General features: G+C 58.4%; 43 protein-coding genes. 21 read left to right on the top strand and 22 right to left on the bottom strand.

The window, feature by feature from the left end; all coding sequences use genetic code 11:
- Positions 1–181: 181 nt before the first annotated feature.
- Both ACFPM8_RS06210 and ACFPM8_RS06205 read right to left on the bottom strand, forming a co-directional pair.
- Positions 182–1,828, bottom strand: coding sequence for a DUF342 domain-containing protein (locus ACFPM8_RS06210; protein WP_378996110.1), 1,647 nt, complete (start codon positions 1,826–1,828; stop codon positions 182–184).
- Positions 1,829–2,069: 241 nt separating this feature from the next.
- Positions 2,070–2,990, bottom strand: a complete 921-nt coding sequence (locus ACFPM8_RS06205) for a LysR family transcriptional regulator (RefSeq protein ID WP_378996109.1) — start codon at positions 2,988–2,990, stop codon at positions 2,070–2,072.
- A 241-nt stretch (positions 2,991–3,231) separates the two neighbouring features.
- On the opposite strand from ACFPM8_RS06205, the gene metE reads away from it, so the two are divergent.
- The gene (gene metE / locus ACFPM8_RS06200) at positions 3,232–5,520 is read left to right on the top strand and encodes a 5-methyltetrahydropteroyltriglutamate--homocysteine S-methyltransferase (RefSeq protein ID WP_378996107.1); all 2,289 of its coding nucleotides are present in this window, start codon (positions 3,232–3,234) and stop codon (positions 5,518–5,520) included.
- Positions 5,521–5,648: 128 nt separating this feature from the next.
- Here the strand turns inward: metE and ACFPM8_RS06195 are convergent, their stop codons facing one another.
- Complete coding sequence (locus tag ACFPM8_RS06195) at positions 5,649–6,551, bottom strand: LysR family transcriptional regulator (protein WP_378996105.1); 903 nt, start codon at positions 6,549–6,551, stop codon at positions 5,649–5,651.
- A gap of 401 nt (positions 6,552–6,952) precedes the next feature.
- Positions 6,953–7,186 (bottom strand): CCDC90 family protein, encoded by a 234-nt coding sequence (locus ACFPM8_RS06190; RefSeq protein ID WP_378996103.1) that lies wholly within the window; start codon positions 7,184–7,186, stop codon positions 6,953–6,955.
- A gap of 250 nt (positions 7,187–7,436) precedes the next feature.
- Between ACFPM8_RS06190 and ACFPM8_RS06185 the strand changes: the two genes are divergently transcribed.
- The 3 genes from ACFPM8_RS06185 (at position 7,437) to ACFPM8_RS06175 (ending at position 13,134) form a co-directional block, all read left to right on the top strand.
- Positions 7,437–9,515, top strand: coding sequence for a TonB-dependent receptor domain-containing protein (locus ACFPM8_RS06185; RefSeq protein WP_378996101.1), 2,079 nt, complete (start codon positions 7,437–7,439; stop codon positions 9,513–9,515).
- A gap of 229 nt (positions 9,516–9,744) precedes the next feature.
- Entirely contained in the window at positions 9,745–10,569 is an 825-nt protein-coding gene (locus tag ACFPM8_RS06180; RefSeq protein WP_378996099.1) for an alpha/beta hydrolase, read from the top strand.
- A gap of 153 nt (positions 10,570–10,722) precedes the next feature.
- A complete protein-coding gene (locus ACFPM8_RS06175) occupies positions 10,723–13,134 on the top strand; it encodes a penicillin-binding protein 1A (RefSeq protein WP_378996098.1) in 2,412 nt (803 codons plus the stop codon).
- A gap of 85 nt (positions 13,135–13,219) precedes the next feature.
- Here ACFPM8_RS06175 and ACFPM8_RS06170 read toward each other — a convergent pair whose 3' ends face one another.
- On the bottom strand, positions 13,220–14,233 hold the full coding sequence (locus ACFPM8_RS06170) for a hypothetical protein (protein WP_378996096.1): 1,014 nt from the start codon (positions 14,231–14,233) through the stop codon (positions 13,220–13,222).
- Positions 14,234–14,475: 242 nt separating this feature from the next.
- Here ACFPM8_RS06170 and ACFPM8_RS06165 point away from each other — a divergent pair, with 242 nt between their 5' ends.
- The 5 genes from ACFPM8_RS06165 (at position 14,476) to ACFPM8_RS06145 (ending at position 28,151) form a co-directional block, all read left to right on the top strand.
- On the top strand, positions 14,476–16,266 hold the full coding sequence (locus tag ACFPM8_RS06165) for a ShlB/FhaC/HecB family hemolysin secretion/activation protein (protein ID WP_378996094.1): 1,791 nt from the start codon (positions 14,476–14,478) through the stop codon (positions 16,264–16,266).
- A 199-nt stretch (positions 16,267–16,465) separates the two neighbouring features.
- Entirely contained in the window at positions 16,466–26,905 is a 10,440-nt protein-coding gene (locus tag ACFPM8_RS06160; RefSeq protein WP_378996092.1) for a two-partner secretion domain-containing protein, read from the top strand.
- Between the two features lie 2 nt (positions 26,906–26,907).
- Complete coding sequence (locus tag ACFPM8_RS06155; RefSeq protein ID WP_378996090.1) at positions 26,908–27,258, top strand: hypothetical protein; 351 nt, start codon at positions 26,908–26,910, stop codon at positions 27,256–27,258.
- 24 nt (positions 27,259–27,282) lie between these two features.
- Positions 27,283–27,690, top strand: a complete 408-nt coding sequence (locus ACFPM8_RS06150) for a hypothetical protein (RefSeq protein ID WP_378996088.1) — start codon at positions 27,283–27,285, stop codon at positions 27,688–27,690.
- Positions 27,691–27,830: 140 nt separating this feature from the next.
- On the top strand, positions 27,831–28,151 hold the full coding sequence (locus ACFPM8_RS06145) for a hypothetical protein (RefSeq protein ID WP_378996087.1): 321 nt from the start codon (positions 27,831–27,833) through the stop codon (positions 28,149–28,151).
- Here the strand turns inward: ACFPM8_RS06145 and ACFPM8_RS06140 are convergent.
- Positions 28,148–28,426: a hypothetical protein gene (locus ACFPM8_RS06140; RefSeq protein ID WP_378996085.1), complete on the bottom strand. Its 279-nt coding sequence runs from the start codon at positions 28,424–28,426 to the stop codon at positions 28,148–28,150. The two genes, ACFPM8_RS06145 and ACFPM8_RS06140, sit on opposite strands and share 4 nt — an antisense overlap.
- Before the next feature lie 392 nt (positions 28,427–28,818).
- On the opposite strand from ACFPM8_RS06140, the gene ACFPM8_RS06135 reads away from it, so the two are divergent.
- The 4 genes from ACFPM8_RS06135 to ACFPM8_RS06120 all read left to right on the top strand — a co-directional run bounded on the left by ACFPM8_RS06135 (position 28,819) and on the right by ACFPM8_RS06120 (position 31,005).
- On the top strand, positions 28,819–29,142 hold the full coding sequence (locus tag ACFPM8_RS06135; RefSeq protein WP_378996082.1) for a hypothetical protein: 324 nt from the start codon (positions 28,819–28,821) through the stop codon (positions 29,140–29,142).
- A 179-nt stretch (positions 29,143–29,321) separates the two neighbouring features.
- Entirely contained in the window at positions 29,322–29,696 is a 375-nt protein-coding gene (locus ACFPM8_RS06130; protein WP_378996080.1) for a hypothetical protein, read from the top strand.
- Positions 29,697–29,836: 140 nt separating this feature from the next.
- Positions 29,837–30,376 carry a hypothetical protein gene (locus tag ACFPM8_RS06125; protein ID WP_378996079.1) on the top strand — a complete coding sequence of 180 codons (540 nt, stop codon included), beginning with the start codon at positions 29,837–29,839 and terminating at the stop codon, positions 30,374–30,376.
- A 158-nt stretch (positions 30,377–30,534) separates the two neighbouring features.
- Positions 30,535–31,005: a YcxB family protein gene (locus ACFPM8_RS06120; RefSeq protein ID WP_378996077.1), complete on the top strand. Its 471-nt coding sequence runs from the start codon at positions 30,535–30,537 to the stop codon at positions 31,003–31,005.
- A gap of 100 nt (positions 31,006–31,105) precedes the next feature.
- Here the strand turns inward: ACFPM8_RS06120 and ACFPM8_RS06115 are convergent, their stop codons facing one another.
- The 3 genes from ACFPM8_RS06115 to ACFPM8_RS06105 form a co-directional block, all read right to left on the bottom strand.
- Entirely contained in the window at positions 31,106–31,501 is a 396-nt protein-coding gene (locus ACFPM8_RS06115) for a GFA family protein (protein ID WP_378996129.1), read from the bottom strand.
- Between the two features lie 440 nt (positions 31,502–31,941).
- Positions 31,942–32,160: a DUF6434 domain-containing protein gene (locus tag ACFPM8_RS06110; RefSeq protein WP_378996075.1), complete on the bottom strand. Its 219-nt coding sequence runs from the start codon at positions 32,158–32,160 to the stop codon at positions 31,942–31,944.
- A gap of 221 nt (positions 32,161–32,381) precedes the next feature.
- Entirely contained in the window at positions 32,382–33,365 is a 984-nt protein-coding gene (locus ACFPM8_RS06105; protein WP_378996073.1) for a lipase family protein, read from the bottom strand.
- Positions 33,366–33,871: 506 nt separating this feature from the next.
- Between ACFPM8_RS06105 and ACFPM8_RS06100 the strand changes: the two genes are divergently transcribed.
- The 6 genes from ACFPM8_RS06100 to ACFPM8_RS06075 are packed head-to-tail and all read left to right on the top strand — an operon-like array spanning position 33,872 to position 39,836.
- On the top strand, positions 33,872–34,387 hold the full coding sequence (locus ACFPM8_RS06100; RefSeq protein ID WP_378996071.1) for a GspH/FimT family pseudopilin: 516 nt from the start codon (positions 33,872–33,874) through the stop codon (positions 34,385–34,387).
- Positions 34,381–34,947, top strand: a complete 567-nt coding sequence (pilV, locus tag ACFPM8_RS06095) for a type IV pilus modification protein PilV (protein WP_378996069.1) — start codon at positions 34,381–34,383, stop codon at positions 34,945–34,947. Before ACFPM8_RS06100 ends, pilV begins: the two co-directional genes overlap by 7 nt.
- A 10-nt stretch (positions 34,948–34,957) precedes the next feature.
- Positions 34,958–35,641, top strand: a complete 684-nt coding sequence (locus ACFPM8_RS06090; RefSeq protein ID WP_378996067.1) for a PilW family protein — start codon at positions 34,958–34,960, stop codon at positions 35,639–35,641.
- The gene (locus ACFPM8_RS06085; protein WP_378996065.1) at positions 35,638–36,150 is read left to right on the top strand and encodes a pilus assembly PilX family protein; all 513 of its coding nucleotides are present in this window, start codon (positions 35,638–35,640) and stop codon (positions 36,148–36,150) included. Before ACFPM8_RS06090 ends, ACFPM8_RS06085 begins: the two co-directional genes overlap by 4 nt.
- Positions 36,151–36,159: 9 nt before the next feature.
- Positions 36,160–39,390: a pilus assembly protein gene (locus ACFPM8_RS06080; protein ID WP_378996063.1), complete on the top strand. Its 3,231-nt coding sequence runs from the start codon at positions 36,160–36,162 to the stop codon at positions 39,388–39,390.
- The gene (locus tag ACFPM8_RS06075; protein WP_378996061.1) at positions 39,387–39,836 is read left to right on the top strand and encodes a type IV pilin protein; all 450 of its coding nucleotides are present in this window, start codon (positions 39,387–39,389) and stop codon (positions 39,834–39,836) included. Before ACFPM8_RS06080 ends, ACFPM8_RS06075 begins: the two co-directional genes overlap by 4 nt.
- Here the strand turns inward: ACFPM8_RS06075 and ACFPM8_RS06070 are convergent.
- From ACFPM8_RS06070 to ACFPM8_RS06060, 3 genes are all read right to left on the bottom strand, one after another.
- Positions 39,794–41,065, bottom strand: coding sequence for a PepSY-associated TM helix domain-containing protein (locus ACFPM8_RS06070; protein ID WP_378996059.1), 1,272 nt, complete (start codon positions 41,063–41,065; stop codon positions 39,794–39,796). The two genes, ACFPM8_RS06075 and ACFPM8_RS06070, sit on opposite strands and share 43 nt — an antisense overlap.
- Before the next feature lie 11 nt (positions 41,066–41,076).
- Entirely contained in the window at positions 41,077–43,278 is a 2,202-nt protein-coding gene (locus ACFPM8_RS06065) for a TonB-dependent siderophore receptor (RefSeq protein WP_378996058.1), read from the bottom strand.
- 221 nt (positions 43,279–43,499) lie between these two features.
- Positions 43,500–43,979, bottom strand: coding sequence for a nuclear transport factor 2 family protein (locus tag ACFPM8_RS06060; RefSeq protein ID WP_378996056.1), 480 nt, complete (start codon positions 43,977–43,979; stop codon positions 43,500–43,502).
- Positions 43,980–44,141: 162 nt separating this feature from the next.
- On the opposite strand from ACFPM8_RS06060, the gene ACFPM8_RS06055 reads away from it, so the two are divergent.
- On the top strand, positions 44,142–45,038 hold the full coding sequence (locus ACFPM8_RS06055; protein ID WP_378996054.1) for a LysR family transcriptional regulator: 897 nt from the start codon (positions 44,142–44,144) through the stop codon (positions 45,036–45,038).
- Here the strand turns inward: ACFPM8_RS06055 and ACFPM8_RS06050 are convergent, their stop codons facing one another.
- From ACFPM8_RS06050 to ACFPM8_RS06020, 7 genes are all read right to left on the bottom strand, one after another.
- The gene (locus tag ACFPM8_RS06050; protein WP_378996127.1) at positions 45,039–46,055 is read right to left on the bottom strand and encodes a M29 family metallopeptidase; all 1,017 of its coding nucleotides are present in this window, start codon (positions 46,053–46,055) and stop codon (positions 45,039–45,041) included.
- A gap of 163 nt (positions 46,056–46,218) precedes the next feature.
- Positions 46,219–46,698, bottom strand: coding sequence for an HAD domain-containing protein (locus ACFPM8_RS06045; RefSeq protein ID WP_378996052.1), 480 nt, complete (start codon positions 46,696–46,698; stop codon positions 46,219–46,221).
- Between the two features lie 560 nt (positions 46,699–47,258).
- A complete protein-coding gene (herA, locus tag ACFPM8_RS06040) occupies positions 47,259–49,028 on the bottom strand; it encodes an anti-phage-associated helicase HerA (protein WP_378996049.1) in 1,770 nt (589 codons plus the stop codon).
- Between the two features lies 1 nt (position 49,029).
- Positions 49,030–50,265, bottom strand: coding sequence for a DUF4297 family anti-phage-associated protein (locus tag ACFPM8_RS06035; RefSeq protein WP_378996047.1), 1,236 nt, complete (start codon positions 50,263–50,265; stop codon positions 49,030–49,032).
- Positions 50,266–50,787: 522 nt separating this feature from the next.
- Entirely contained in the window at positions 50,788–51,261 is a 474-nt protein-coding gene (locus ACFPM8_RS06030; RefSeq protein WP_378996045.1) for a VOC family protein, read from the bottom strand.
- Positions 51,262–51,481: 220 nt separating this feature from the next.
- Positions 51,482–52,594, bottom strand: a complete 1,113-nt coding sequence (locus ACFPM8_RS06025) for a porin (protein WP_378996042.1) — start codon at positions 52,592–52,594, stop codon at positions 51,482–51,484.
- A gap of 296 nt (positions 52,595–52,890) precedes the next feature.
- Entirely contained in the window at positions 52,891–53,769 is an 879-nt protein-coding gene (locus ACFPM8_RS06020; RefSeq protein WP_378996040.1) for a LysR family transcriptional regulator, read from the bottom strand.
- Between the two features lie 100 nt (positions 53,770–53,869).
- Here ACFPM8_RS06020 and ACFPM8_RS06015 point away from each other — a divergent pair, with 100 nt between their 5' ends.
- Positions 53,870–54,358 carry a GlcG/HbpS family heme-binding protein gene (locus ACFPM8_RS06015; protein ID WP_378996039.1) on the top strand — a complete coding sequence of 163 codons (489 nt, stop codon included), beginning with the start codon at positions 53,870–53,872 and terminating at the stop codon, positions 54,356–54,358.
- 41 nt (positions 54,359–54,399) lie between these two features.
- Here the strand turns inward: ACFPM8_RS06015 and ACFPM8_RS06010 are convergent, their stop codons facing one another.
- The 3 genes from ACFPM8_RS06010 to ACFPM8_RS06000 all read right to left on the bottom strand — a co-directional run bounded on the left by ACFPM8_RS06010 (position 54,400) and on the right by ACFPM8_RS06000 (position 57,263).
- Complete coding sequence (locus ACFPM8_RS06010; protein ID WP_378996125.1) at positions 54,400–54,993, bottom strand: YdeI/OmpD-associated family protein; 594 nt, start codon at positions 54,991–54,993, stop codon at positions 54,400–54,402.
- A gap of 131 nt (positions 54,994–55,124) precedes the next feature.
- Positions 55,125–56,513 carry an FAD-binding oxidoreductase gene (locus ACFPM8_RS06005; protein ID WP_378996036.1) on the bottom strand — a complete coding sequence of 463 codons (1,389 nt, stop codon included), beginning with the start codon at positions 56,511–56,513 and terminating at the stop codon, positions 55,125–55,127.
- Between the two features lie 171 nt (positions 56,514–56,684).
- On the bottom strand, positions 56,685–57,263 hold the full coding sequence (locus ACFPM8_RS06000; protein WP_378996033.1) for an NnrU family protein: 579 nt from the start codon (positions 57,261–57,263) through the stop codon (positions 56,685–56,687).
- Between the last annotated feature and the right edge of the window lie 408 nt (positions 57,264–57,671).

Here is a 57,671-nt window from a genome sequence, read left to right as displayed (position 1 = left end):
GTTCCGCAGGCAGATGGCATGCCATCTGAAACCCCTGCTACACCCTTCCGACGGCGTGAATCGCATCAGCCGGTCAAGCCCTTGGCTTTTTAGCGGTCGGCGGCACGTCGGAAGGCGCTACGCTTTTCCGACCTACGGTTTTTCGAGGCGCCCTTATGTTCAGAAGTGACGCAAAGCCGCCTCACCTCCCCACCACAATAGCCTCATCCACCAAGCGCACAGTCGCCGTCCCCACATCGTTCTTCACCTCCCAAACCTGCTTGCCGATACGGATTTCCACGCCTTCATGAATAGTCCGGCCGACTTGCACGCTGGCCTGATCTAGCGGCACGTTTTTTTCTTTCAGCTGGGTCTGTTCCTTCGCCAGGGTAGTGATGTCGTGCTGCAGCTGGCGGCGGGTGGCTTCGACTTTTTCGCCCAAGCCGTCTGCTGCCTTGTGCGGGTTGTTCTGGAAATGCACGAGCAGTTGCTGGACTTTTTCCAGCTCTCCCTTTTTGCGTTGCTGCAGTTGTTGGTTGACCGCCAGTTGCTGCTCCAGGAACGGGTCGAAGCCGACTTGCACCTGGGTTTTGACGCCGGTGGCAGAGCCCAGGATGATCGCCTTGACGGTATTGCCGGCCTGGATTTCTCCGCCGATGATCTGGCCGCTCCTGGAACCCTGCTTGCCGACGACGACGGCATTTCCGGCCAGCAGGGTGGATTGGCGCACGCTGCCGGTGACGGCGATCGAATCGGCCGCTTCGATATGCGCGTGTTCCATGAACAGCGCTTGCACCGAACCCTTGCAGAAAATCTTGGCAGTCGCCGGCGGCAGGGTCACGACGCCGGTCTGGGTGCCGGAATGGCCGATCACGCCGCCGGCTACCGAGACGCTGCCGCCGGCGTTGATTTCCGACGCTTCTATCATGCCGCCGACGATGACGTCGCCCGTTACGTTCAGGCGCATGCCGGCCTTGATGTCGGCGCTGACCCGGACCGTGCCGTCGAACTGGATGTTGCCGGTGCCGAGGTCGACGTTCTCGACCTGGACCACGGGATTGACCATGACGCCGTTTTCGACCAATACCGGCTGGCCTGCGATGCTGGCCAGCAGCAGGTTGGGATCGTCTTCGGCGGGGGTGGCGCCTTGCAGCTTGGGGTTGAACACGATGTCGGCCATCGGCTTGGGAAGGATCTCGCGGCCCCGGATATCCATGCCGTTGCGGCCGGCGACGGGCGGGGTGCGGCGCATCAGGCGGTCGCCGGGGTCGACCAGCAGCATGCGCACCAGGTCGGCGTATTGAATCCGCGCCAGCTCATCGTCCTGCGTGATTTTGGATAGTTCGGCCTCTTTCTCGGCCAGCAGGCTGTCGAGCCGGGCCGGGCTGCCTTCTTCCGGCCAATCGCCGCTGGCGATGATCAGGTCCTGGCAGTGGCCCGCCGCCAGCGCTGCCTCCAGCTGTTCGTGCAGGATGCCGTACACCACTCCGTGTTCGAGCAAGGCGTCCATCACGGCAAAGTCGACCCGTTTGCCGCCCTGGGGCGGGATCAAGGTCAGCCTGGCGGTCATCAGATCGTCCGCCAGGTGCAGCTGAAATTCGCCGTCGCGGCGCTCGCCGATCACCATGCTGAACGGCTCTTCGGCATCGAGTGCGGCGCTGATGAAGTAGGTCAGGGCGGTTTCGTTCAGATGAAATTCGCCAAAGCCGCTGTCGGCCACAGCCTGCTTCAGCGTCGACAAATCCAATGGCGGCAAGTCGGCCATCGGCGAAAACGTTGCCTGCAACTCGCCACTGTCCTCATCCAGGTCAAATGCCAGCGCTGGCATGCCCGAAGTCAGTTGTTCCATGCTTCCCCTTATCTTTTTTATCTGCTGCTTTTAGGTCACCTCTAAAACCTACTGCGCGACCCAATCTCGGGGCTGTGATGCTCGCCGTACCTCCGTACGACTGCGCTTCTCGCCCCGACCTTGGGCCGCTCGCTACGGTTTATAGAGGCGTCCTTGATTTGTGTCTGATCGTTATATCGGCAACAGGATAAAAAATATGAAGGGGTTTTGTCATTGTTTGTCACTATTCATCGATGGCATCTCATAGCAGTTCAACGCTTAACAGGTTCAAATAGCAACTTTCACGCGTGGTGGCGACAAAGTCGAGCAGGTAGGCTTGCTGCGACACTTCCGGCAGGCAGGCGGCATAAAGACGGCCGGTCAGGCCGTTGGCCGTGATTCGTTTGGCCATTACGTAATCGCGGTTCAGATAATTTTGTGCGGCCCAGATCGGCAGGGTGGCGATGCCGCGCCGGCTGGCGACCAGTTGCAGCATTGCCACCGTCAGTTCGGTGGTGCGGCGGGCGGTCTGGATGCCGGCCGGTTTCAGCACCTGGCGCACGATGTCCAGCATATCGTCCGGCACCGGGTAGGTGATCAGCGTGTCGCTGGCAAAATCCTCGGCCACCAGGTAGTCGCGCCCGGCCAGCGGGTGATCGTGCGCCACCAGGGCCACGATCTCGAAGCTGAACAGCGCGTGGTAATCGACTTTTTCATCGGGATCGACTTCGGCCACGATCGCGACGTCGGCCCGGTGCTCATACAGCAAGCCGACCGGGTCGGCCTGGAAGCCGGAGACGATGTCCAGCTCGACCTCGGGCCAGCGCTTGCGGAAGATATCCATGGCCGGCATCAGCCAGTCGAAGCAGGTGTGGCATTCCACCGCGATCCGCAACTGGCCGGCCACGCCTTGCGCCAGTCGCACCAGGTCGCGCTCGGTTTCGGCCACTTGCGGCAGCACCGCGTCGGCCAGTTTCAACAATCGCTCGCCGGTAGGCGTAAAGCGCACCGGCACCGATTTGCGCTCGAACAGGGTGGCGCCGTGGTGTTCTTCCAGTTGCTTGATCTGATGCGACAGCGCCGATTGCGTCACATTCAGCAGTGTCGCTGCGCGCAGCAGGTTGCCGGCTTCGCGCAGCGCGTGCAGGGTCTTTAAATGGCGTAGTTCCAGGATCGATTGCATGACCGTCTTTCCGGCACCTCTAAAACCTACTGCGCCCCCCAATCTCGGAGCTGCGATGCTCACCGTACTTCCGTACGGCTGCGCTTCTCCCTCCGACCTTGGGGCGCTCGCTACGGTTTTAGAGGCGCCTTTTTGTTTGAGTATTAGTAAAATTCAAGTTGATTCTGAGTATTTATCGTTTGAATCATAATTCAAGCTAAGCCAACATGCGTCATCGAACTTGTTATTTATGGAGATAAAGATGGCATTGGCACATGTTTTGGGTTTTCCGCGGATTGGCGCTCAGCGCGAATTGAAATTTGCCCAGGAGTCGTTTTGGCAAGGCAGTTCCGACGAGGCCGCATTGCGCGCCACCGGCGCGGCCTTGCGGGCGCGTCATTGGCGGGCGCAAGCCGATGCCGGCCTGGATTTCGTCACGGTCGGCGACTTTGCCTGGTACGACCAGGTGCTGGGCACGCTGGCGCTGCTGGGGGCGATTCCGCGCCGCTTCGGCTTCGATCCCAAACAGTTGACCTTGGCCGATTACTTCACGCTGGCACGCGGCAGCAAACAGCACTTCGCGATGGAAATGACCAAGTGGTTCGATACCAACTATCACTACCTGGTGCCGGAATGGAGCGCCGATGTCCGCTTCGACGGCGGCGTCGACTGGTTGCTGGACGAGATCGCCGAAGCGCGCGCGCTCGGCCATCGGGTCAAGGTGGCGCTGGTCGGCCCGCTGACCTTGCTGTATCAGGGCAAGATCAAATCCGGCCTGGCGCACAAACTGGATCTGTTGCCGCAAGTGGTGGCCGGCTATCGGCAATTGCTGCAGCGCCTGCAGCTGGCCGGGATTGAATCGGTGCAGATCGACGAGCCTATCCTGGCGCTGGAACTGGATCACGCATGGCGCGACGCTTTTGCGCCGACCTATGCGCAACTGACGCCCAACGCGCCGCCGCTGCTGCTGACCACTTATTTTGGCGAAGTGAGCGAACATGCGGCGCTGCTGCAAGCGCTACCGGTGGCGGGGGTGCATCTGGACCTGGTGCGCGGCGCCGATCAACTCGACGGCTTTGTGAGCGGCTGGCCGCAGGACAAAGTGCTGTCGCTGGGTGTGGTCGATGGCCGCAATCTGTGGCGCACCGATCTGGACCGGGTACTGGGCCAACTGGCGCCGTTGCAGGCCAAGCTGGGCGATCGGCTGTGGCTGGGCTCCAGCTGCTCGTTGCTGCATGTGCCGGTCGATCTGGCGCATGAGGACAAACTGGATGAAGAACTGAAAAGCTGGCTGGCATTTGCCACCCAAAAACTGGCGGAAATCGTCGCCTTGAAGCAGGCATTGAACGGCAATGCCGCCGCGGTGGAAGCGCAATTCGCCGCCTCGCGCGCAGCCCAGGCCAGCCGCCGCACGTCGACCCGGATCCACAATCCGCTGGTGCAAAAACGTCTGGCTGCGGTTACCGCCGGCGATGCCCAGCGCGCCGCCGCTTTCGACACCCGGATCGCCAAACAGCAAGCCAAATGGCAACTGCCGGCATTCCCGACCACCACCATCGGTTCGTTCCCGCAGACCAGCGAAATCCGGCAGGCGCGGGCCGCCTACAAGCGCGGCGAAATCGGCCACCTGGACTATCTCGACAAGATGCGCAACGAGATCCGCCTGGTGGTGCAAAAGCAGGAGGAGCTGGGGCTGGACGTGCTGGTGCACGGCGAGCCGGAACGCAACGACATGGTCGAATATTTCGGCGAACAATTGTGGGGCTACGCCTTCACCGCTAACGGCTGGGTGCAAAGCTACGGTTCGCGCTGCGTCAAACCGCCTATCATTTACGGCGATGTCTATCGTCCGGAAGCGATGACCGTCGGCTGGAGCCAGTTCGCGCAGACCCTGACCGCCAAGCCGATGAAGGGCATGCTGACCGGGCCGGTGACCATGCTGCAATGGTCGTTCGTGCGCGACGACCAGCCGCGCGAAACCACCGCGCTGCAAATCGCGCTGGCCTTGCGCGACGAAGTGTGCGACCTGGAACGCGCCAGCATCGGCATGATCCAGATCGACGAACCGGCGTTCCGCGAAGGCTTGCCGCTGAAGGCGCGCGACTGGCCGCATTACCTGGATTGGGCGGTGCGCGCGTTCAAGATCAGCGCCGCCGGGGTCGGCGATGAAACGCAGATTCACACCCATATGTGCTACTCGGAATTCAACGACATCCTGCCGTGGATCGCGGCGATGGATGCCGATGTGATCACCATCGAAACCTCGCGTTCGGATATGGAGTTGCTGGACGGCTTCGGCCAATTCGCCTACCCCAACGACATCGGCCCCGGCGTCTACGACATCCATTCGCCGCGGGTGCCGCAGGTGGATGAAATGGAGCGCCTGTTGCGCAAGGCGCGCGGCGTGATTCCCGATGAGCGCTTGTGGGTCAATCCGGATTGCGGCCTGAAAACCCGCGGCTGGCCGGAGACTTATGAGGCGCTGGAGAATATGGTGCTGGCAGCGAAGCGTTTGCGGCAGTCGGTGGAGCAGGAGCGTAACGTCGCGTGATGCGTTAAACCGAGTTTGGTAGGGCGGATGAGCGCAGCGTTATCCGCCGTTCTGGATGCGTCAAGCACAAGCGGCACATCAAACGGCGGATAACGCTACGCTCATCCGCCCTATCTTGTTACGGAGCATTAATCGGCAACACAATCCATTCGGAGCAAAAACGCCTCAATGAAATTCCCTATCATGGCCGGCGGTTCGCGCCGATAAATCAAGGCCACGGCAGACCGCGATTTCCGTTCCGGCAGCGCCAGAAAATGCACCCCCGCCGGCGCCACTTCCTGCATGCTCTCCGGCACGATCGCAATCCCCAAATTCGCCTCGACCAAATTCAGCAGCGAAGATTTGCGCGAGGTCGCCCGCGCCACCTTCGGGAAGAAACCGTGGCGCATGCACAGTTCGGCCACCAGGTAGCTCAAGCCGCCTCTATCCTTGTGCGGGATAGACACAAAATGCTGTTCACGCAGCTCCGTTATCTCAATCGCGGTTCTTTGTGCAAACAGGTGTTGCTTCGATACCGCGACCACCAGCTTTTCTTCAAACAGCGTTTGCACCAGGATGTTCGGGAATTTGCGCAGGATAGGCAAGCGTACCAAACCGAAATCTGCGCGTCCTTCGTCGATGTCGAGCGCCTGATGCTCCGAGGCGGCCCTGGAAATGTCCAGCGACACCCCCGGAAATTGCGCCAGCAACTGGTTCAACGCAGACCCGATAGCGGCCGACAAGGTGACCGAACTCGAATGCAATAGCCTGATCGTGCCTTGTTCACCCTTGCTCACATGCTGGGTCTGCACCACCGCATCGGCCAAATCCTCAAGAATACGTTTGCTTCTCTCGTAAAAAAGCTGTCCGGCCTGCGTTAATTCGATATGCCGCGAATCGCGCTGCAGCAGCGATACCTGCATCGAGGTTTCAAGCTCCTTGATTTGCCGGCTGAGCGCCGATTGCGCGATGTACAGCCTCTCCGCCGCATTGGTGTAACTGCCGGCGTCGACGATCTCGACAAAATAATTTAGCTGTCTAAGTGAAATCATTCCATGCCATTTTGAGATGGTTAAGCGCCGCATTTGGTATTGGCGTTGGCCCGGTCCAAGCGGCTACAGTGACTGCAGGCAATTGCAGCTACACGCGAAAAAAGTAGTATTGCCGCTTGTCTTGCCGAAGGTCAATCTATTTGGATCCCAGCGCAGCAGGCATAACATTTCACTGAAGGAGGGTATGGTGCTTGATTTCATATTGATTGCCGCGGCGCTGATAGGTGTCTGCATCAGCATCGCCGGCAATATCATTTTTTTGCAGCGCCGAAAGAGAAGTGAGGACCGAAGGGCGCACCGATAAAGCAAAAAGCCGCCGGTTGTGAACGGGCGGCTTTTAATGAACTACGAATCGATCATGCCAAGAAACTTATTTCATGCGCTTCGACGTCAATGCGATCTCAGGCGATCCATTTTGATAGTGCGGTAAATGCGCCTAGGGCAACCACCACGATGGTGCCTAGTTTGATGGTCAGGCGTAGCTCCAGCTCACGCAAATCCGCCTTGGTAGCAACCTCTGCAGAATCATGCGCTTCTTTAACTGCGTTAGAGATGGCCTCAGCCTGCGATGCAGGCACACCCGCAGCCTCAAGCGTTTTAACGAATTTATGCGTATCAAATGTGACTGTTGCCATAGCCAAGCCTCCTGTCCGCCGGATTTTATCACGTTGCTTGTAGCACCATTTTTTCAACTGCCGGTAATCCGACCAAAAACTCTTGATTTGACTCCATGCCGCACTTCCTTGTAGCTATCAAGAAGATCGCGCAAAGACTCGATGCAACGATATTTCTTGATAAATAGCGATCTTTCATGTCAGAATCGCAAATCACAATGGTAATGCAAATCATTATCATTCAATAATAAATATCAAGGGAATCGTTTTTATGAATTTGAAGTTGAAAAGCTTGACCGTCCATTGTGCCCAAGCGTTGCCGCTGCTGTGCGGCGGTGCACTGATTAGCGCCACTCCTGCGTTTGCGCAAGGCGAGGCAACCCTGGAAACCGTGGTGGTGACTGCCACCGGCTACGAACAAAAGATCAAGGATGCGCCCGCCACGATCAGCGTGATTACCAGGGAGCAGCTGGAAAAGCAGCCGTTCAATAATTTGCAGGATGCGGTCAGCCATCTGGAAGGCGTCAGCATTGTCGGCGGCGACAATAATTCAAAAGACATTTCGATCCGCGGCATGCCCGGCGAATACACGCTGATCCTGGTCGACGGCAAGCGCCAGGGCACGCGCGAGACCAGTTCACGCGGCACCGGCGGCGTGCAATCGAGCTTGATTCCGCCGTTGGCGGCGATCGAACGGATCGAAGTGGTGCGCGGCCCGATGTCGTCGCTATACGGCTCGGATGCGATCGGCGGCGTCATCAATATCATCACGCGCAAGGTGCCCAAAGCCTGGGGCGGGGCGATCAATGCCAGCACCATGCTGCAACAGCGATCCAATCTCGGCAACGAGTACCAAGGCGATTTCTATCTGGCCGGACCGATCAAGGACAATGTGGTCGGACTCCAGCTGTACGGCAATTTGAATACCCGCGAAGAAGACAAAATCGTCGACGGCACCAGCCAGACCGATACGCGCGCGATCACCGCCAAACTCGGCATCAAGCCTGCGGCCAATCAAGACATTACGCTGGAAGCAGGGCATGAAGACCTGAAGCGGACCTATACCCCGGGCAAAACGATCACCGTCGACGACAGCAAAGAAGAAGTCGAAAACTCGCGCACCCACTGGGCGGCATCGCATAGCGGCCGTTGGGATTTCGGCACCACCGATCTCAGCCTGTATCAGGAAATCGGCAAGCTCAATGACAAGACCTTCGGCGTTGCCGGCGCCGAAGCCGCCACTGCCAGCCCCAAAATCACCAACACCATCCTGGACGGCCAAGTGACTTTGCCGTTCGCCAGCAACGTGCTCAAGATGGGCGGCCAATACAGCGACAATAAATTGGAAGGGACCGCGGCGGAAAGCCCCACCCGCATCGGCAGAACCACGATCAATTACATGAATCCTGGTTCCATCACGCGCAAGTCGTGGGCGCTGTTCGCCGAAGATGAATACTTCGTCACCAGCAAGCTGTCGCTGACCGGCGGTTTGCGTCTGGACCATGACGACAAATACGGCCGCCACTTCAACCCGCGCGCTTACGCGGTGTATCAGCTGGCGCCTACACTGACCTTGCGCGGCGGCGTCGCCAAGGCGTTCCGCGCACCCAATCTGCGTCAGAGTTCGGCAGGTTATGTGATGTCCAGCGGCGGCCCGACCTCGATGCCCGGCGTGTTGTACGGCAATCCGGATTTGAAAGCGGAAACCAGCATCAACCAGGAAATCGGCTTGCGCTACGACGGACCGGACGGCGTGATCGCCAACCTGACGATTTTCAATAACGATTTCAAGGACAAGATCGTCAGCGACTATGCGCGCATGAACGATCCGATTACCGGCCTGCCGCTATATACCTACAACAACATCGCCAAGGTCAATATCAGGGGCGTCGAAGCCGGCTTGACCTTGCCGCTGGCGAAGCAATGGAAATTGTCCGGCAACTACACCTATACCGATTCGCGCCGTGAAAGCGACGGCGAAACCGCGTTCAACGGCAGTTCGTTGAAAGGGCAGCCGCTGGATAAAACCCCGAAACATGCTGCCAACGTCAAACTCGACTGGCTGCCGCGCGACGGCGTCACGGCGTTTGCCCGGGTCAACTATGTCAGCGAACAGTTCTGGGCGGCGTACCGCAATGGCGGCACCGGCGTGCGGACCCGTCCTGCCACCACCACCTTCGATCTGGCCGCGTCCTATGCGATCAATAAAATGCTGACCTTGAATGCGGCGCTGCTGAACGTCACCGACAAGGTGGTGGACATCGACGAGCGGCCGCGGGCGACGGTCAAAGGCAATTGGTTGGTGGATGAAGGGCGTCGTTTGTGGCTGGGCTTGAACGCGCGTTTCTAACCATGAAGTAGGGCGGATGAGCGCAGCGTTATCCGCCGCTTGATGTGCCACCTGCGCTTGACGCATCCAAAAACGGTGGATAACGCTACGCTCATCCACCCTACTTCACGCAAGATTTCGCTGTACCAGCATGACTCCTTCTGAGGCCACGCTCTAAAATTTTCTTTGTCGCACTGGCTGCTTTGGGCTTTTAATAAGACCCCATCAAAACAGCCTCGCTGCGACCTCTATGACATCCCCGAAGCACCCGATCTTGCACTTTGTTCACGGCAATAGCTTCCCGTCCGGTACTTATCGGCGTTTTCTGGATTGCCTTCGCAGCGATTACGACGTCCGTTCGCTCGACATGCATGCGCACAATCCGCAATATCCGGTGACTGACGGCTGGCCGGAGCTGGTGCAGGAGCTGATCGACGAACTGGCCGCGCGCTACGACCAGCCGGTGATTCTGCTGGGACATTCGATGGGTGGCGGCCTGGCGTTGATGGCGGCGCAACAGCGTCCCGATCTGGTACGTTGCGTGCTGATGCTCGATACGCCGGTGGTGGCCGGCTGGCGTGCCGGCGTGCTGCGGGGCGCCAAAGCGTTCGGCATCGACTGGCTGTTTTCGCATGCGCGCTTTTCGGAGAAGCGCCGCAATCTGTGGCCCAGCGTCGAAGCCGCGTACCAGCACTTCGCCGCCAAGCCGGTGTTCGCCAGCTGGCCGCCCGAGGTGTTGCGCGACTACATACAATATGGGATGGCAGAAGAGCAGGGCCAACTGACCTTGCGCTTTCGGCGCGAGATTGAAACGGCGGTCTATCGCACCGTGCCGCACGATATGGGACGTTCGATCCGGCGCGGTTTTCCGGTGCCGATCGGCTTTGTCGGCGGCACCGATTCGGTCGAGTGCCGCCAGGCCGGCCTGGCCGCGACGCGCCGTCTGGTCGGGCGCTATTTCCTGAAAATCCCGGGCGGGCATTTGTTTCCGATGGAGTCGCCGGAACTTGCCGCCAAGGCCACGCATCAGATGATCCAGTCTCTCTTAAGCAATTCAAAATCACCGTCGCGCTAAGCCGATCTCCGCTTGCAACTCAGGTTGTGCCACATCGCCGCACCGCCCCCGAACCGCTCGCACCCGTTTCCGGAGGCGACCCCAAGCAGCCGATTTGGGTGTCGCTGACGGCGCATGTTGTAGGATACAGGGCTATTTCCATCGAATATTGTTATGCGATCAACGAAAAAATCAAACCAAGAATCAAATCAACGTCAGTCCGGCAAGGCCAAACAGGGCGGCAGTCTGATGCGCGGTCTGTTATTCACCATGGGCGGCCTGGCGCTGGCCGGAGCCGTGATCGGCGGCTTGCTGCTGGTGTATGTGCTGGTCGTGATGGCGCCGCAATTGCCCGACCTGAATGCCATCACCGACTATCGGCCCAAAGTGCCGCTGCGTATCTATACCGCCGATCACGTGCTGATCGGCGAGTTCGGCGAGGAGCGGCGCAGTCTGGTCAAATTACAGGACATCCCGGACAACATGAAAAAAGCGGTGCTGGCGATTGAAGATGCGCGCTTTTATCAGCATGGCGGCATCGACGTCATCGGCATCCTGCGCGCCGGCGTGACCGACCTGCTGCACGGCGGCGCCTCGCAGGGCGCCAGCACCATCACGATGCAGGTGGCGCGCAATGTGTTCCTGTCGAGCGAAAAAACCTACTCGCGCAAGATTTATGAAATCCTGCTGGCGTACAAGATCGAGACGGCCTTGACCAAGGACCAGATTCTCGAGGTCTATATGAACCAGATTTTCCTGGGCCAGCGCTCGTACGGTTTTGCGGCTGCCGCCCGCAGCTATTTCGGCAAGGACCTGAAAGACATCAGCCTGGCGCAAGCGGCCATGCTGGCCGGTTTGCCGAAAGCGCCGTCGGCCTACAACCCGGTGGTCAATCCAAAACGCGCCAGGCTGCGTCAAGCCTATATCCTGAAGCGCATGCTCGAGCTGAAATTCATCGACCAGCAGCAATACGACGATGCCTTGCGCGAAGACATCCAGGTCAAGACCAACGGCAATAGCTTCAGCGTGCATGCCGAATACGCGATCGAAATGGTGCGCCAGATGCTGTACGCGCAATACAAGGATGAGACCTACACCCGCGGCCTGACGGTGATCACCACGCTCAATGCGGCGGATCAGAAAGCGGCTTACGACGCGGTGCGCAAGGGCGTGATGGATTACGACCGGCGCCACGGCTATCGCGGGCCGGAAGCCTCGATCGAGTTGCCGGCGGATGGCGATCAGCGCGACCAGGCGATCGAAGAGGCGTTGCAGGACAGGCCCGACAATGACGACATCGTGCCGGCCGTGGTGCTCAAAGCCGATGCCAAGCACGTGCAAGCAATGCTGCGCAACGACACCGTCATCACTATCAGCGGCGACGGTTTGCGCTTTGCCGCTTCCGCGTTGGGTTCCAAAGCCGGCAAGAATGTGCGGATCCAGCCGGGTTCGGTGATCCGCGTGATCGACGGCGCGAAAGGCTGGCAAATCACGCAGCTGCCGCAAGTGGAAGCGACCTTGGTATCGCTGACGCCGCAAACCGGCGCCATCAAATCATTGATCGGCGGTTTTGATTTCAACCAGAATAAATTCAATCACGTGACCCAGGCCTGGCGTCAGCCCGGTTCCTCGTTCAAGCCGTTCATCTATTCCGCCGCGCTTGAAAAAGGCTTCGGTCCGGCCTCCATCATCAACGATGCGCCGGTGTCGTATCCGGGCGGTCCCGGTCAGGATGCGTGGGAGCCGAAAGATGACGACCAGCCGGATGGCCCGATGCCGTTGCGGACTGCCTTGCAAAAATCGAAAAACCTGGTGTCGATCCGCTTGCTGGATGCGATCGGCGTCAAGTACGCGCAGGATTTCGTGACCAGCCATTTCGGATTCGATGTCGACAAGACCCCACCGTATCTGCCATTGGCGCTGGGTGCCGGGCAAGTCACGCCGCTGCAACTGGTGGGCGCTTATGCCATCCTGGCCAACGGCGGCTACCGCGTGCAGCCGTACCTGATCGCCCAAGTCACCGATGCCCGCGGCAACCAGCTGTCCAAGATCGAACCGCAGGTCGCCGGCCAGAACGCGACACGGGTGCTGGATGCGCGCAATAGCTATGTGATGACCAGCTTGCTGCAGTCGGTGGCGCAGCGCGGCACCGGGGCCGGCACCAATGCGCTGCACCGGACCGACCTGGCCGGTAAAACCGGTACCACCAACGACGCGTTCGACGGCTGGTTTGCCGGCTACCAGAATTCGCTGGTGGCGGTTGCATGGATGGGCTACGACCAGCCGAGAACGCTAGGCAGCCGCGAGTTCGGCGCGCAACTGGCGTTGCCGATCTGGACCGAATACATGGGCCGTGCGTTGCGCGGCGTGCCGGAACATCAGATGCCGATGCCGGACGGCGTGACCAGGATCGACAATGAACTTTATTTCGATAACCTGACGCCGGGCAACGGCTTCATAGGCTCGCTCGGACTCGGCGCCGGTAACGGCAATGCCAGCGCCAGCGCCGAGAGTCCGGAGGGCGCGCCGGCGCCGACGGAGGAAGAGGAAAAGAGCAATATCCTCAAGCTATTCGGCGGTCATTAAATCCGCAGAACACCTTGCTCAAATAAAGAAAGCCGGCAATCCCCGCGATGGGGATTGCCGGCTTTTTATTTAACATCGTCGCAGATCAGCGCATGACCAAGCCATAAGACCCGTAATACACCGCAAACATCGCCGCGATCTTGGCTACGTAGAGCGCGGCGTTGTGACGTGCGCGCAGCGCGACTTCGAAGTGATTGCGAGTTACCAGCAGGGCGATCAGCGAGGTCGCGAACAGGAAGTGGCCGATGGCGTCGACCATGCCGAACGGAATCACCGCCGCAATGAAAAACCCGAGCAGCACAAAGATGCCGCCTTTCGACGACAAGCGGCCGAACAAGATGAAATAGGCGCAAACGAACTCGACGAAACCGGCGCTGAACAGGAAGAACTCTGGATTGAACCCGAACGCCAGCTGCGGATTTTCGGCCAGCAGGTGATAGAAGTTATCGGGATAGGCGAATTTTTCGATCGCGCCCCACAGCAAGGTGAAGCAGGTAAACAGCCGCAGCACGAACAGCGAGACCGCCGTGTGCTTGCCCTTATACAGCGACTCCAGCATCAGGAACGCGGCGATGCCGATAAAGATTGTGTAGTCGAGCAGGTGGTACAGATTGAACTCGGCGACCGCATACCCATACAGTGCAAGAATCCCTACCCCCGCCAGGAAAGCGGTCCGCTTGAACAGCGCGCAGCAGGCGATGGCGATTTGCGTCGCGAAGACCAACTTGTTATGCGTGTGCAGTTCCGGCGTCAGGATAATTTCTTGCGAGCTCAGCACCAGCGTAAAAAAGAAGGCCGCCACGGTATAGCGCATGAACGGCTGGACATAGCGCCCCAGCTTGTCGTCAAGACGCGCCGCCAGGTCGGCCGGCGACAGGCGATTGTCGATCGCCGTGACAAGAAACACCGCCGCCGCACTCAGCGCCATCAGCAGCCAGAACAGCGGATTGCCAGCCACTTCCGCAATCGCCTGCGGCGGATGGCTGCTGTCGAAACCGACGAACCACTTGACGTGAGCCTCGGCCAGCAGCGACACAAAAGCCCCCAGCCCCGCCAGCATTTTTCCAAAACCCGATAGTCCCGACTGCCTTACTTTCATGAAAAACCGCCTCTCGCATTGATTCAAAAAATGCGGAGTGTAGGCAGCTTGATCGTGGCAGGCCACGAAGCTCAAGAATTCATTAAAGAGCCAGCGGACTTCGACGATGCTTGCTTTGCCAGTTCTGCGTAGGAAGTGTTGTATTTTGGAAAATTAACAATATTTAAGCTTTCCCTTATTGCCATTGTGAAACGGCCCTCTTAGAATCGCCGTTCGCAAAAAAATAGCAAGAAGGCAATGAGATGGGGAAGTCGGGTCAACAGGAGAAACGTCGCGGAAGTAGGCTTTTTTCTGCAACAGCATCGGCCGCACTGATATTAAGCGGTGCTGTACACAACGTCGCTGCGCAAGTCGCAACACCCGAGGTTCGAGCCGCCGAGGAACGCGCTGCGCAGGAAAGATTGCGGCGTCAGGAAGAGCGCATCCGCGAGCAGCAATACCAGCTTCAGCCCAAGGCCGATGTCCTCAGTCCGGCAGCGGACGCCGCCACTGCAACCGAGCTGCCGCTGGAATCCCCCTGTTTCGTGCTCAGGGAAATATCCTTGACCGGTGCCGGCATCTCGCGTTTTAGCTGGCTGCAAGAGCAAACCTTGCCGTTCCTGAATCGTTGCATTGGCGTCCAAGGCTTGAGCCGGATCGCGTCGGTGCTGGACGCCAAACTGATTAAACTCGGCTATGCGACCACACGCGTCAGCCTGCCGCAACAAAACCTGCAAAGCGGCAAATTGGAACTGGTCCTGCATGTCGGACGCATCGCAACCGTGCGCATGGTCAAGTCCGGTGACCCGGCCGCGGCGGCGGCAGCCGACGACAACTGGGGCACCTGGCGCAATGCCTTCCCGGGCCTGCCGGCGCTCGGCGCGGGCGACATCCTGAACATCCGCGACCTGGAGCAAGGCGTCGAACAAATGAAGCGCCTGCCCAGCCAGACGGTCGCCACCCGCATCGAGCCGGGAGTGGATGCGGACACCAGCAACATCGTCATCGAACGCCAAAGCGGCACGCTGCAAGACCGCATCCGCGGCGGCATCACGGTCGACAATTCCGGCAGCGAAAGTCTGGGCCGGGCGCAGCTAGCTAGCTATCTGGCGATCGACAATCCGCTCGGCATCAACGATATTCTCAACCTCAGCGCCAACAGCAACCTGAGCCAGCCGGAAGCCAATCATCGCAGTCAAAGCCTGGCCTTCAACTACAGCCTGCCGTTCGGCTACAACACCTTCACCCTGTCCGACAGCGTCAGCCGCTTTGCCCAGATGGTGCAGGCAACCACCGCCAGATTCCTCTCCAGCGGCAGCAGCGAGACGGCCGAATTCAAATGGCACCGCACCATCGTGCGCACCGCCTCGGCCAAATTCGGCCTCTACGCCGGCGTGCTGAACCGCCGCGCCAATAGCTACCTGGACGATGTTGAATTGGTGCTGTCGCGGCGCCGCACCACCAGCCTGGAAGCCGGCGTCACTTACAAGAAATTGATAGCGGCAGGCGAGCTGGACCTGGATCTGGGCTACCGGCGCGGCATGCCGTGGTTCAACGCCGAGGACGATATGCCGCAAGGCGGCCCGACCACGCGCCCGCAAATCTGGAGCCTGGATCTCAACTACAGCCAGCCGTTCAGCATCGGCCCGCAGCCGCTCCAATACAACGCCTCGCTGCACGGCCAGAGCAGCAACGACACCTTGCTGGCGGTAGACCAGATTGCGATCGGCAGCCGCTACAGCGTGCGCGGCTTCGACGGCAATAGCGTGCTGCTGGCCGACAGCGGCTTCTACCTGCGCAATGAACTCGCAATGCCGGCCAAGCTGATCGCCGGCGTCGACACGCAGCTCTATGCAGGGCTGGACCTCGGCCGGGTCTGGGGGCCAAACCAGGTCAACCTGATCGGCAACAAGCTGGCCGGCGCCGCGATCGGCGTGCGCGGCAAATGGCAAGCCCTGCAATTGGACGCATCGCTGGGAACTCCGCTGTATCAACCGGCAGGCTTCAAGACCCATCACGTGAATCCGTACGTCGCGTTGACCTACGGGTTTTGAAGCGAGCCACCAGAAGTAGGGCGGAAAAGCGTAGCGCCTTCCGCCGTTGGATGTACCGCCAATGTTTGACGCATTAAAAAACGGCGGATAACGCTGCGCTCATCCGCCCTACGTAAGTCATACACGGATCGCAAGCATAGCGATGCGCCATAGGTGGCGCGGCCTTGCAGGCGATAGACAAAACAGAACTGGAACAGAGATGAACACGCATCAACCTCAGACTAGCCACGCAAGCACCGCCCCCGCACCATGGAAGCGTCGCGCCGCCAGGACCATGCTCGCGTTCTATCTCTTCCAAACAATACTCGCGGTGCTGCCGGCCCAAGCCGGCAACCTGCCGCTCGCACCGGCGACCAGCGCACCTGCCGGCCAACGGCCGCTGATCGACGCCGCCCAGAACGGCGTGCCGATTGTGCTGGTCGCGCCGCCCAGCGCCGGCGGCGTCTCGCGCAATCAATTCAGCCAATTCAACGTCAATCAAAACGGCCTGATTCTCAACAATAGCGGCGGCAACAGCCAGACCCAGCTGGGCGGCTGGATCAGCGGCAATCCGCAACTGGGATCGACCCCGGCCCGGATCATCCTGAACGAAGTCGTCTCCAACAACCCCAGCCAACTGCGTGGCGCCATCGAAGTCGCCGGCCAGCGCGCCAACATCGTGATCGCCAACCCGAATGGCATCGTGTGCGACGGCTGCAGCTTCCTCAACACCGGGCGCGGCACGCTGAGCACCGGCCAGCCGCAGTTCGGCGCCGGCGGTGCGCTGACCGGCTTCAATGTCAATCAAGGCCAACTAAGCATAGGCAGCGGCGGCTTGAATGCGCGCAATATCGAACAGCTCGACCTGATCGCGCGCGGACTGGTGTTCGAAGGCGAGGTCTGGGCCAATAATTTACAGGTGCTGGCAGGGGCCAACCAGGTGCTGTACGGCACGCTGCAAGCGACGCCGCAAGCCGGCGCAGGCGCCGCGCCGCGTTTTGCGATCGACATCAAAGACCTGGGCGGCATGTACGCCAACCAGGTGTATATGACCTCGACCGAACAGGGCCTGGGCGTCAACAGCACGGGCCGCGTGGCCGCCCTGCAAGGCAACCTGATCCTGTCCGCCAATGGCGACCTGACCCTGAAAGACAGTTACGCCAAACAAAATATCCAGCTCGCCGCCGCCGGCAACACCACGCTCACCGGCCAGACCCAAAGCGGCGGCAGCACCCGGATCACGACCGCAGCCAATCTGGCGCAACAGGGCACGCTCGATTCCCAGGGCCAAGTCACGCTGAATGCAGCGAGCATCGCCAACAGCGGCATGCTGCTGCAGCGCAGTGCCGACAGCATGGCGTTGACGGCCAGCGCAAACAGCAGCAACAGCGGCACCATTTCCAGCGGCGGCGCGCTCATCCTGACTGCCACCGACCTGAATGACACCAACGGCAAACTGCTGGCCGCCGGCGACCTGAGCCTGCAAGCCCAAAGCCAGATACTCAGCGGCACCCAGATCAGCGCCGACCAGAACATCCATCTGCACGCCAGCGCCGGCAATCTACAGGCCGCCAATACCCGCATCGCTGCCGGCGGCAACCTCGACGCTAGCGCCAGCGGCCAGCTGAACAACAGCAACGGCATCTGGCAAGCAGCCCAAAATGTCACCCTGCAAGGCGCATCAATCGCCAACGCCGGCAGCAGCGTGCTCGCCGCCAAGGGCCAGCTAGCATTGACCACGGCCGGCACCGTAGACAACAGCGGCGGCAAATTAATGGGCAGCAGTGCAGTCGTGCTCAACGCTGGGCAACTGCTGAACGACAACGGCCTGATCGCCAGCGATCTCGCGACCCGCATCACCAGCGCGCAAGCCATCAACAACCAGAGCGGCACGCTGTCCGGCAAAACCGGACTGAGCGTCAATGCCAACGGCGCAGCATTGAACAACAGCGGCGGCACCATCGTCTCGGACGCCGCCCTCGACCTCAGCGCCGGCGCACTCGACAACCGCCGCGGACAAATCATTGCGGGCGGCAGTCTGACCTTGAACGCCAGTGCAGCCATCGACAATACCCAGGGCAGCATCAGTTCGGGCAACAGCGCCGGCACGCCAGCCGGCAACACCGTGATCCAATCGGGCAGCCTGATCAACAACGGCGGCCAGGTGATCGCGCGCGATGCACTGGCCGTCACCACCGGCACCTTGAACAACGATGCGATCGGCGCCAGCAAGGGCGTGTTGAGTTCCAGCGCCGCCAGCGTCACGGTCAATGCAGGCGCAACCAGCAATGCCGGCGGCCTGATCACCAGCGCCAGCGGCACCAGCGTCACATCGCAGGCGCTGAACAACCGTGCCGGCGAGATTTCCTCCGGCGCCGCGCTGACGCTCGACACTTCCGGCCAGACCCTGAACAACAGCGGCGGCCGCTTGCTGGCCAACGGCAATCTGACTATCCAGTCGGGCGCCATGACCAGCAATGTGGACGGCGCGCAAGCGGCCACTGTCTCCAGCGGACAAGACCTGAGCATCCGCGCCGCCAGCCTCAACAACGACGGTTCCAGCATCGTCGCCTTCAATGCAAATCCGAACGCCGGCAATGTCCGCCTGGAACTGGGCAGCGGCAGCTTGTCCAGCCAGGCCGGCGCTATCCAGGCCAGCAACGGCATCACGCTCAATGTCGGCAGTGTCGCCAACCAGCGCGGCCGGATCGCCGCCAACAACACGCTGGCGATACATGCAGCCAGCATCGACAACAGCGACGGCGCGCTGTCGGCCGCCAACGCGGTAACGCTGACCAGCACCGGCACCGCTCAAAACCTGCGCGGACAAATCGTCAGCAACGGCAATATCAATTTGAGCGCCAGCACCCTGGACAACAGCGCAGGCACCATCAGCGCCAAGCAGCAAACCAGCCTGCAACTCGCCAATGGATTGGGATTGCTCAACAACGCCGGCGGCCAAATCATCGGCAGTCAGGCCTTGAGCGTGCAATCAGGCGAAATCCGCAATGCCGCCGGCAGCATCGCCAGCGGTTCCGGCCTGACCCTGGACACCCACGGACAGGCGCTGAACAACAGCCATGCCGGCAAAATCGTCGCCAATGGCACGCTCGCCATCAACAGCGCACAGCTGGACAACAGCGGCGGCACCATGGCCTCGCTCACCGCCAACACCAGCGTCGCCACCGGCAACCAAAAACTCACCAACGACAACGGTAAAATCCAGGCCGCCGGCAACACCACCATCAGCGCCGGCGACACCAGCAATCAACAAGGCACCATCAGCGGCCAGGACCTCAGCCTGACCACCGCCGCGCTCAACAATCGCAGCGGCCAGATCGTCGCCGCCGGCAACCTGACTGCCGCCACCGGCGCGCTCGACAATACCCAGGGCCTGCTGCAGTCGGTCGGCAACGCCAGCATCGACAGCCACGGACTCAGCATCGCCAATAGCAATAGCGGCAGCAGCGGCGGCATCGTTGCCGGCGGCAGCCTGGATATCAAAGCCGGGGCCATCAACAACCAGGCCGGCTATATCGCCAGCAACGGCCAGCAAACGCTGCATGCCGCGGGCGACCTGGATAACCGTGCGCTAAACACTGTCGGTGGCCAAATTGTCGGCAACCTCAACAGCACAATCACAGCCGCCAACATCCTCAACAGCGGCGGTCTGGTGCAGACACTGGGCGACCTCGATCTGAGCGCCAGCAGCACGCTGGACAATCGCGGCGGCCGCATCAGCGCCAATGGCGACACCACGCTGACTGCAAGCAATCTGGACAACCGTCAGCTCGGTGCAAGCGGCGGCAATATCAGCGCTAAAAATATCCGCGCCACCGCCGACACCGTCAACAATGCCGGCGGCAGCATCAAAGCCGGCCGCGATGTGACCGTCACCGTGACCCGGGGCGCCGCCAGTCTCGACAACAGCAGCGGCGTGCTGAGCGCCAAACAAGGCCTGACCGTCAACGCCACCAGCCTCAACAATGCCGGCGGCCAGATCGTCGGCGACAACAGCGCCACCATCACCACCAGCAGCAACACCCTGGGCGGCACCATCGCCTCCGGCAAGCAAGTCACGCTCAACGTCAACGGCGACTACAACAACACCGGCCTGCTGTCCTCGCAACAAAACCTGACCATCAACGCCAACAACATCAATAACAGCGGCACCCTGACCGCAGGCGATACGCTGACCGCCAACACCGGCAACCTGAACAACACCGGCGAGATCAGCGCCAAGACCACCAATCTCAACCTGAGCGGCACCCTGACCAACAGCGGCAGCGGCTTGATCGACGGCATCAACACCACGATCCGCGCCGGCACCATCAACAACAGCGGTCGGATCTACGGCGACCTGCTGGCTATCGGCGGCGGCACCCTGAACAACTTCGGCCCCGGCGTGATCGCCGCCCGCAACACCTTGCTGATCGGCGTCCAGAACCTGAACAACACCGAAGGCGGCCTGATCTACAGCTTGAAAGACATGGGGCTGGGCGGCAGCCTGAGCGCCAACGGCCAGCTGCAAGGCAGCATGCAGAACTTCCTGAACGCCTCGGCGCGGATCGAGGCGCAAGGCGACCTCAGCCTGAACGCGGTCAACATCGTCAACCGCGACAACCACCTGCGGACCAAGCTGGTGACCGATCCGACAATCAACCAGGATCAAATCCAGCCGAAAGATTCGACCACCAAATACCCGGCCTCACAATGCATCGGCGTCGGCGGCGGTCAGGACGAAGTCGGCTGCATGGTGCATCCGGACAAATACGGCCAGCGCAGCAACGTCCCCAGCGCCCGCACCAAAATGCCGGAAATCTGCAGCGGCGGCGGCGACTCGCAGACCTGCCAACCGGGCTATACGATCGTCAATTACCAATGGAACGACCCGGTCTTCAGCCGTTTTGGCGTGACCCCGGTGGCGTCGGCGTTCCCGGTCGAGCCGAACGGCCCCGGCAGCTGTTCGACGTATGACGGCAACAGCGGCAGCACCGTGCCGATCGACTCGGCTGCCTGCAAACAATGGCGCAGCGACTATGCCGCGTGGGATGTCGGCTATCAGGCGGCGCTGGACCAACTGGAAACCAAGCTCAGCAGCTACAACACCGCAGTCACCGAAGACAACCGGCTGGACAAGTTCGAAGACTATCTGTGGTACAAGGTCGCGGCCACCTCCAGCCATACCGAAGTCGTCAGCAGCGCCCCGGCGCAAATTCTGGCCGGCGGCAACATCACGCTGACCGGTTCGACCCTCAACCAGGACAGCCAGATCGTCGCCGGCGGCGTCAACCGCATCATCGGCCCCGACGTGATCAACCGCGCCACCCAAGGCGTCAACAGCACCAGCTACAGCGGCACCGTGCAATTCACCCACGTCGAAAGCTGCGGCACCCTGGGCAACAGGCATTGCCGCGAGTGGGACGCCATCAACAACTACGACAAGGCGCCCGAGGTCATCAGCGTCGACCTGCCGACCGTGCGCTATCAGCAATACGCCAACCAGACCGCCAGCCGCGATCTGACGGTCGCCACCAGCAACCCGGACGGCACGACAGCCGGCGCGGTCAGCGCCGCCAGCGGCAACAGCCGCACGGTCAAAGTGCAAGCGGTCGATGCGGTCCTGGCCGCCGGTCCCGCAGCCAGCAACATCGCCGCCACGCTGCCGCTGATCCAGACAGTACAAGCCCACGGCAGCGGCGCCCACGCACGCGACCTGATCCTGACCAGCGCGCCGCGCCTGACCGTGCCCAACAGCAGCCTGTTCGTGATCCATGCGGAGCCGGGTGCGCGCTATCTGGTGGAAACCGATCCGCGCTTCACCAGCCAGCGCACTTTCCTGTCGAGCGACTATTTCCTGCAATCGCTGAACCGCGATCCGTCGCGCAACCTGAAGCGATACGGCGACGGCTTCTATGAACAGCAACTGATCAACGACCAGATCCTGGCCTTGACCGGCCGCCGCTACTTGAGCGGCTACGCCAGCACCGAACAGGAATACCAGGCGCTGATGAACGCCGGGGTCGCGTTCGCCCGGCAATACCAACTGTCGCCCGGGGTTGCGCTGTCGGCCGAACAGATGGCGAACTTGACCACCGACATCGTGTGGCTGGCGCCGCAAACGGTGACCCTGGCCGACGGCAGCCGCCAGCAAGTGCTGGTGCCGCAGGTCTATCTGCGCCGTGCGCAAGACGGCGACCTGCAACGCAGCGGCGCGCTGATCGCCGGCAGCGACGTGCTGATCCAGACCGAGCACGACCTGGTCAACAGCGGCAGCATCGCCGCCGACCACAGCACCGCGCTGGACGCCGGCCACGACCTGCTGAACCAGGGCGGCCGCATCAGCGGCCAGGACATCGTCGCCCGCGCCCGCAACGATTTGACTAACCTGTCCGGCGTGATCCAGGGCACCGGCATCGACTCGACCGTGGCCTTGCTGGCCGGGCGCGACATCGTTCTGCAAACCCGCACCATCGCGACCGCCAACGCGCAAGGCACTAGCACCCGCACCAACATCGACCGCCTCGCCACGGTGCAGGGCGGCTCGGTGCGGCTGGATGCGATGCGCGACCTGATCGCGCAAGGCGCGCAAGTCAGCGCCACCGGCAGCGCCAGCGAAGCCAATCCAAGCGGCGGCAACCTGATCGCGACGGCCGGACGCGACATCAAAGTCAGCGCAGTCGCCGGGCATTACCAGATCGCAGTCAATCAAGTCGGCGTCGATGACGGCCAGGCCAACCGGGTCGAAGGGCGCAGCACCCACATCAAGGAAAGCAACACCACGCACCAGCTGGCCGGGTTTAACGCCATCAACGACCTGGCGCTGGTAGCCGGGCAGGGCGATGTCAACTTGAGCGGGGCCAACCTGAGCGCCGGCCGCAACGCCGTCATCGCCGGCAACAACGTCACCATTGCCGCAGTCAAGGACAGCGTCGCCAGCGACGTGCAGACAGTCGGCAAAAAGGACTACTACCGGAACGCCAGCAGCGACGAAGCGCTGGCCGGCGGCAACGTCAGCGCCAATAACAATCTGACGGTCAAGGCCAGCGGCGCTGCGGGTAACGGCGACAACGCCAATAAAACCGCTGACGCTAGCGGCAACATCACACTGACTGGCGCTTACCTGAGCACCCAAACCGGTCAAATCGCGCTGGCGGCCAAGCACGACATCACGATCCAGAACGCGAGCACCGAGCACAGCGCAGTGCAGGAAAGTTTTGTGAAGACCGGCGATGCGCTATCGACCAAAAGCACCACCATCAGCAACCGCAGCACGCTGCAACAGGCCGAAGCCAGCACCGTGTCCGGCGACAGCGTCAGCCTGGTCGCCGGCCACGACCTGACGGTCCAGGGCAGCAACGTCGTCGGCGGCAAGGACGTGTCACTGACGGCCGGCCACGACGTCAAGATCGCGACCGCACAAAGCACCTCAGACAAGCTCGCCTCAAGAAGAGAAGAAATCTCCGGCGTCTACAGCAGCGGCGGCTTCAGCTGGGGCAGCAACGAGCAAGACAACCAGAACACGCTGAAGACAGTGACCAACACCGGCAGCGTGCTCGGCGCCACCGGCGGCAACCTCAGCATCAGCGCCGGCGAGCGTTACAGCCAGACCGGCAGCCGGGTCGTCGCGCCCGCCGGCAATATCGACATCGCCGCCAAGACGGTAGAGATCAATAGCGCGTTCGACAGCGCGTTGCAAATCAACCGGACCCATACCGAATCGAGCGGCCTGTCGCTCGGCGTCAGCAGCCCGATCATCACTGCCGCGCAGTCGATCGAGGCGATGCAAAACGCCGCCAAGAAGACCGACGACCCACGCATGAAGCTGCTGGCGCTGGTGCTGGCGATCAAGGCCGCGGCCGACGTCGCGCAAGCGGCGGCCAATCCGGAAGTGACCGTCAGCCTGACGGTCGGTAGCAGCCGCAGCGATAGCGAAAACACGCAACGCAATAGCACCGCAGTCGGCTCCAGCGTCGCCGCCGGCAACAGCCTGAAGATCCTCGCCACCGGCGGCGGCAAGGACAGCAACCTCAGCGTGTTCGGCAGCGACCTCAGCGCCGGCAAGGACGCCAGCCTGAAGGCGGACGGCAACATTAATTTGCAAGCGGCGCAAAGCACTAGCGACCAAAAGAGCAGCAACTCGTCCAGCAGCGCCGCAGTCGGCATCGCCGCCACATTCGGATCGAACGGCATGTCGTTCGGCATCACCGCCAACGCCGCCGGCAGCCGCGGCAAGGCAGACGGCAGCGACGTCACGCAAAGCAATACGCACGTCACGGCAGGCAATACCTTGACGCTGGCATCCGGGGCCGACACCAACATCAAGGGCGGCGTCGTCAGCGGCAACACGGTCAAGGCCGATGTCGGCGGCAATCTGAATATCGAGAGCCTGCAAGACACCAGCAAATACCAGAGCAAGGACCAAAGCATCGGCGGCAGCGTCACTGTCGGCTATGGGTTTGCGGCGAGCGGCAATTTCAATACCAGCAAGGTCAACGGCGACTTCGCCAGCGTCGGCGAGCAATCCGGGATTGCGGCTGGCGATGGCGGGTTCCAGGTCAAGGTCGGTGGCAATACCGATCTGAAGGGGGCGGCGATTGCCAGCAGCGAGCAGGCGGTGGCGGACAACAAGAACAGTTTGACGACCAAGACGCTGACGCAGAGCGAGGTGCAGAACCACAGCGATTTCCACGCTAGTGGCTTGGGGCTGAGCGGCGGTTTCAGTGTCAGCGGCAGTGGCGATAAAAAGGGGGGCGGCAGCAAGGCGGCGGACGGTAGCAGCCAATCGGCCGACGGCCAGCAGGCCGAGAATAAAGGTCCGAGCATCAAGACCTTCCAGGACGAGAAACAAGGCACCGCGGCTGGCTACGGCAGCCGCAGCGGCAGTTCCAGTAGCACGACCACTAGCGGCATCAGCGGCGGCGTGATTGCGATCACTGACGACGCAGCACAGCAAGCTAAAACCGGCAGCACGGCGGAACAAACGGTCGCCAGCATTAAGCGTGATATCAGCACCGGCAAGGACAACAGCAATGCCATTGTCAAAGACTGGGACGGCCAGAAGCTGAATGACGATGTGAAGGCGCAAGTGCAGATCACGGCGGCGTTTGGACAACTGGCGGCCAAGGAGATTGGCAAATATGCGACCGACAAGGAAGATGTGCTCAGACGCCAAGCCAGACAAAGCAGTGACAACGGCGACAAGGACGGAGCTGCCGCGCTCAATGCCGAAGCCGACAAGTGGGCCGAAGGCGGCGTTTATCGGGTTGCGCTGCACACGGCGACCGGTGCACTGACCGGCGGCTTGCAGGGCGCTGCCGGAGCACTGACTTCGACCACAACCATGGCAACGGTCGGCGCTGCGATCGACGATATGGATCTGCCGAAAGGGATCAAGCAGGGACTGGCGCAGGTGACGGCGACGGTGCTGGGCGGGATCGTCGGCGGCGGTGCTGGTGCGGCGGCCGGTTTGAATGTGGAAGCGAATAACCGGCAATTGCATCAGGGAGACAAGGCGACTGCCAAGGAACTTGCCAAGAAGGGGCCATACACCGAACAAGAAATTCTCGACGCGCTGCGACGCAGCGGCTTGAAAGATCAGAACGGCAAAGTGATCGTGGCCGCCGATATGCAGGAAACGTATGTCAACGGCAAAGCGCTGAATCCCACATCGGCAGATTTGTCGATGCAGGATAATCAACGGCAAAACGCGCCAGTTGCGCTTGATTGCTATGGCCAGAGCGGGACCGCTTGCATTGAACGCTTGCCAACGGCGCCAACTAAAGATCTGATGAACTTTATTGTTGACCAGACCGGCGGCAAAAGCAGCCGCTATTTCTTCAACGGGTCGACGCAAGCGCAAACCAGCAACGGCAACGGACTGCCAGCGGCACCGCAAGGAACGCACCGGATATCAACCGTGGTGGATGGCAAAGCGTACTTCCCGCTTGCGGCCACTTGTCCGGCTGCCGGTTGCACCAATGGCGACCCGATTGCTTATGCGATTGACGATCCGGGAACAAAGGCTTATCAGGACGCGCTCGCTCATCAGCAAGAGAGGGATTTCAATATATTTTCGGGAGTCTTTGGAGGGGTGGGGAGACTGGCTGGGGCTGTGAAGGCAATAGCGGGGCTTTCTGAAGCTGGTGCGGTGGTAAATAATGTAGCGAGAGAAGGTACATTGATACGGAATTCTGATTCGTTGTTAGAAGCAGAAATAAAATCCACACCGCTCGATGCACAGCAACGACTAAATTCGCCCGATATAGGTGGTAGCGGCAAGGTCAAGCCTGCAGAGTCCGCGGTGGCGGCACAGCTAGAGTCGTCATTAGGGCAAATGGAACGTTATTCACCTTCTGCAGGTATGACCGGCAAGTCACCAGATTTTGTTATTACTTCAGGGCCTAATGCAGGTAAAACTGTTGATGCAATGTATACGACAGATAACCTTACCCAAAAAGAGATTGAAGGACTCAATAAATACTACGCAAAAAATATGGAAGCAGGTTCTGGTCAAAAAGTTATTCAAGACCATTTGTCTAAAGCTGATTTTGTGCCTGTTGATTTTCGGGTGCTGGCACCAGAAAATCAGAAGATATTCTTGGATTATGTGAAGACCTTACCAAGGTCGCAGCAGAATAAAATTATTATTGTGAGGTAGAGATGAGTTACATAATTATTGGATTAGTTGATCCTGCTCTTCCCAGTTCAGAGAAAAATTTATCTGGTGATAGTACAAACAGTACCGCATGGGATGCGTTTGGTGACATGCTCAATGAGGCATTAAAGGATCACTGTGCAATACTCGAAAGTATAAAAAGTGAGGAATGGATATATCAAAAAATATATTCTTTTATGGCACTCAGCGGCCAAGATTTTAATGTGGCAATTAAAGCCATTCGTGATTATTTTATTGATTTAGATAACCCAACTGATTGGCAAAAATGGGGTGAAAATGTATGGAAAGAGGTGGTTGAGCCTTTAGTAATTAAAGATCATAGATATTTGCCTTAAAGTTTGTGCTGACAATAAAAATAAATGATGGATGCTACTTTGATGAACAATATACATGCCGCAGTGGAGTTTCCCATTGATATACCTCTAGAAGACCTGGCTATCCAACTGGAGGGTGTATTGGGTGGTCTTAGCTTCGAGAGAGAAGAGACGGGACGCTTCGAGGAGGTGCCAGCATTTGTCGCGCAACAGTCGGGTATGACCTTTATCTTATTTGGATTGCCAGCGAATGAACTTGGTGATGCCTTCGTCCTAGAATTGTCGGCTGAAACACCGCTTGCCCTTCAGGAATTTCAAAAAACTGTTTCGGAATTTGTAGGCGGCATTCTTTCTGATAAAGAAATTAATTCCAGAGGCTATTTTGACTATTCTGACGAGTTGGCGAATGCTTTGCGCTCGGTAGGAATGGAGGGGTGTAAAGCGATCTCGTAGTTTGTTGTTTTAAACACGTTAGCACTCATAGGCCGGTGATGTTCTATTAATTATTAATGATTCTGTACAGCGGGCAACCAGTTTGCGCAGTTCAATGCGCACCAAGCATGACACTTCCAAATAATTAGGACATCAATATTATGGTAATGAATGACCTATATGGATATTTGCTTCCCACTCTTGAAGAGGCAAAGTCTATTTTAGAAAAAACCCTCAATGTCGAGTTTGAAGCAAGAGATAGCTTTTATCATGGGGAATACTACCGGTATGGGAAAAGTGATACGGAACATTTCTTATTAAAGAAAAACATGGACCCTCTTGATGGGGAGCCGGCAGAAATGGAATTCCCTGATTATTCAATTCTTCTTTATGTGAATTGCACAATGCGTTCAAAGGAGTTAAATGAATTATTTAGCAGTACACCAAGAAGTTTTTCTTTATTAATGCAGAAAAAATCTTAATAACCGACATCTTGTTGCCCAGACGGGATGTAATAGCAGCAGGGCGTACGAGGGGCACCGATGCCGATGCTCAGAGAACCGATGCCGATGCTCAGAGAACCGATGCCGATGCTCAGAGAACCGATGCCGATGCTCAGAGAACCGATGCCGATGCTCGGAGAACCGATGTCGATGCTCGGAGAACCGATGCCGACGCTCAGAGAACCGATGCCGACGCTCAGAGAGCCAATGCCGATGCTCAGAGAGCCGATGCCGATGCTCAGAGAACCGACCACGGCTCTCAGAGAACTGACACCGATACTCGGAGAATGAAATGGATGCCTCCCTCCTGATGCAAGCGACAAGCGAGCCTTGCCGAGAATCGATGTCGATTAATTCCAAAAAGCGCGGATTGTCATCGTCCCCAAATACGTCTATAGTCACCCCCGTCCCTGAGTGCTTCATTCAGGGAACTGGTTTAGCGACCTGGAACTACAAAAAAGCGCACACGCCGCGCCCTGCGGCTTTTTTTGTGCGTCACCTTTGCTCGTCCCTATGGCGGCAGTGGTGGGGAGCCTTCGGGCTGCCGGTTTTTCCTTTTTTGTGCCGGTTCGCTAACCCTGCTACTTGCCGCCACCTCTGTTTAGCGACGGAACGCGGCGTAATCCTCACAAAAAGGGAGTACGCAATGAGCTCAAGCAACAAAGCAAGTCACCACCCATTCTCATGGTTAGTCGAAGAACTGGATCTCGATAAATCGGCGCAGCTGTTGGCGCTGACGCGGGATTTTAGTCATGGCATTGAAACTTGTCTGAAGCTGGTCCACGCCAGCAATCTGGCGCGCGAGCATGACAACGTTGATTGTCCGCCGACGCTGGATATCGCCGATTCGGAGCGGCTGTTGCGCTTTTCGATGGAAGCCGCCGGCGTGATGGCTATGCTGGTCGGGGAGCAGATTGATTGCCTCAACCAGCAGCAGCTGGATGCACGAGAACGCAAACCGCAGGACTAATGCCGCATTTGGCAACTAGGCAGTGCTGTGACGGCGTAGCGGTAGCCGCGCTGTCACAGTGCGCGTCCGAATAATTACCGGATGCGCATCACCCCACAAAACCTATTCCTCTGGCTGCGCATGCTTGATGTTCGGCATATTCTTTATCAACTTTGGTTGGAACTCGAAAGGAGAATGTAATGACGCTGAAAGACCGTTGGTATCGGGACAAACTCAAGAAGAAAGCCAAGAAGGGATTTCAAGGCTATCCGCTCGCCACTGTTGCTTTCTATGGCCCCGACGATAAGCGCGCGACAAAAGTGTCGGTCGCCATCATTGTGGACGAGGGCAATGAGGTGAGCTTGCTTGAGAGGTGGTTGTCCGATTCGGTCGACGTCAGAGTCGATCCGCAAATCAACGAATCCATCGTGCACTTCATCGAACATCACGGCGTGCGTTCTATCGCTGCGACGGATCGCATTATTGGTTGTCCGCACGAGGAAGGCATTGACTACCCCGAGGGTGAAATTTGTCCTGCGTGTTCGTTCTGGGCCGGGCGCGATCGTTGGGCTTGAGAGTTTGTGGAACGACGTTTTCGGGCAAGGTTTTAGGTGTTTTACTTATCTTGACTGGGTTTATACTGCGCGGCCGTATGAAGCATTCAATATGACGAAACTTATTTGCTCAATTCCGGCTTAGAAGCCATGAAATTAAAATGAAATCACCAACATCCATTTATTCTTATTGCTTCAAAATCACAGCAGCGATACTGGCCGCTGCTCTCATAGCTGGATGCGCGTCACAAAAACCTTACACTGTCCCCGAGGGAGTCCCTCATGCAACGATCATATATAACCCGTTTTATGAAGGTGCGCTATTTTTGACGGGGCCAGTCATTTGTTCAAGTCCGCTTGGCGTAAAGAGCAATTACAGAAACACCACGCGAATCGCCGAATTTTCTCGCCGATCAAAACCTACAGTAGTTGAAATCCCTTCTGGAGATAACGTTTCTCTAAGAGCTCAATATTACACATCAAGCACTGCCGGAAATATCACAATGACTGTGGATTGGGAAATGCCGATTGTCACCGGATCCGTCTATCAAATTGAGTATGAAATGATTTACGGTCTGCTCGGTGTATTTGGCGGGGCAAGATCTTTCAACGTGCAAGTAAAAAAAGATGGCATCCCGGTAGTGATAAATCCATTGCCAAGGCCGAACGCTTTGCCTTGCGCAGATATAAATCCAAAGTAAATGCGAGTTTATTGGAATGCGAGTGCTTAGGCTCAGGCAATAACTACAAGCTTAATTTAGGTTCAACAAGGACCTCTTAAGATTAATCATTTATTGCAGATACGCAGGCATCGGTTACTGATCGGCAGATAAACTGCATAACCCTACATTCACCCGACATGGAATTCACAATCGTATATCACAGCGCCAAAGCCGAAGTCATGCGTTGGTATTGGAAAGTCTGGAAGCAAAAGCTGTGGCAGATCCATGTTCTGGCGTTCTTGCTTGCTTCCGCCGTTGCGTCCATCTTCTTGCGCGGCGCCTCTGATACGTATGCCCATATCGCCTGGTCTGCCATTGCCGGATTTGCCGTCATCGTCTTCTTCGCGCTATATCCGCTCGCTGCTTTCAAGAGTCAGCTCAGAACGCTGGTGGTCAATGAAAGCGGAATCAAGACCAGCATAGGCGCAAAGAGTGGCCAGCTTGGGTGGGGCGAAGTTCGGTCAATCGAGCGCGTCGATGGATGCATTTACATCGTGCGCAAAAACTACAATTCCTACATCGTGCCGCGCAGAGCATTTACCTCGGAAGCTGAAATGGGGCAATTTCTAGCTTCAATCACGGCATGGCATGGCGGCGTGGCTGGCTGAAGATCCCGCCAAACGGTCGCTCAACGTTCGAGCTAAGTGGTCTGTTGGCGCTCCGCTTGAGCGAGAGGTTAGGGATTAGGGTTAGGCGTCAGTGGTGGCGTTATGCCATGTGCTCTATGTCTTTGGGCACGGTTACCCAAGGATGCATCCGATCTTCATAGACCGAGAACGTTGGTGCTGGGAAGCTCGATTCTGCGAAGGCGCCGACGGGAATGGCAATACTGTCTTCTCTGCCTTCCATGACGTAGTAGACCGTGGCGCCGCAAGTAGGGCAGAAGGTGAACCTGGCTCTTCCGCCTTCGTCTCCGACACGAACATACTCCGTGCCTGTTCCGTTGATCTCGACTGCTTGCCGCAGAAACCTGGCTTGAGCTCCAAAGACGCTCCCGGTTCTACGCTGACATGCGAGGCAATGGCAGACCGACACTCGGATCGGATCTCCAGAGACTCTGGCAGAGAGCTGGCCGCAACTGCAAGACGCGATTCGAAGTGTCATGGTGATGTAGAAAAAAAAAGGGGGGGGCTGACGCCTAACTGTTAGTTTGTCCACCAGGCCCGCCGCACAACTCCGCCGCCGACTGCGGCTTAACCAAGTCAATGTGAATCGCGGCAAGACTTCGTCCGGCAACGCAAACCTGCTTGACCTCTGGGATTGCGAACACCATTAAATTCGTGGGAAAAGCGGCGTTCTTCAGAGCAACTTTACCAGTCGGCCGAACCGAGCGCAAGGGTGGGCATGCATGGTTTCCTGATCTGCTCACTGACAAAGTTGCCGGGCTCCGAGCAACAGAGCAAGTCGGCTGCCGTACGGCTGCCGTTCGCGATTGACGGCTACTGGCCGGACTCGGTCATTCGCGAAAGCCCGAATTCGACCCACAGAACCATTCCACACCCCAAGGCGGCCTTTGAACCATCGACTGTTCGGCGTTATCCAAATTAGTATTGCGCCCTTGTACGTCGGCGTGTCCACTCGTCCGCAACGTCGCCCATGTTCTTCTCGACACCGTTTCGTATCCATGCCATCAGGTCGCGATCAAATTTGAACTCCGGTCCACACTGACGTGAAAGAAAGCGCCGAACGTTCTGCGTATTTTTGTAGGCAGAATCGACTAACGTTGTCCGCGAAATTGCTCCGCCGTGCCAATCAAAATTCATGATCCAATTCCTCCGATATCAGAATCTAACTGGCCGCAATTGGCCGATTGCTGCACTTCGCCCGAGGAATTTGACTGTCCGCTACCGCTGCATTGAAGACGTTAAAGGAGCCCACTCAGTCGGCCAAGTTGGGGGCGGTTGATGTTCAGCGAAACCCGGCGCAGATGGTCAACCGCACCGGGATCTGTATGCGAAAGCTTGAAAACATCGGTTCATCAATACTACGGCTTGCACGGCACCTGCATATACCCGCCATCGCTGGAGTGGTCCTCGATGATCCGTTCGAATTCAAACTCGGCCATCAGTTTGGCCAGGCTCAGCGTGCGTTCGATGGAGAGCGCGAACGAATCGCCGACGACGTTGTTATTCCAGTCAATGAACTGGAGTTCGCCTGCCGACGCATACGATGGCTGATCCAGGGTGTTGTCTAATTGCTCCAGGAAGCGGTCGACATCCTGCGCGATTTCCGGGTCGCAGGTCATGTGTGGGGCCTCGGTCGGGAATTTGCTTTGTACTGAGGTCAAGCCTTTCTGGACGCCGCGCCAGGCGCCGGTTTCCGGCGGCAGGTGGGGGACCAGGTCATCCTGGTATTCGAAACGGTAGGCTTCCTTTATCGCGCCGGTTTTGACCATCCGATCGAAAGCGTCGGCAAATGCGCGATCGCCTGCACGTGCTGCGGCGTAACTGTAGGTCGCTTGCACCGGTATTCTCATTTGCGTCAGGCGGTATGCCGCCAGGTACACCAGGGCGCCGCCTTTGCTGTGGCCGGTCACGAGCAACGATTTGCCGCGCGCTACCGCGTCTTCAAGCTTGAGTTCAACAATCCAGTCCCATAGCGCATCCAGCGATTCCAGGAAGCCTTTGTGCACCAGGCCGGCCAGATTCGTTCCCTTGACCAATTTGATCTCGGCGTCGTTGATCCAATCCGTTAGCGACTTGAAGAAGTCCTCAATGGACTCAAAGGTGGGCGGCAACGTGCCCCTGAAGGTGAGGATGGCTTCGGTCGGGGTTTCGCCGTAATAACAAGCGTTGATACCGTCCTCCAGCGGCGATTGATAAAACTTGAGGGTGCTCGGTATGTAGCCGATCGCATCAATCGCCTTGGAAACTGCGGGGGAGGGATCGAACTGGGTTCCATCCTCGGACATGCTGTAGGCCAGATTGCTGGCTTGGATGAGGCGGCAGGCGCGTGAGTTGTTAGACATAACTTTCCTCTCTGGAAATTAAACCTAAGCTGGATCGTCTCATAACTGAAACACGGCAATACCTGTTGCTTCTAGCAGGGGTGTGACGCAATGCGAAAAGTTGCCGCTTGGGTGGACCCGTCGCAGCTTTTTTTATGAGGTCTTGCGTGAGCCGTGTGCTGCTGCGCAGCATTCTTTGAGCGTTAATCGATCGTTGACATACGTCTACAAATAATGATTGACAGATGCAAAATCCCGGTGGACGAGCGGTAAAAAGGCGACGACGAGCGGGCGTCTGGCTTGTGTCTCGGTGGAAATTGCGCCTCTATAATTCAATCGCGCAGAAGGTGTTGCTCAGCAGAATTCATGCTGTCAACCAGGCTGTTATTAGTTAACAGTGCGGGATCAATCATTCAGAAAATCGAGTTGGGATGAATCAAATCATATGCCGGAAGGCAAGGTCGAAATAATTCCGGCTTGATTATAGGCAAGTTTGTTCCTAAAAGCAATAGTTAAATGATTTTGGAATGATTATGGGCAAGTTCGGCAGTGGATTCACCCTCGTTGAATTATTGGTAGTGATCAGCATCGTCGCGATCCTGGGCGCAGTGGCCGTTCCGTCTTATCGATCGTCGATCGCGAACAATCGGGTCAGTGCTGAATTGGATAGGGTGGCGATGGATACCAGCTTTGCCCGCAGCGAAGCCGTCAAGCGCGGCACCACCGTCGCCATTTGCCCTACCGCGGGGTGTGCGGCATCCGGCAACTGGGATCAGGGATGGACCGTGTTTGCCGACCCTGCCGGCGACCTGAGCGGGATGGCGACTGCGGCCAATATCCTCAAACAGGAAAACGCTTTCTCCGGCTCGGACACGCTGGTTCCCGATGCCTCACTCGGGGCGGGGATCAGCTTTGATCGCAACGGCTACACCAAAGCCTCCGGAAAACTGACTTTGAAAGAGGCTTCCAACACCACCAGTTTGCGTCGCTGCCTGAATTTCAGCGTTGGCTCATGGACCCGTCTAGTGGGGGCAGCATGCTGATCAAGAAACATAAATCCGGCGGATTTTCGATGCTGGAAGTGCTGGTGACGCTGGTCATCATCTTGCTGGGGGTGCTGGGCATGGCTGGCATGCAGATGCTGGCGATTAACAACACCCAGATAGCCCGGACCCATAGTCTGGCCGCCATCCTGGCCTCGAGCCTGACTGCGGAAATGCAAGCCAACCAGCCGTATTGGAGCACTTCGACCACCTCGGGCAAGGTGAGCGGCGTCAGCGCCAAGGACTGGACCAATACCACGCTGGGCGATTCCACTCTGAACGGCCTGAGCACCGATTGCACGGCCGGCACTTGCGCTGCGGCCGAGATGGCGGCGTATGACCTGAAGGCATGGGGCGCGAACGTCGCCACCCTGTTGCCGGCGGGCGCGGCCCAGGTGGCATGCAATGGCGCGACGCCGAATGTTTGTACGGTGTCGGTGTCGTGGAACGAAAAGAACGTGGCGCTGCACAACATGGCGGCTGGCGCCACGGTCAGCGGCGCTCTGGCTACCGGCACGATCCAGTCCCAGAGTTACACCACTTTCGCGAACATAAACTGAGATGGCTGCTATGCGAACCAAACAACATGGCATCGGCCTGATCGAGCTGATGGTGGCTATGACCATCAGTCTGTTCCTGATGATCGGGCTGGGCAGCGCCTACTTCGGCATGCGCCAGAATTCCATTTCCAGATCCGGCTTGTCGCAGTTGCAGGATCAGCAGCGTACCGCGATGACCTTGATTGCGGGCGCGGTGCAGCAGGCGGGATTTTTTCCTACGCCGCTGACGAATACCAATGCGACAGTTTTCCTGGCTTCGCAGTCGCCTTTTACGGTGGCTGGAACGCCGGTGACCGGAACCGCCTCTTCGTTCAGCGTCAGATATGTGACCGCCGCTGCGGCGCCTCTGCCGACCTGCGCCGGCCTGTCCAGCGGCGCCGCCACTTACGTCGATACCTATAGCGTCTCAACCGATGGCAGCAACACGCTTAACTGTGCCGAGACCGTCAATGGCGTGGCGGCCACCACGCAATCGCTGGTCGGCGGCGTGGCCAGCATGCAGGTGTTGTTTGGCGTCGATACCGATGGCAAAGGTTCGGCATACCAGTATCAGGCCGCCAGCGCCGTGCTTGACTGGAGCCTGGTCAAGTCGGCCCAGGTCACGCTGAACTTTAATAATCCGCTCAACGGCCAGCCCGGCCAGCCTGCAACCATACCGTTCACGCGGACTATCGGTTTGATGAACACGCTATGAATAACAGAAGACAAGACGGCTTCGTGCTGATCAGTGCGCTTATTTTTTTGGTCCTGATGATGTATCTGGGGGTTGCGATGTTCCGCGGCTTCGGCCTGGATCAGATGATGGCATCCAATTTGCGCGAAAAGAGCCGGGCCACGGAAGCGGCTCAGGCTGCGATCGACTTTGCGGAGTGGTGGCTGATCCAGCCCGGCAATGCGACCACCGGTGTGGCTTGTACCGCAGCGGGCGCACAGACGGGTACGCAGGTCTGTACCGGCACCCCGAGCCTGACCAGCTTCGCCAATTTCACCGATACCACGGCGCTGCCTGTCAGCACCAGCGGCGGCGTCGGGAATTATTACGCCAATCCGATTTACTCCATTTACTACCTGGGTCTCGATACAGCGGGAAAGCAGATGTATTCCATTACTGCGCAAGGCTGGGGTGGTAACAAAAATGCCGTGGCGACTCTACAAACCGTGTTCAGGGTCGGCTGCAAAATCTGCGATCTAGGTAGCGAATAGGGGACCAAATTGAAAAAAATCAGTATCAAAAATATGAACCTGGCGGCTTTGCTGATGCTGCCATGCATTGCCGACGCTATCGTGGTGTCGGATAACTTTACCGTCGGTGCGGCGCAAAACAGCTGGACCGCGAGCGGCGGCGCCTGTCTGACAGCCGGCAGCGGCAATCCTTACGCATCGGGCGTCAGCGTGATCCCAGCCTGTGCCGCCGGCGGCGTCGGCGGAACCACCGGGACGCTGCCCGACGCGAGCGGTAGCGGTGCGCTGCGGCTGACCAATAATCAAGGTTCGCAGCATGGATCGGTGGTCTACAACGCGACATTTCCGACCGACCAGGGGATCCAGACCACGTTCACGACCTATGTCTATAACGGCAGCAAGGACGGTCCTGTGCATCTTGGGGCGGACGGGATTGGCTTTTTTCTGCTGGACGGGTCTTTAGCCACGCCGGGCAACGTCGGGGCGGCGGGCGGCAGCCTGGGGTATTCCTGTTCCAACCGGAACTCCCCTTATGACGGCGTCGCCGGCGGGTATATCGGCTTGGGCCTGGATGAGTGGGGTAATTTCTCTACCGGCTCCGGCGACAGTACCGCCACCAGCGGGCCCAAAGGATATGCGCCGAACAGCATCGTATTGCGCGGCGGGGGCTCGGTGAATGCGGCCAATTTTAAAGCGCTCGGTTATAAATACGGCGCCTCCGACATCGCCTCCGCTTGTCAGACAGGGAAGGCAACCATCGCTTCTTCCGGCAGTACCACCGCGATCCTGGATTATCCCTACATTACAGGCGTGACCCTGCCGGTTCACTATCCGCTGCAGTCCGGTGATATCCCGATGGCGCAGAGCTACACCACGACTCGCCCGAATGCTGTTCCGATTACTTACAAACTTAAAATCACGCCGGGCGGCTTGCTGAGTCTTTGGTATAGCTACAACGGCGGGGCGTATACCACGGTCATCACGAACAAGAACATTCTTGATTCGAAGGTCAGCGGTCCGCTTCCGAGCTCGTTCCGGTTCGGATTCTCGGGCGGTACCGGCGGCTCGACCAACGTCCATGAAATCACCTGTTTCATCGCCAGTCCGGCTAATGAGTCTTCCAGCAGCGGCGGCATCAATACCGTCAAGGGGGCGCAGGTACAAGCCGGCACCCAGGTGTACTTTGCGATCTATCATCCGGACAACTGGTGGGGGCAGATGACGGCCAATTCGGTGGTGACTACGGCCGGCGTGCCGTCAATCTCGAATACGGCCAATTGGGATGGCAGTTGCAACCTGACTGGCGGCGGCTGCGCGGCGCTGGGCACCGATGCAAAAGGCATCCCGCTCAAAAGCGTTACCGCGCAAACCACACGCACCGTGTTGACATCAGACGGCAGCGGCGGCGGCATTCCGTTCACCTGGACCAGCGGGATAACCACCTCGCAGCAGGCGGCGCTCAATGTCGGTCCCGGCAATGTGGTCGACACCAATGGGCAAATCCGGCTCAATTTTTTGCGTGGCGACCGCACTCAGGAACAACCGACCAAATCATTGCGTCAGCGTACCGGCGTGTTGGGCGACATCATTGATTCCAGCCCGACCTGGGTTGGTCCGCCCAGCAAGCCTTACCAGGCAACTTGGGTAGACCGCTTGTATCTGGCTGCCAAAAATCCGGAGACCAGCTACGCCGCATTTGTCGCGTCCTCAGCAGCGACCCGCACCAACGTGGTTTATGTCGGCAGCAACGACGGCATGGTGCATGGCTTCCAGGCCGGCAGTTACAACACGGACGGCACCTACAACAGCACCAACAACGACGGCAAGGATGTGCTCGATTATCTGCCGGCCAGCGTGATCGCCAACCTGCCTACATTTACCGATCCGCTGTATTCGCACGCTTATTATGCGAACGCGACACCCGCAAGCGGCGACCTGTTTTACGGCAGCGCCTGGCACACCTGGCTGGTCGGCGGTTTGGGGGCCGGCGGCAGCGGGATCTATGCGCTGGATATCACCGACCCGACGCAATTCAAAGAGTCCAATGCCGCAACCTTGGTGAAAGGCGAGTGGACCAATTCGACACTGACGGAGCTTGGCAATACCTACGGCACACCGTTGATCCGGCGTATGCATAACGGCCAATGGGCGGTCATTTTTGGCAACGGCTATAACAGCGCCAATGGCAAAGCCGGCATTTACATCATGACGATCGACCCTGCAACGGGCGCAAAAACCTTCAACTGGCTGCCGACCGGCACTGGCACAAGCAGCAACCCTGACGGCATTGCTTATGTCGCGTCGGCCGACCTGGATAGCGATCACGTGGTCGACTACCTGTATGCCGGCGATCTGCTGGGGAATGTCTGGCGGTTCGATGTGACCAGCAGCAATACGGCCGACTGGGGCGTGTCCAAGTACGGCAATAAAACCGCAACTCCGCTCTTTACCGCCAAAAATAGCGGCGGCACCGCGCAGCCGATCACTACCCAGATCCAGGTGTCGTCGATCCCGGTAGGCACGACAAATCGGGTCTTGCTGATGTTTGCCACCGGCCAGAAAACGCCCTTCACCTCGGCCGCAGCCGATACCTATGCGTCCGGCACCCAGACCGTCTATGGCGTGTGGGACTGGGATATGTCGAACTGGAATAGCGGTACCACGACAGCCAATAAGGTGGTGATACCGGCGTCAGGCGTGCAATACGGTTCCTTGACAGGGCCGCAGTCGATTGCCCGCAGCAATCTGACCGCGCAAACCACGACGGCGGTTGCCGATACCTCGGGCGGACAGGTGCTTGGCTATCGCACGCTGAGCAACAAGACCGTCTGCTGGCAAGGCAGTCTCAGTTGTGCTGCGCCGACCAAGAACGATCAGTTTGGCTGGCTGCTTGATTTGCCGTTGAGCGGCGAACAAGTGGTCTATAACCCGGTTATCAGCGATGGTGCGCTGGAATTGAACACCACGATACCGCCGTCCAGCGGCGCCTCTAGCTGCTCGATTTCAGTGCCGACCGGTTGGACCATGGCGTTCAATCCGTTGACCGGCGGCACATTCGCGCAATCGTACTTCCCCAATAACGTCAATAAATTGGTCGTCATGGGGAACCAGTTGAATGCGGCAGGCAGTCCGGGCACCACCTCGGTCGGCAGCGGCAAATATATATTCGAACCGAATACCAGCGGGGTGCCTTTGATGGTGAAGAAAAATCCGCCAAATAACATGCTCGGCAAACGCATCACCTGGAAGCAAACACAATGAAAAACAGTCGCGGCTTTACCTTGATCGAGTTGATGGTGGTGGTGGTGGTCATCGCCATCCTTGCCGCCGTCGCGCTGCCGAGCTATCGCAGCTCGGTAATGAAATCCCGGCGCTCCTCCGCGCAGGCGGCTCTGCTGGACTTGGCGAGCAGGGAGGAGCGCTACTATACCGCCAACAATACCTACGCTTCTGATCTCCCGACGCTGGGCTATCCGGCGGGATCGACGACCGTGGCGGTGCCGGATAGTAATAACTATTTCTACGATCTGGCGGCTCCTACCTTGACCAAAGATGCCGGCGGCGCCGTCACCGGCTTCAAGCTGCAAGCTGCGCCGGCCAACTCGCAGACCAAAGACACCACCTGCGGGACCTATACCTTTACCAGCCTGGGGCTGCGCGGCAATCAGGATTCCTCGGGTACCGCGTTGACTTCATGCTGGAATTGAATCGGCCTTGGCAAGCCGGCAGGGGCTGAGGCAGCGGCCCGCACCCGTGCGCGGCGCTTCTTCAGCCAGATCAGCACGCCGGTCACGCTAAGCAGCGCGACCAGCAAGCCCATAACGGAAATCAAAATGCGTCCCGGCAGGCCCAGGATGCGTCCCGAGTGCAGCGGGAACTGCGCTTGCATGAACAGATCACCGGCGCTGCCGGTGCCGGGGATTTTGGCGCCGGCCGGGTGGCCGCTGGCAGCGTCGAAATACAGCCAGGCGTTGCCCAGGCCGATATCGCCGTGATCGTTGCCGGGCTCGAAAAAGCCGACGCCGTACAAGCCGAATGCGGAAGAATAAAAAACGCCGCCGGCAGGCAAGGTCCAGCCGCGACTATGCGCTTCGGTGCTGGCCAGTTGCATCACTTGTTCGCGGCTGATACCGGCGTCGGTCGCTTGCGCGGGAGGCTTGGGCGTGCGGGTTTCGAAGGCGGTCGGCGTCAGCGTCGAAAAGCTTTCGATGATGGGCCGCATCAGCGGTCGCTCCAGGTTCATCGACACCGAAGTCACCGCCAGCACCAGCAGCAAGCCCCAGATCCAGACGCCGCCGGAGCGGTGCAGGTCGAAATTGAGCTTGTGGCCGCCTTGCCGCCAGCGGAACGCGAACGACTTGCGCCAGCTGCGCCAGTTCGGAAAAGACAGCCATAACGCGATGAAACAATCGAGTGCCCATACCGCGCCTATGAGGCCCATCAGCCAGATGCCCAGCTCGATGCCGCCGACTTCCGGCAGATGCATCGTGTAATGCAGCTTGTATAGAAACGGCAGCAGGTTCTCGCGGCTCAGCGACAGCGCGCCCCACATGCGCCGGCCCTGGATCTCGCCGCTGACCGGATCGACTGCGATCTGGTTGTAGCCAAGGTCATACGGCTGTTTGGTTGTGGGGTCGATGCGGCCTTCGACCATCATCGGGATGGTGTGTCCCGGCTCGCTTTCGGTCAGCACATAGGTCACCCGCAGGCGCGGTTCCTGCGCTTCGACCCGGTTCGCCAGCGTCAGCCCGGATTGCGCTGCGGCGGGTGGCGACTGGCCGGCGCTGCGCGCATGGAACAATTGCGGATTGAGCCAGGCATCCAGCTCGTGATCCCAGGAGATGATCGCGCCGGTGGCGCCGGCGATGAACAGGAACAGCGCAGCGGCCAGGCCGAACCAGCGGTGCACGATTACAAGCAGGGGACGGAGAGTCATGGCGCGCATGTTCAGTATGTCCAGTTGACGGCGACGCTGCCGTTGATCGGTGCGCCGTAATACGCTTGCGACGCGTACAGGCTGGACAGGTGCTTCTTGTTGGCGACGTTGTTGAGGTTGGCGCTGACGCTCAGCTGCTTGCTGATGTCATAGCGTGCCATCAAGTTCAACAGCGCATAGCCTTGCTGGACGGTGTTGATGGCGGCACTTTGCGCGTAACTGGTTTTGCCTTGCCAGTTGACGCTGGCGCCGACGGTCAGCTGGTCCAGTTGCGGCAGGCGGTAGGTGGTCGCCATGCGCAGCAGTTTTTTAGGCACGTAGGTCTTAGCCGCATTGCCATCCTTGTCCTTGACCGTCATCACGGTGTAGCCGAGGCTGCCTTGCCAGCCCTTGGCCAGTTCGCCGGATAGCTCCAGTTCCAGTCCCTCCGAATGCGCGTCGATGCCGCGGTAGTAAGTCTTGGCGCCGTTCATGCCGGCTTGTTCCGCGGCGTTGCGCTGCTCGACCCGGAACAGCGCGGCCGACGCGTTCAGCCTGCGCGCGAAAAATTCGCTCTTCAGGCCCAGCTCGTAGCTCTTGCCTTCGAGCGGGGCGAGAGTCGCGCCGGAAATGTCGGTCTGATATTGCGGATTGAAGATCTCGGTGTAGCTGCCGTAGGCCGACACGTTTTTGTTCAGGTCGTAGACCAGGCCGGCATACGGCGTGGTGGCGCTGGCCTTGGTCTGGTGGCCGACGCCGTAGGCGATGCCGCTGTTGTCGGCTTCGGTGTGGTTGGCGCCAATCAGCAGTTTGAGCTTGTCGGCCAGGTTGAGCCGGGTCGCGGCATAGACGCTGCTGCGTTTGTCGGTGTAGGCGCTGCCGTCGGTCGAGGCGTCGAAAGCCGGCTCCGGATAGCGGCCGTTGAAAGCTTGCTGTTCGGTCAGCGGCGTACCTATGCCCTGGCCGTAGTGCGAGATGTCATGCAGCGTCGATTGCGACCAGCTGACGCCGACAGTCAGATCGTGCTGGCGTCCGGCCAGCGCATATTTGCCGGTGGCGTAGCTGTCCAGCAGCTGTTGCCGGTTTTGCGAGTTGTACAGCGACGGGTAGCTGAACAAGCCGTCGCCGCTCTGCCGGTCGGGCGTGCCGTACACGTAGAACAATTTGCTGTCGCTGCTGAGCTCGTTGTAGCCGAGTGTGGTTTTCCATTGCCAGTCGTTGCCCAAGTGGTGATCCAGTTCGACAAAAGTGCGCCGCTCTTCGCTGTTCCAGAACGACCAGTCGGCCGAGGTGCTGGTATGGGCGCCATAATTGGTTTGCGTGCCGTCGCTGAAATACATCGGCAGCGCGCCCCACATCGCGCCCTTGGCATCGTTCTTTTGCTCGCTGTGGCCGATGGTCAGCAAGGTGTCGTTATTAAGCTGAGCTTCGATCACGGCGGCAAACACGGTCTTGTTCGGCCGGTAGCGGTCCAGGTAGGAATCGCCTTGCTGCCGCGCCGCGGTCACGCGGGCGGCGACGGTGCCGGCCTGGTTCAGTGCGCCGGAAACGTCGGCGTCGATCCGGCGCGTGTTCCAGGAACCGACGCTGAAGCCGGTCGCCGCACGCAAGTCGTAGGTCGGGCGCTTGCGCACAAAATTGACTGTAGCCGAAGGATTGCCGGTCGACGCCAGCAAGCCGTTGGCGCCGCGCACCACCTCTATCCGGTCGACCAGCGCGGTATCCAGATCGCCGGCCTGGTAGCCGAAGGTCATCGGTACGCCGACCCCGTCGAACTGGAAATTGGTGATGTCGAAGCCGCGCGCGGTGTAATAGGTGCGGTCGGTTTCCACTTTTTCGACGCTGACGCCGGTAGTGCCGGCCAGCACGGCGTTGATATTGTCGAGCTGGAAGTCATCCATCATGGCGCGGGTCACGACCGATACCGATTGCGGGGTTTCGCGCAAGGACAGGTCGAGCTTGGTCGCGGCATTGCTCTTGCGCACGGTATAGGCGCGGCTTTTTTCGGTGGCGCCTTGTGGCACCCGGTCCGCCGACACCACCAGTTCCGGCAGCGCGGCATCGTTGCGGGCGACCGTAGCTTGCTGGGCCAGCGCCGGCATCGCAGCTGACAGCGCCAGCAGCATGCACCAGGGTTGGAACAAGGGCTTCGATAGCGCTTGCAACGTTAGCGGGGAAGACGAGGGGCGATGAGGCGTGGCGAGGTGTTCAATGGCAGGGGCAAGACGAGGCATCGGTTATTTCCTGGATCAATCGGGAGAGTGTTTCTTTACGGTTGCAAATAAGAATTATAAAGGTAATGAGAATCGTTACCAATTAAAGATTGTATTTTATTCTAGATCTTTGTGTAGGCTTTTTTGCAATCTTTATGCTGATCAATAGGCTCTAAAGTCCCCGCGCAATGAAAAAACGACCCGGCGCACAGGCGGCGGGTCGTTCGAGCCAAGCTCGCGGCTTACAGGCCGAGGTCGCTCAAGCCAGGATGGTCGTCGGGACGCCGCCCCAGCGGCCAATGGAACTTGCGCTCGGACTCCTGGATCGGCAGATCGTTGATGCTGGCGTAGCGGCGCTGCATCAGGCCGTGTTCGTCGAATTCCCAGTTCTCGTTGCCGTAGGCCCGGTACCAGTTGCCGGCGGCGTCGCGGCACTCATAGGCAAACCGTACCGCGATCCGATTGCCGTCGAACGCCCACAATTCCTTGATCAGCCGGTAATCTAGTTCCCGTTCCCACTTGCGGGTCAGGAATTGCACGATCTGCTCGCGCCCCTGCGGGAACTCGGCGCGATTGCGCCACAGGCTGTCGACGGTATAGGCCAATGCCACCCGCTGCGGGTCGCGGCTGTTCCAGCCGTCTTCGGCCAGCCGGACTTTCTGCAGCGCGGTCTCGCGGGTGAATGGGGGCAGCGGCGGGCGTGCTTCGCTTGCTTGGGTCATGTAAAGCTCCTTGGTCAGTGAGTGAAGGCAGGGATCGAATCAGCCGCCGCAGATCGTTGATTCCAGTCCGGGCAAGCTGTTTGACGGTCACTTTACAAAATTCCGGTGCCATTAAGAATGCTTAAAAAATACAATTGATTATTCTCTTGGATGGAATGGCAAATGGATCGGTTTTATTTGATGAGCGTGTTTGTCGCGGTGGCGGAAGAAGAAAGCTTCGCCGGCGCTGCGCGCAGGTTGAACATGTCGCCGCCGGCGGTGACCCGTGCGATTGCTGCGCTTGAGGAGCGGCTGGGGGTGAAGCTGCTGAATCGCACCACGCGCTTTGTGCGGGCCACCGATGCCGGCTTGCGCTACCTGGAAGATGCCCGCCGCATCATGGCCGACGCGGATGAGGCCGACGAGGCCGCGGCCGGCGTCAACGCCGCGCCGCGCGGCCACTTGGCGCTGACGGCGCCGGTGCTGTTCGGGCGTATGTTCGTGACGCCGACCATGGTCGATTATTTGCGCCGTTTTCCCGGGATGTCGGTGTCGGCGCTATTCCTGGACCGCGTCGTCAATTTGCTGGAGGAGGGCATGGATGTCGGCATCCGGATCGGCGAGCTGCCCGATTCCACCATGAAGGCGATCAAGGTCGGCCACGTGCGCCGCGTGGTGTGCGCCGCACCGGCCTACCTGGCCGAGCACGGCGTGCCGGCCAGTCCGGATCAACTGGTCCAGCATGCGGTGATTGTCTCGACCGGGATCTCGACTGCCGAGTGGCGCTTCGGCGCCGGCAGCAAAACCAGCAGCGTCAAACTGAAGCCGCGGCTGACGGTGACCAGCAACGACGCCGCGATTGAAGCGGCGCTGCAAGGGTTTGGCGTGACCCGCTTGCTGTCGTATCAAATCGCCGCGCATCTTGATTCGGGCCAGCTGCAAGCGGTGCTCGGTAGTTACGAGCCACCGCCGCTGCCGATCCATGTTTTGCACCGCGAGGGGCGGCAGGCAGCGGCCAAGGTCAGGACCTTCGTCGATCTATTGGCTGACAAGCTGCGCGCCGAGCCGGCGCTGCGCTGATCAGACCTGCCAGGCGCCGTCGCGATACACCTGCTCATCGTCCAGGTGGACCGATTCCGTGACGGCAAAGACGTCGATGTGATGTCTGGCGTCTGCCCGTCGGATATGGGGTTTGTTGTACACCCCGTGCTTGGCGCCGAGCGACAGGTGGATGCCGCACATGCGTTCGTAGGTGCCGATATCGCACACAGTGCGCTCGCGGGTGAATGCGCGGTTCATGCCGAAGCCCAGTTCACGCACCCAGATTTGCCCCTCGTCGGCGCGAATATTGGCCAGCACCTGCTCGAACTCAGGAGTGGCATCAATGGTGTCCGTCACCCGTCCCTTGCTGACCACCAGCGTGATCGGCACTGCCGGTTGATTGACCTGGAACGAGGTGTCGCCAAACACAAAAATCCGCACCCGGCCATTGACCGACTCCAGGTCTTGCGCCTCGGTGAACACCTCGCCGATCGGGAACTGGCCGCCGACGTTTTTCATATCGCTGTAGTCGCCGACGTTCAGCTTGGCCGGCTCGAAAGGAGAGCCGAACACCAGCCGCTCGCCGCCGCTATCGACCACCCCGCCGCGGGCGCGGTCGATGCGCTCCTTCAGCGCGTAGCCGACGCCGCGGAAATACGCCGGGTCGTACGCCAGCGACTCGATGTAATACAGCGCCTGCGAACCCGTCATGCGGGACAGATGCGGATGTTCGATCACCTTCAGCGAGCGCTTGAACAGCTCGATCCTGATCCGGTAAGCCTCCAGCCGGAAACTGGTCGATTGAATCAGCACCACCAGATCGGACGGCGCCAGCGGCTCAAAAGCAGCGAGCACGGTTTCCGGCGCAACCGCGTCGAAATCGATGAAAGTCGCGTTCGGCAGGCAACGCCGGTATCCCTCGGTCAGCGTCACCGCCAGTTCGCAGCGCGCATCGAACACAATCAGCGCCGCTTGCGGATGCGCATGCTCGATGGCGATGGAAAGAATATCTTGCAGATGTTTGCCGGCGGCATCCTTGGCTTCCTTGGGGATCATGCCGCTGGGCTGGTGGCGGAGGGCTTCGTTGGCAAATGGCGTCATCGTCTGGTTATCGCATGAGGGAAAGTTGTGGAAATGCAAGCGCACAAGCCACCGGGCCATGCCATTTCGTAACGGACAGGCATTTTAATTCACATTGCAAGACCGCTATGTTTTCAGATCAAAGCGATGCCAGCATTTGTCGAACATGGTCTTGCACAAGCGGGTCGCTCAAGCCCAAATGCCCCTTGGTTTCAATCAAGCGATCGCGGCACCGTTCCGGCCAGCCGAAAGCATCGTCGTCAATTGCAAACCAGCTCGACGGCTTGCGTCGTTCGACATCGTTCCAGACTTGCATGCCGCGCGGCAGCATATCGAATTCCGCTGCATCCAGTTTGGGATGCAAAAAGGTCGCACCGATCACCCGTTCCTGCAATGCTTCCGACAGTTCATGCCGGGTAGCGTCGAATCCCAGCGACCTGATCCAGCAGGTCGACAGCACGATCTTCACATCCGGATATGGCGCCAGCAGCTCTTCCAGAATCGGCATCCACTCAAAAAACGAGCGGTCCGGCGTGGCGATGTATAGACCGCGCTTGCGGTTGCGGATGACTTTGTCGTCGTGCAATACGCCGTTGTAGTCCAGGTATAAGATTTTCATGATGTTTCGGTTATCTAGGGTGAGTCAGAGGCTTTGTTTTGGATTGCGGGTGGGGTGGGTTTTTAGTGTGCCTTGGGGAAATATTCCGGACCGATTGGCGATAGCAGCATTTTGCGTGTTCGCTATAAAAATGGCTGTGGATGCGCATTTTAAGGCGCGGAGCGATCTATGTCTAAAAGAGATGTCGCACCGTTTCGTCTGATTGACTGTTTACAGTCCAGATCAACCGGTGGAAACGGAGTTCTTGAACGTCTGCTATGCAGCAATAGCGGTCTCTCGAAATTTTTGATGAATGGCACAAAACGTTCCACCAGCGGACGTTTTTGGGAATTTTGAAGCAGTTGAACTCACCCGTCTGCGTGGAGTTTTGCGCAGGCCGTGGCGTGATAGGCTAGGTCCATGACAGCGAAGCACTATCACTGTCTGGGATCCCTTTCGTTCTTGATTCTGCGTCAAATTAGACGCGGCCACCAAAATTCAATGAGTCCCGTCCAAGGTGAGGCATGGAGCGACAGGTGCCTCTGCACCCAGCGCGCTATGGGTACTCACTGGAACAAAGCTTATTCCTTCAGCCACGTCTTTTTGATATTTTCAAAATCGAGGGATTTCCATTCCTTCTTCCAAAGTTCGAAATATGGAATGTCACTCGAAGAAGGCGATGGGGCGCACGGGGCGATCTGCACGAGGGATGGCATCACGACGGCCTCCCCGATCAACAATGCCTCCCCAGCACCTAGCGTAGGCAGTTTGTCGCACAGATTCCCGAGCGTGTCGGGAAGCAGGCGCGCGACATAGCTTTGGTCGCTCGGATTCGTCAGGCGCATCGCTATGAAATTGCTGCATTGGGAAAAGATCGTTTCGGAAATCTCTGATGGCCGCTGACTCGAAAGTAGCAGCGTAACACCGTATTTTCGGCCTTCCTTTGCGATCCGTTCGATGGACATCTTTGATGCCCGGTATTTCGCCAGCTCGCTGTTTGGGACGTACTTATGGGCTTCTTCATAGACGAGTAAGATCGGGGCGTCGTTGTTGATCGCCTCACCCGCGTGGCTGCGCAATACTTTGTAGTAGTAGCCATACTCGAACAGAATTCGGGAGATGAGCGAAACCGTAATGCTCAGCACCTCGAACGGTACGCCGCTGAGGTCGATAACCGTCACATTCGCTTTGTTCGCGTCATAGCCGAGCAAAGCCTGCAGGGTTCCTTCGAGAGTGGCGGTGTCGGCCGCCGTTCCAAAAAGGAAGTTCAGCCGCTCCTGGGAAACCTTCGATTCGAACCGCGTATAGAATTTGTCCAACGTCCCGTCGGCATAATCGCCCTTGGTGATGCTTTGAGCTTTCGGCTGGTGGAAATCCAGTCGATTTTCAAAATACTTGTTGAGCATGTCCTTTGAAGAAAGCAGCAACCCATGGCTCGCATCGGTCTTACCTTCGGCAAGAAGCGTGTACGAGCCATCGTTGACCATATATCGGGACTCGTTTTTTGCGGTTATGGTTTCGCTCTTGATGTTATACAGAGCGTTCAGCACTTCCTGAATCTTGAATCGCAAAGGACTGTCATAGAAAACCGACTTGGCGCTTGGGTTATGTTTCCGCTTGTTCTCTGTCACGAGATTGCGAAATACCGACGACTGGTTGTAGTTGTCACGTTCGCCTGTGTCCAGCAGGATCTCCTCCAGTTCCTCGCTGTTGAGCAGCCAATACGGAAGATTCAGGTTGTCGATGTCCAGAAAGTTCGCGCTTGGGAAAGCCGTCTTGTACTCGGAATGGATATCGAAAATGATGACGTGCGAATTATTGAGGGAATACGTGCCGTCCTTCGCCGACACCGCTTTCTGAACAATACTAGAAATCGTGTGCGACTTGCCCGCTCCCGTTGAACCTACGACAGCAATGTGCTTGTTGAAGAACTTGTTCCCGTCCACCGGGATGCTGACATCCACATTGGCCGCCAAAGTGCAGAACGTGAATTTCTTGGCAGGCTTGACCGATTCGTCAAAAATCTTCTTAATGTCTTCCTCCGTCGCCGGCGCAACCCCGGTCGGAGGGATCGTCAGCGTGTCGCCGCCACGAATGAATTTTCCATCACGGATGATCCCCAGGGGCAGTGCTTCGATGACGTGACGTCGCTTCTCTTGGTCGATAACCTCGATGCAGAAATTTTCTATGATAGCAATAAGCGCGCAATCCTCGTTGTCCGTGATCCGCAAGTACGATCCCACCTTGATGGGTTCGCCACCCGAAAAGGCGGCAATGTCCTCAACCGAAATCTTCACTTTGTCAGGGAAAACGGCGATCACTTCGGCGTGGGTCTGGTTTCCGATTGGCATGTTATATAACCTCGTTAATGAAATACACGGTGTCGGTCTTGATCTTGTTGTGTTGGATACCGTCCGGCACGGCGGCGGCGTCCAACGGCGCGGTCTTGAAGAAATCGAAAATCTCCATCGTCGATCCCGTAATTGATGAGGCTACTTGTCCGATCTGCGAAGCTGATCCGATGAATTTCAGTTGCGTAAGATTGTCTTTTGTCGGTGGCCGCGCCAGGCGTACTGCAGAGAATTGCGCGCCGTTGAACGCGTGCCCGTCAGCCAGCTCGATGCCTTGTCCAAGCAGGTTTTCTTTCAGCGAAATCAATTCTGCAGATGAAGCTCCTAACACCAAGACATAGGGACAGAACCTATCGGCCAGCGAGGTATTCCTGTTTTCGACGTGCGAGAAGCGCTTGCCAATCTTGGCGAGCAATTGCGTCAGATTCGCTAGGTCAAATTCTGATGCTGTGTCGAGCACGAAAATGCGGGTAGATTTCGGGACTTTTGTGGACGATGGGAAATGGAAGTGCTTCTTCTTTACCTCGCGTGTGTAGTATTCGTCGCCGAACTTCTTGAGCAGCCAGGCACTGAATACGATGTCCTTGCGGTTTACCCGCGCGATGAACTGGGCCTTGGAGATTTTCCTGTCGTTTAGATTCGCCTTGATCGCTAGCGACTGGATCACATTGATGGCATTCGGATAGTAGAAGACTTCCGCATCCTCCTGCAGGCAACCTGGAATCTGCGATCTCAAGAGGCACATGGCTTCGTCCTGCTGGTCGTCGTAGGACATTGCACGGATGTTGATTTCGAGAAGCTGGCGGAAGCTCTCCAGTTGCGCGTCGCTCATCACGAGTTCGGCATGCACCTCGTGGGTGACACCTTCGGACTTGTAGGTAAGTAAATGCTTCTTCAAGAATTCCACATCGAAATCAGCGGGCAGCTTTTCCTGGCCGCTCTTGTAGTACCCGTAGACGCGATAGCTGAAGTCTTGCCCGCTAGTACAACCGTTGTCCTTGAAGTGACGCAGCATATGGATCACCGCGTCCTTGATGACCGAGTGGTTGTATTCGGTGCCTTCATAATATTTGCATTGGGTGAGGACGTTTTCGCCGCCCTCGGTCAGGTCAACATCCTCGATCCCCTCTACGGTGACAACGGCGCTCGCAGATGCCGCGGACAGAATCTGTACGATTGTGTGGTCAAACTGATAGAAATAGCCCTTTATGGGGGCATTGGCGGAGCGTGTCGTCATGAATCTGTATGGGCTAATGGCCGATCGTAGGGAGTATCTGCTGTCGCGGAGGTCGCAGTGCCTAACATGGGATAGATTATTGGCAAATATCGTTTTTACGCGACACCTCCGCTGCATAGAATGCGATTTGGCAACAGTAGCACAAAGGCAATTTCATCGCGGAAGCTTTTTGCAATCTTTGACTACTGGCAGCTAGACGCATTCGGCCTGCTCAGAAATGCATACTTTGCAACAGAGGGACGGTGATTGCCGAATCCTTCGAAATCGAAACTGCCTACTGAGCCCATTTATCACGCAGTAGCAACTGGGCATTTGTAATCAACCATCCAAGAAATCCGAATAACGGTTTTCAGTCTGTCGCCGACCTTCAACTGGAGATATTCGACCGGCCGAACTGCGTCATTCGTGAAAAGCCGAGTTAGGCCCAAACTGGCCGGTGAGTCTTGGCCGGTGAGTCGCACGGAAAGCGAACGTTCAACACTTCGCATGAGCGGCCGACGGAAGGTTCATTCTCCAGGCGGATTAACTACCCTCAAACGCCCGCTGCAAAGCCGCAATATCAAGCTTCGTCATCGTCATCATTGCCGCGAATGCGCGTTGCGATGCCGCGCTGTCTGCCGTACTCAGCATCTTGATCAATGCGCGCGGCACGACTTGCCAGGACAGTCCGTACTTGTCCGTCAGCCAGCCGCATTGTCCTTCCTGTCCGCCTTCGGATAATTTGTGCCACAGGGTATCGACTTCCTGCTGCGTATCGCAATTTGCCACCAGCGACACGGCGGGGGAGAACTTGAATTGCGGGCCGCCGTTGAGTGCCACGTACTCGTTGCCGTCGAGCGTGAATTGAACGGTCAATACGGAGCCGGCCGGGCGTTGCGAACCTTCAGGGTAGTACTTGGTGTCGACGATGTGCGAGTTGGGGAACAGGCTAACGTAGAAGGCGGCCGCTTCCTGAGCTTGATCGTCGAACCAAAGGCAGGTGCTGAGTCTTTGCATGGTCGCGTGCTCCTGGTATGGGTTGCTGCGAGATGTGGTCTGAATGAACGATCGTTGGCGGTATTTCTATTTGGAACTGATTGCAGTTTATGGAGCGGGCAGGGTTTGTCAACGTGGTTTTGGCGCGTGCGCGAATGCCGCGGGAGGGAAGCGGGGACGCCCGGTCTTGCGGCATTCCCCGTCATTTACTGCTGATTATCGCTTGCTGCTAACTAATTAATTAAAACTTGTGACGCAGGCCGACGCGCAACACGTTTTGATTGCTGTCGTCCGCCGGCGCAACGCTGTAGGCCGCGTTGATCACGCCCGGGTTGTTGACGTCAGTTGAGCGCTGATTGCTGTACAAAGCGTACACATCGGTGCGTTTCGACAGAAAGTAGTCGACGCCAAGGTTGAGCTGGGTGGTCTTGCCCTTGGTCGAGCCGGCTGTTTTGCGGCTGATGTCGGCGCGGTCGAAAATCACGCTGCCCAATAGGTGCAGATTTCCGGACAGTGCGTAATCGACGCCCAGATCAAAGATGTTGGCTTTGGTGGCGGTCGTGATGTTGACCAAGCCGGTTGCTGCGGTGGCCGTCGCCAATGGCCGTTTTGCCTGCGACCATGCGCCGTAGATCTTGGCCGGGCCGGCTTGGTAGCTGGCGCCCAGGGTGAAGGTTTTGAGGTCGGTGTCGCCGGCCTTGGCCGGTGCTGCGTCGGCAGCAAGTTTGGTTTGGAAGTACGCCGCGCCGATGCCGAACGGGCCGTTCGCATAGTTGCCGCCGAAACCGAACGTTTGGCCGGCCGAAGTTTTGCCTGCAACTTCGCCGAAGCCGTAGAACAAGTTGCCGGTAAAGCCGCTGACGTTGTTGCTGTCGTAGCGGATCGAATTGTTGGTGCGGGCGCCCGAAATGCGATCCAGGTTGTTGAAGTGGCCGCCCTTGACGCCGTTGCCTCCGAAGGTTTGCACCGATGTGTATTTATTGCCGATGTCTTCCAGGAAGTCGGTTTGACGGCCGAGCGTCACAGTGCCGAAGCCGCCAGCCAGGCCGACTACCGATTTGCGGTCAAACAATGTGTTGGCGGTCGCCAGTGAGCCATCGTCTGCATTGAAGCCGTTTTCCAGTTGGAAAATCGCTTTCAATCCGCTGCCAAGATCTTCCACCCCTTTAAAGCCGATGCGGGAAGTCGACAGATCGCCCGAATCCAGGCTGAAGCGCTTGTCGTTTTTTGCGCCGACTTTGCTGGTGTAAGTGATGCTGGTATCGACCACGCCATAAATGGTGACATTGCTTTGAGCTTGTACGTTGGCGCCGATCAGAGCGAGGGCGGCTAGCGCGAATGCAGTTTTCTTCATTTCTTCCCTTTGTTAGCTTAAATATTATTTTGATGTTCGCTCCAACGCCTGAGCTGATGCGTCAGTGATGCAACAAATCGTTACTTATTGTTACAAACAGAACGGGATAGATATTACCTACTAATAAAGAAATTGCATTAATTTTTCTGCATTTGTTTTTGATTTTTTATAAATTGGATGGGGTTGATGATTTATGTTGTTTTTTAACAGCTGTTTATGACATTTATGACTTTGTTTATGCGATTTTTGCTCGAATTTTCTCGCCTGTAATGCGCTTTATCCTCGTCGGAGGTGACTTAAAGTCCCGCAAGCGACAGGCGCGCGGCCAGCAGGTCGATCACTGCGCGCACTCGTCGCGATGTCCGTCCTTCCGGCCATACGATATGAATCGGCGTGCCGGGCAATTCATATGCATCGAGCACCAGTTCCAATTGCCCGGCGTCGACCAGGCTATGCACCTGCCACAGCGGGGCCATGCACAAGCCGAGCCCGAGAGTTGCCGCCCGATGACGCGCCAGCGCACTGTCGGAGCTGAAGCGGCCGCGCACCTCAACGTTGCCGGAGGTGAAAGCCCAGCTTTCCTTCTGGCTGGCGTTGCGCCGCAGAATGCAGTCGTGCTGCGCCAGGTCGGCGGGCTCGCCGGGACGGCCGCGGCGCGCCAGATACCCGGGGGCGCCGACCACCACACGGCGCCGCAGCCCAAGTTTTTTTGCCTTCACGTCCAATTGATTCATGGGGCCGATCCGGATCGCCAGATCCAGGCCTTCTTTGACCAGATCGACTTGGCGATCCGATAGCGCCAGTTCTATCGTGGTTTCGGGGTGGCGTTCGATGAAGCCGGCCAGGATCGGCATCAGGAACTCGGGACCGAACAAGGTCGAGGCACCGATCCTGATCGGGCCGCTCAATTGTGCGGCTTCATCCAGCGCTTCCGCGTGCGCGTCGGCAATGTCGGCCAGCACGGTCCGCAGGCGGGCGGCGAATTTCACGCCGGTCGGCGTCGGGCTGCAGCGCCGCGTGGTGCGCGTCACCAGCGTCAGCCCAAGCTCGTCCTCCAGATTTTTCAAAGCCGTACTGACGGCTTGCACCGAACGTCCGAGCCGGCGCGCTGCCGCGGTCAGGCTGCCTTCGTCAATCACGGCGACGAAGGCGGCATAGTCTTGTAGTGAAGTCATTTTCATTGAAAACATCAAAGTCTTTCCATAAAGATGCTAATTATCAATTAAATCGGCAAAGTGCATACTTGCCTCATCGCATTTTTTGAAGGAGTTTGATATGACAGTTGATGTGGCAAATGAGCAGACCCGTTCCGTAGCGCAAGATGTCGGGGATGTGGCCGCGCCGCCGGTTTTGGTGCCTGTTCCGTATGGTCTTTCGCTGACGCTGGCGGAAGCAAAGTCGGTGGTGCATGCCGCCGAGGAATTTGCGCGGGAACGCGGCTGGCCGATGGTGATTGCGGTGGTCGACAGCGCTTGCCAACTGATTCTTTTGCACAGGATGGATCAGGCCCAGCTAGGGAGCATCGAGGTCAGCCGACAGAAGGCCGAGACCGCGGTGGCTTTCCGGCGGCCGACGGCGGTTTTTCAGGAGGCGCTGACACAAGGCGGGATACATCTGCGGCTGCTGGGGATGAATAATTTGACGCCGCTCGAAGGCGGCCTTCCTTTGTTGCGCAATGGTGCTGTCGTTGGAGGGATCGGCGTATCCGGCATGCAGTCGGATCAGGATGTGCAGGTTGCCTTGGCTGGGGCCGGGGCGCTATAAGCAAATCGTCCGCTCGTGATTGCATTTTGCCGGCCTACGTCTTATGGATGCAGTTTCTCGTGCCGTTCCAGCATTTGTACGAACTGCAGAATGCGCTTGGCGCGCGTTTCGGCCTTCTTGGCGGTTTGAATCCTGAACAGGACCGCGTAGCGATTGTGGCTATCAAGGGTGGCGAAAAACGCTTTCGCTTGTGCGTTGGCGTCGAGTGCCGATTGCAAATCGCTGGGCACTGTCGCCTTGCTGGCCGAGTCATAGGCGGCCTCCCAGCGGCCGTCGCTCTTTGCGCGCTCAATCTCGTTGAGCCCGGCGGCTTGCATTTGGCCGCTATCGATCAGCGCCAGCGCTTTATCGCGGTTGATCTTTGACCAGATGCTTTTTGCCGAGCGCGGCGTGAATCTCTGCAGCCAGTAGTGCGCGTTGTCACTCTTCTTTTGTCCGTCTATCCAGCCGTAGCACAGCGCCGTTTCCAGCGCCTCACCGTAGGAAACCGACTGCTGGCCCGAGTCCTTCTTCGCCAGCCGCAACCACACGCCGGACGACTTGCCATGGTTTTGTTTTAGCCATGCGGCCCAGGATTTCTGGTGATCAAACAGCAGTGTCGATTGGTCGTCGATGGGGGTGCGATCGAGGCTCATCTGTTTTTCTTGGGCGCGGCTGATGGGGGAGAGCATTCTAATACGGCTTAATGCAGTCGCGACGCGCATCGTCATCCCCCCCCCCGGTGCTGGCCGCTTGGGTGAAGCAAACTCATTGCTGCTGGATCGCGCTAGGCGGAAGGTTTAATGTTTTGATTCATGCGGAACAGGTTGGTCGGGTCGTATTTGCTTTTTAGCTGAACCAGCCGCTCGTAATTGGGGCCATATGCCGCCGGGATGCGCTCGCCTTCTTCCTGGGTCATGAAATTGACATAGACGCCGCCGGTCGCATACGGCGTGGTCGCAGCGAAGAACTCGCGAGCCCAGCCGATGCAGGCTTTATCCTGGTCTGGCTGGTCCCAGCGGCTGTGCACGTTGAGGACGAACTTGGCATCGCGATGGGTGTAGGCGGTGGCCTCCTTCGGCACGCGGTTCGCTAGCCCGCTCACCAAGCCGATGAAGATCTCGCATTGGGGACTAGGGAGTTTGCTGGCGTACTCGATCATGGTGTCGATGGCGCCGTCGCTGAGTTCGGTGAAGTTATGCGATTTCCAATAGTTGCGGGCCCCGGGAGTTAGCAAGGGGTCGAATGTTTTTTGCCAGGCCGCGTAGGGCATCGGCCCGATGTGTTCGCCATGCGGCTGGGCGAAGTTGCGCAGCGGCTCGATCGCGCGTCTTCCCGCCTCGATCTCCCCAGCGTACAGAAACGGCACCACCATGACTTCCTTGCCATGAATCTCTGTCGGCAGGAACGGCAGCGGCGGAGCCTTGCGCAATACCACCCACACATTCAGCTCCTCGGGGATTTGATCGGCCAGCTCACGGTACTTGACGAGCAGGGGCTTGGCTTGAGCGAACGGAAAAACGATGAGTCCGCCCAATACCTCGGGGCCGACCGGATGCAGCTGAAACTCGAACAGGGTGACGATGCCGAAGTTGCCGCCGCCACCGCGAATCGCCCAAAACAGGTCGGGATTCTCTTGCGCGCTGGCGTGCAGCCGCTTGCCGTCGGCGGTGACGACGTCGGCCGACAGCAGGTTGTCGACTGTCATCCCGTGCTTGCGGGTCAGCCAGCCGAAACCGCCACCCAGCGTCAGCCCGGCGACGCCGGTGGTGGAATTGATGCCCAACGGAGTAGCCAGCCCGAAGGCCTGGGCCTCATGGTCGAAGTCGGCGAGGGTGGCGCCGGGCTCGACATATGCTCTTGATGTCTCGGGATTGATCCGCACCGATTTCATCAGGGAAAGGTCGATCATCAGGCCATCGTCGCAGACCGCATTGCCTGCGATGTTGTGACCGGCGCCGCGAACGGAGAGCAGCAGGCCGCGCTCGCGCGCGAAGTCAACTGCGCGCATCACGTCGGCCACGCCTGCGCAGCGCACGATCACGCCGGGTTTGCGATCGATCATGGCGTTCCAGATGGTGCGCGCGGTGTCGAATCCCGGGTCGGGCGGCAGTAATACCTGGCCTCTTACTTGCGACTTGAATTGTTCGATGACTTCTTGCTGAATCCCAATCATGGCGAAGCTCCTTTCTTGCGCGTAGTCCAAGGCGCCAGGTGGGGGCGAGCTACAGCCGCCGCTGGCCGTAAACGGATACTTCAAGATAGCACCGACCACTGAAAATGCTACCTGCCGGACCGTATCGCTCGGCTGTCGGCAAAGGCGTGGCGATGCGGCTGCATCGGGGCTTCAACCGAACGGCCGCACGCCGATCAACCAGCCATGTAGAAGGAATGCGAACAGCGCCCAGGTCGCGAGTCCGACCATGACTGCTACAGCATCTCGCGTGAATGTTCCGGCCGGGTACTGCGTCCCTGCCAGCCGGTCGCGGCGGCGCGACGACGCAAAATCCGTCACCGCCCAAGCCAGGAAGGCGCCAAACAATACAAAGGCCGCCAGAGTGCCGTTCGCGAGCAAGTGCGCCACTGCCCAGAACTGGACCCCAAGCAACATTGGATGGCCGACAACGGCCTTGAAGTGGTTGCTCGGTATATAAGCCGCCGCGATCAGAACGAAAGCCAGTGCGGTCAGCAAGTCGGCGAGATGTCGTGCCCAAATTGGTGGCGTCCAAAGCGCAGCCGGGTGCCCATGCGCCAGTCCGTAACCCCAGACGATCAGCGCCAGCCCAACCGCCGACGCCAGCGCGTACAAACCTTTCCAACTGGTCGGGCCGATACGCGCAATTTGCGCTGCACGCCAAGGCTCGGCGACGATGCGGACCGAGTGCGCGCCAAGAAAGATTAGTAATCCTAGTATTAGTAGTGTCATGTCGGGAGATGCTTTCTGTCGGGCAATCGTTGCAGTCTAAGAGTTGAATGTCATTTGTCAATGCGGTTGCGGCGCTTGATCGCGGAATTGAGAAAGAATTGATATAACTGGTTTTTTCAAAAAAGCCTTGCCAGTGTTGAAAAAGGTTTGCTATAGTTCGCCTCCCGTTGAGAACGACGCGAAATAAAGAGGCAGCGAAGGCTGTTTTTGAGCGCGAAATTCGATGTGGGACGCAGGTGAAGGAATGGAGGTTGAATAAAGAAGTTTTTCGGAAGAGTAACAAAAAGTAGTTGACGAAAAACTGGAAACGCCACATAATCTCATCTCTCTGCTGCTGACAAACAAAACGCTTTGTTGGTGACGCGAACGACGCAAGTCGGCGCGACAGCGGACCAGGTTCTTTAACAA

The sequence above is a fragment of the Paraherbaspirillum soli genome (genome assembly GCF_042654985.1).
Classification (GTDB): domain Bacteria; phylum Pseudomonadota; class Gammaproteobacteria; order Burkholderiales; family Burkholderiaceae_D; genus Paraherbaspirillum; species Paraherbaspirillum soli.
The sequence above is the reverse complement of the archived record's forward strand: the minus strand, read 5'-3'. Positions and strand labels throughout refer to the sequence as shown.

Coding starts and splice junctions, on each gene's coding strand:
- ACFPM8_RS06210 (WP_378996110.1), bottom strand. CDS start 1,828: ATGGAACAACTGACTTCGGGCATGCCAGCGCTGGCATTTGACCTGGAT.
- ACFPM8_RS06205 (WP_378996109.1), bottom strand. CDS start 2,990: ATGCAATCGATCCTGGAACTACGCCATTTAAAGACCCTGCACGCGCTG.
- metE (WP_378996107.1), top strand. CDS start 3,232: ATGGCATTGGCACATGTTTTGGGTTTTCCGCGGATTGGCGCTCAGCGC.
- ACFPM8_RS06195 (WP_378996105.1), bottom strand. CDS start 6,551: ATGATTTCACTTAGACAGCTAAATTATTTTGTCGAGATCGTCGACGCC.
- ACFPM8_RS06190 (WP_378996103.1), bottom strand. CDS start 7,186: ATGGCAACAGTCACATTTGATACGCATAAATTCGTTAAAACGCTTGAG.
- ACFPM8_RS06185 (WP_378996101.1), top strand. CDS start 7,437: ATGAATTTGAAGTTGAAAAGCTTGACCGTCCATTGTGCCCAAGCGTTG.
- ACFPM8_RS06180 (WP_378996099.1), top strand. CDS start 9,745: ATGACATCCCCGAAGCACCCGATCTTGCACTTTGTTCACGGCAATAGC.
- ACFPM8_RS06175 (WP_378996098.1), top strand. CDS start 10,723: ATGCGATCAACGAAAAAATCAAACCAAGAATCAAATCAACGTCAGTCC.
- ACFPM8_RS06170 (WP_378996096.1), bottom strand. CDS start 14,233: ATGAAAGTAAGGCAGTCGGGACTATCGGGTTTTGGAAAAATGCTGGCG.
- ACFPM8_RS06165 (WP_378996094.1), top strand. CDS start 14,476: ATGGGGAAGTCGGGTCAACAGGAGAAACGTCGCGGAAGTAGGCTTTTT.
- ACFPM8_RS06160 (WP_378996092.1), top strand. CDS start 16,466: ATGAACACGCATCAACCTCAGACTAGCCACGCAAGCACCGCCCCCGCA.
- ACFPM8_RS06155 (WP_378996090.1), top strand. CDS start 26,908: ATGAGTTACATAATTATTGGATTAGTTGATCCTGCTCTTCCCAGTTCA.
- ACFPM8_RS06150 (WP_378996088.1), top strand. CDS start 27,283: ATGATGGATGCTACTTTGATGAACAATATACATGCCGCAGTGGAGTTT.
- ACFPM8_RS06145 (WP_378996087.1), top strand. CDS start 27,831: ATGGTAATGAATGACCTATATGGATATTTGCTTCCCACTCTTGAAGAG.
- ACFPM8_RS06135 (WP_378996082.1), top strand. CDS start 28,819: ATGAGCTCAAGCAACAAAGCAAGTCACCACCCATTCTCATGGTTAGTC.
- ACFPM8_RS06130 (WP_378996080.1), top strand. CDS start 29,322: ATGACGCTGAAAGACCGTTGGTATCGGGACAAACTCAAGAAGAAAGCC.
- ACFPM8_RS06125 (WP_378996079.1), top strand. CDS start 29,837: ATGAAATCACCAACATCCATTTATTCTTATTGCTTCAAAATCACAGCA.
- ACFPM8_RS06120 (WP_378996077.1), top strand. CDS start 30,535: ATGGAATTCACAATCGTATATCACAGCGCCAAAGCCGAAGTCATGCGT.
- ACFPM8_RS06115 (WP_378996129.1), bottom strand. CDS start 31,501: ATGACACTTCGAATCGCGTCTTGCAGTTGCGGCCAGCTCTCTGCCAGA.
- ACFPM8_RS06110 (WP_378996075.1), bottom strand. CDS start 32,160: ATGAATTTTGATTGGCACGGCGGAGCAATTTCGCGGACAACGTTAGTC.
- ACFPM8_RS06105 (WP_378996073.1), bottom strand. CDS start 33,365: ATGTCTAACAACTCACGCGCCTGCCGCCTCATCCAAGCCAGCAATCTG.
- ACFPM8_RS06100 (WP_378996071.1), top strand. CDS start 33,872: ATGATTATGGGCAAGTTCGGCAGTGGATTCACCCTCGTTGAATTATTG.
- pilV (WP_378996069.1), top strand. CDS start 34,381: ATGCTGATCAAGAAACATAAATCCGGCGGATTTTCGATGCTGGAAGTG.
- ACFPM8_RS06090 (WP_378996067.1), top strand. CDS start 34,958: ATGCGAACCAAACAACATGGCATCGGCCTGATCGAGCTGATGGTGGCT.
- ACFPM8_RS06085 (WP_378996065.1), top strand. CDS start 35,638: ATGAATAACAGAAGACAAGACGGCTTCGTGCTGATCAGTGCGCTTATT.
- ACFPM8_RS06075 (WP_378996061.1), top strand. CDS start 39,387: ATGAAAAACAGTCGCGGCTTTACCTTGATCGAGTTGATGGTGGTGGTG.
- ACFPM8_RS06070 (WP_378996059.1), bottom strand. CDS start 41,065: ATGACTCTCCGTCCCCTGCTTGTAATCGTGCACCGCTGGTTCGGCCTG.
- ACFPM8_RS06065 (WP_378996058.1), bottom strand. CDS start 43,278: ATGCCTCGTCTTGCCCCTGCCATTGAACACCTCGCCACGCCTCATCGC.
- ACFPM8_RS06060 (WP_378996056.1), bottom strand. CDS start 43,979: ATGACCCAAGCAAGCGAAGCACGCCCGCCGCTGCCCCCATTCACCCGC.
- ACFPM8_RS06055 (WP_378996054.1), top strand. CDS start 44,142: ATGGATCGGTTTTATTTGATGAGCGTGTTTGTCGCGGTGGCGGAAGAA.
- ACFPM8_RS06050 (WP_378996127.1), bottom strand. CDS start 46,055: ATGATCCCCAAGGAAGCCAAGGATGCCGCCGGCAAACATCTGCAAGAT.
- ACFPM8_RS06045 (WP_378996052.1), bottom strand. CDS start 46,698: ATGAAAATCTTATACCTGGACTACAACGGCGTATTGCACGACGACAAA.
- herA (WP_378996049.1), bottom strand. CDS start 49,028: ATGCCAATCGGAAACCAGACCCACGCCGAAGTGATCGCCGTTTTCCCT.
- ACFPM8_RS06035 (WP_378996047.1), bottom strand. CDS start 50,265: ATGACGACACGCTCCGCCAATGCCCCCATAAAGGGCTATTTCTATCAG.
- ACFPM8_RS06030 (WP_378996045.1), bottom strand. CDS start 51,261: ATGCAAAGACTCAGCACCTGCCTTTGGTTCGACGATCAAGCTCAGGAA.
- ACFPM8_RS06025 (WP_378996042.1), bottom strand. CDS start 52,594: ATGAAGAAAACTGCATTCGCGCTAGCCGCCCTCGCTCTGATCGGCGCC.
- ACFPM8_RS06020 (WP_378996040.1), bottom strand. CDS start 53,769: ATGACTTCACTACAAGACTATGCCGCCTTCGTCGCCGTGATTGACGAA.
- ACFPM8_RS06015 (WP_378996039.1), top strand. CDS start 53,870: ATGACAGTTGATGTGGCAAATGAGCAGACCCGTTCCGTAGCGCAAGAT.
- ACFPM8_RS06010 (WP_378996125.1), bottom strand. CDS start 54,993: ATGAGCCTCGATCGCACCCCCATCGACGACCAATCGACACTGCTGTTT.
- ACFPM8_RS06005 (WP_378996036.1), bottom strand. CDS start 56,513: ATGATTGGGATTCAGCAAGAAGTCATCGAACAATTCAAGTCGCAAGTA.
- ACFPM8_RS06000 (WP_378996033.1), bottom strand. CDS start 57,263: ATGACACTACTAATACTAGGATTACTAATCTTTCTTGGCGCGCACTCG.